General features: G+C 58.0%; 46 protein-coding genes (2 of these 46 only partly in view). 23 read left to right on the top strand and 23 right to left on the bottom strand.

What is annotated here, in order from left to right:
• From hpaH to ACR0JW_RS15120, 5 genes are all read left to right on the top strand, one after another.
• Positions 1-66, top strand: the final stretch of a protein-coding gene (hpaH, locus tag ACR0JW_RS15100; protein WP_170825017.1) for a 2-oxo-hept-4-ene-1,7-dioate hydratase. 735 nt of this gene lie to the left of the window's left edge; 66 of the gene's 801 nt are visible here — the last part of the coding sequence; the start codon falls outside the window, past its left edge; the stop codon is at positions 64-66.
• A gap of 12 nt (positions 67-78) precedes the next feature.
• Positions 79-1134, top strand: coding sequence for an aldolase/citrate lyase family protein (locus tag ACR0JW_RS15105; RefSeq protein ID WP_170681298.1), 1056 nt, complete (start codon positions 79-81; stop codon positions 1132-1134).
• Between the two features lie 81 nt (positions 1135-1215).
• Entirely contained in the window at positions 1216-1968 is a 753-nt protein-coding gene (locus ACR0JW_RS15110; protein WP_170681300.1) for an IclR family transcriptional regulator, read from the top strand.
• A gap of 172 nt (positions 1969-2140) precedes the next feature.
• Positions 2141-4603 (top strand): FAD-dependent oxidoreductase, encoded by a 2463-nt coding sequence (locus ACR0JW_RS15115; protein WP_480714133.1) that lies wholly within the window; start codon positions 2141-2143, stop codon positions 4601-4603.
• 78 nt (positions 4604-4681) lie between these two features.
• On the top strand, positions 4682-5929 hold the full coding sequence (locus tag ACR0JW_RS15120; RefSeq protein WP_170681304.1) for a Tm-1-like ATP-binding domain-containing protein: 1248 nt from the start codon (positions 4682-4684) through the stop codon (positions 5927-5929).
• A gap of 152 nt (positions 5930-6081) precedes the next feature.
• On the opposite strand, the gene ACR0JW_RS15125 is transcribed toward ACR0JW_RS15120, so the two are convergent.
• Positions 6082-6567, bottom strand: a complete 486-nt coding sequence (locus ACR0JW_RS15125; RefSeq protein ID WP_480714134.1) for a phage holin family protein — start codon at positions 6565-6567, stop codon at positions 6082-6084.
• A 9-nt stretch (positions 6568-6576) separates the two neighbouring features.
• Positions 6577-6855: a hypothetical protein gene (locus ACR0JW_RS15130; protein ID WP_170681307.1), complete on the bottom strand. Its 279-nt coding sequence runs from the start codon at positions 6853-6855 to the stop codon at positions 6577-6579.
• Positions 6856-7071: 216 nt separating this feature from the next.
• On the opposite strand from ACR0JW_RS15130, the gene ACR0JW_RS15135 reads away from it, so the two are divergent.
• Entirely contained in the window at positions 7072-8124 is a 1053-nt protein-coding gene (locus tag ACR0JW_RS15135) for a Hint domain-containing protein (protein WP_170681309.1), read from the top strand.
• Positions 8125-8348: 224 nt separating this feature from the next.
• Here ACR0JW_RS15135 and ACR0JW_RS15140 read toward each other — a convergent pair whose 3' ends face one another.
• The gene (locus ACR0JW_RS15140) at positions 8349-10403 is read right to left on the bottom strand and encodes an alkyl/aryl-sulfatase (protein WP_480714135.1); all 2055 of its coding nucleotides are present in this window, start codon (positions 10401-10403) and stop codon (positions 8349-8351) included.
• Positions 10404-10655: 252 nt separating this feature from the next.
• Here ACR0JW_RS15140 and ACR0JW_RS15145 point away from each other — a divergent pair, with 252 nt between their 5' ends.
• The gene (locus tag ACR0JW_RS15145; RefSeq protein WP_480714136.1) at positions 10656-12365 is read left to right on the top strand and encodes a tetratricopeptide repeat protein; all 1710 of its coding nucleotides are present in this window, start codon (positions 10656-10658) and stop codon (positions 12363-12365) included.
• A gap of 1 nt (position 12366) precedes the next feature.
• On the opposite strand, the gene ACR0JW_RS15150 is transcribed toward ACR0JW_RS15145, so the two are convergent.
• From ACR0JW_RS15150 to ACR0JW_RS15160, 3 genes are read right to left on the bottom strand one after another with little or no spacing between them, the layout of a single operon-like run.
• Entirely contained in the window at positions 12367-13032 is a 666-nt protein-coding gene (locus ACR0JW_RS15150) for a D-lyxose/D-mannose family sugar isomerase (protein WP_480714137.1), read from the bottom strand.
• 17 nt (positions 13033-13049) lie between these two features.
• Positions 13050-13976, bottom strand: a complete 927-nt coding sequence (locus ACR0JW_RS15155; RefSeq protein WP_170681317.1) for a carbohydrate kinase family protein — start codon at positions 13974-13976, stop codon at positions 13050-13052.
• A 25-nt stretch (positions 13977-14001) separates the two neighbouring features.
• Positions 14002-16200 carry a family 1 glycosylhydrolase gene (locus ACR0JW_RS15160; protein ID WP_480714138.1) on the bottom strand — a complete coding sequence of 733 codons (2199 nt, stop codon included), beginning with the start codon at positions 16198-16200 and terminating at the stop codon, positions 14002-14004.
• Between the two features lie 213 nt (positions 16201-16413).
• On the opposite strand from ACR0JW_RS15160, the gene ACR0JW_RS15165 reads away from it, so the two are divergent.
• The 9 genes from ACR0JW_RS15165 (at position 16414) to ACR0JW_RS15205 (ending at position 27378) form a co-directional block, all read left to right on the top strand.
• The gene (locus tag ACR0JW_RS15165) at positions 16414-17166 is read left to right on the top strand and encodes a sugar phosphate isomerase/epimerase family protein (protein WP_170681322.1); all 753 of its coding nucleotides are present in this window, start codon (positions 16414-16416) and stop codon (positions 17164-17166) included.
• Complete coding sequence (locus tag ACR0JW_RS15170) at positions 17166-18212, top strand: LacI family DNA-binding transcriptional regulator (protein ID WP_170681324.1); 1047 nt, start codon at positions 17166-17168, stop codon at positions 18210-18212. The genes ACR0JW_RS15165 and ACR0JW_RS15170 overlap by 1 nt, the downstream gene beginning before the upstream one ends.
• A gap of 22 nt (positions 18213-18234) precedes the next feature.
• Positions 18235-18984, top strand: a complete 750-nt coding sequence (locus ACR0JW_RS15175) for a basic amino acid ABC transporter substrate-binding protein (RefSeq protein WP_170611251.1) — start codon at positions 18235-18237, stop codon at positions 18982-18984.
• A 74-nt stretch (positions 18985-19058) separates the two neighbouring features.
• Positions 19059-20705 (top strand): amino acid ABC transporter permease, encoded by a 1647-nt coding sequence (locus tag ACR0JW_RS15180; RefSeq protein ID WP_170681326.1) that lies wholly within the window; start codon positions 19059-19061, stop codon positions 20703-20705.
• Positions 20702-22675, top strand: a complete 1974-nt coding sequence (locus ACR0JW_RS15185; protein WP_480714139.1) for a beta-galactosidase — start codon at positions 20702-20704, stop codon at positions 22673-22675. Before ACR0JW_RS15180 ends, ACR0JW_RS15185 begins: the two co-directional genes overlap by 4 nt.
• Positions 22676-22817: 142 nt before the next feature.
• Entirely contained in the window at positions 22818-23942 is a 1125-nt protein-coding gene (locus ACR0JW_RS15190) for an extracellular solute-binding protein (RefSeq protein ID WP_170611241.1), read from the top strand.
• Positions 23943-24058: 116 nt separating this feature from the next.
• Complete coding sequence (locus ACR0JW_RS15195) at positions 24059-25171, top strand: ABC transporter ATP-binding protein (protein WP_170681330.1); 1113 nt, start codon at positions 24059-24061, stop codon at positions 25169-25171.
• Between the two features lie 12 nt (positions 25172-25183).
• Positions 25184-26104, top strand: coding sequence for an ABC transporter permease (locus tag ACR0JW_RS15200; protein WP_170611235.1), 921 nt, complete (start codon positions 25184-25186; stop codon positions 26102-26104).
• Positions 26101-27378, top strand: a complete 1278-nt coding sequence (locus ACR0JW_RS15205; protein ID WP_170681332.1) for an ABC transporter permease subunit — start codon at positions 26101-26103, stop codon at positions 27376-27378. Before ACR0JW_RS15200 ends, ACR0JW_RS15205 begins: the two co-directional genes overlap by 4 nt.
• Before the next feature lie 38 nt (positions 27379-27416).
• Here the strand turns inward: ACR0JW_RS15205 and ACR0JW_RS15210 are convergent, their stop codons facing one another.
• From ACR0JW_RS15210 to ACR0JW_RS15255, 10 genes are all read right to left on the bottom strand, one after another.
• Positions 27417-29336 carry a beta-galactosidase gene (locus ACR0JW_RS15210; protein ID WP_480714140.1) on the bottom strand — a complete coding sequence of 640 codons (1920 nt, stop codon included), beginning with the start codon at positions 29334-29336 and terminating at the stop codon, positions 27417-27419.
• Positions 29333-30193 (bottom strand): SMP-30/gluconolactonase/LRE family protein, encoded by an 861-nt coding sequence (locus ACR0JW_RS15215; RefSeq protein WP_480714141.1) that lies wholly within the window; start codon positions 30191-30193, stop codon positions 29333-29335. The genes ACR0JW_RS15210 and ACR0JW_RS15215 overlap by 4 nt, the downstream gene beginning before the upstream one ends.
• Positions 30190-30795 carry a 2-dehydro-3-deoxy-6-phosphogalactonate aldolase gene (locus tag ACR0JW_RS15220; protein WP_480714142.1) on the bottom strand — a complete coding sequence of 202 codons (606 nt, stop codon included), beginning with the start codon at positions 30793-30795 and terminating at the stop codon, positions 30190-30192. Before ACR0JW_RS15220 ends, ACR0JW_RS15215 begins: the two co-directional genes overlap by 4 nt.
• Positions 30792-31685 carry a 2-dehydro-3-deoxygalactonokinase gene (locus ACR0JW_RS15225; RefSeq protein WP_480714143.1) on the bottom strand — a complete coding sequence of 298 codons (894 nt, stop codon included), beginning with the start codon at positions 31683-31685 and terminating at the stop codon, positions 30792-30794. The genes ACR0JW_RS15220 and ACR0JW_RS15225 overlap by 4 nt, the downstream gene beginning before the upstream one ends.
• A 4-nt stretch (positions 31686-31689) precedes the next feature.
• Positions 31690-32457, bottom strand: a complete 768-nt coding sequence (locus tag ACR0JW_RS15230) for an SDR family oxidoreductase (protein ID WP_170681343.1) — start codon at positions 32455-32457, stop codon at positions 31690-31692.
• A complete protein-coding gene (locus tag ACR0JW_RS15235; RefSeq protein ID WP_170681345.1) occupies positions 32457-34163 on the bottom strand; it encodes an IlvD/Edd family dehydratase in 1707 nt (568 codons plus the stop codon). The genes ACR0JW_RS15230 and ACR0JW_RS15235 overlap by 1 nt, the downstream gene beginning before the upstream one ends.
• Before the next feature lie 58 nt (positions 34164-34221).
• Positions 34222-35562 (bottom strand): alpha-glucosidase/alpha-galactosidase, encoded by a 1341-nt coding sequence (melA, locus tag ACR0JW_RS15240; protein WP_170825007.1) that lies wholly within the window; start codon positions 35560-35562, stop codon positions 34222-34224.
• Positions 35559-36407, bottom strand: a complete 849-nt coding sequence (locus ACR0JW_RS15245) for a carbohydrate ABC transporter permease (RefSeq protein ID WP_170619379.1) — start codon at positions 36405-36407, stop codon at positions 35559-35561. Before ACR0JW_RS15245 ends, melA begins: the two co-directional genes overlap by 4 nt.
• A 1-nt stretch (position 36408) precedes the next feature.
• Complete coding sequence (locus ACR0JW_RS15250; RefSeq protein WP_170611206.1) at positions 36409-37332, bottom strand: carbohydrate ABC transporter permease; 924 nt, start codon at positions 37330-37332, stop codon at positions 36409-36411.
• Between the two features lie 100 nt (positions 37333-37432).
• On the bottom strand, positions 37433-38692 hold the full coding sequence (locus tag ACR0JW_RS15255) for an ABC transporter substrate-binding protein (RefSeq protein ID WP_170611203.1): 1260 nt from the start codon (positions 38690-38692) through the stop codon (positions 37433-37435).
• A 140-nt stretch (positions 38693-38832) separates the two neighbouring features.
• On the opposite strand from ACR0JW_RS15255, the gene ACR0JW_RS15260 reads away from it, so the two are divergent.
• From ACR0JW_RS15260 to ACR0JW_RS15290, 7 genes are all read left to right on the top strand, one after another.
• Complete coding sequence (locus ACR0JW_RS15260) at positions 38833-39639, top strand: IclR family transcriptional regulator (protein ID WP_170611200.1); 807 nt, start codon at positions 38833-38835, stop codon at positions 39637-39639.
• The gene (locus ACR0JW_RS15265; protein ID WP_170681349.1) at positions 39636-40694 is read left to right on the top strand and encodes a sn-glycerol-3-phosphate ABC transporter ATP-binding protein UgpC; all 1059 of its coding nucleotides are present in this window, start codon (positions 39636-39638) and stop codon (positions 40692-40694) included. The genes ACR0JW_RS15260 and ACR0JW_RS15265 overlap by 4 nt, the downstream gene beginning before the upstream one ends.
• 173 nt (positions 40695-40867) lie before the next feature.
• A complete protein-coding gene (locus ACR0JW_RS15270) occupies positions 40868-41827 on the top strand; it encodes a dihydrodipicolinate synthase family protein (protein ID WP_170825005.1) in 960 nt (319 codons plus the stop codon).
• Positions 41818-42750 carry a 4-hydroxyproline epimerase gene (locus ACR0JW_RS15275; RefSeq protein ID WP_480714144.1) on the top strand — a complete coding sequence of 311 codons (933 nt, stop codon included), beginning with the start codon at positions 41818-41820 and terminating at the stop codon, positions 42748-42750. Before ACR0JW_RS15270 ends, ACR0JW_RS15275 begins: the two co-directional genes overlap by 10 nt.
• Entirely contained in the window at positions 42747-43988 is a 1242-nt protein-coding gene (locus ACR0JW_RS15280; RefSeq protein WP_170681355.1) for an NAD(P)/FAD-dependent oxidoreductase, read from the top strand. Before ACR0JW_RS15275 ends, ACR0JW_RS15280 begins: the two co-directional genes overlap by 4 nt.
• Positions 43989-43997: 9 nt before the next feature.
• A complete protein-coding gene (locus ACR0JW_RS15285) occupies positions 43998-45023 on the top strand; it encodes a trans-3-hydroxy-L-proline dehydratase (protein ID WP_480714145.1) in 1026 nt (341 codons plus the stop codon).
• A gap of 231 nt (positions 45024-45254) precedes the next feature.
• Positions 45255-47468, top strand: coding sequence for an NADP-dependent isocitrate dehydrogenase (locus ACR0JW_RS15290; protein ID WP_170681359.1), 2214 nt, complete (start codon positions 45255-45257; stop codon positions 47466-47468).
• 470 nt (positions 47469-47938) lie between these two features.
• On the opposite strand, the gene ACR0JW_RS15295 is transcribed toward ACR0JW_RS15290, so the two are convergent.
• The 7 genes from ACR0JW_RS15295 to ACR0JW_RS15325 form a co-directional block, all read right to left on the bottom strand.
• The gene (locus tag ACR0JW_RS15295; protein WP_170611179.1) at positions 47939-49048 is read right to left on the bottom strand and encodes a transporter substrate-binding domain-containing protein; all 1110 of its coding nucleotides are present in this window, start codon (positions 49046-49048) and stop codon (positions 47939-47941) included.
• Positions 49049-49093: 45 nt separating this feature from the next.
• Complete coding sequence (locus ACR0JW_RS15300) at positions 49094-50356, bottom strand: transporter substrate-binding domain-containing protein (protein WP_170681363.1); 1263 nt, start codon at positions 50354-50356, stop codon at positions 49094-49096.
• A 22-nt stretch (positions 50357-50378) separates the two neighbouring features.
• Positions 50379-51164: a PP2C family protein-serine/threonine phosphatase gene (locus ACR0JW_RS15305; RefSeq protein ID WP_170681365.1), complete on the bottom strand. Its 786-nt coding sequence runs from the start codon at positions 51162-51164 to the stop codon at positions 50379-50381.
• A 3-nt stretch (positions 51165-51167) separates the two neighbouring features.
• Entirely contained in the window at positions 51168-52217 is a 1050-nt protein-coding gene (locus ACR0JW_RS15310) for an FHA domain-containing protein (protein ID WP_170681367.1), read from the bottom strand.
• A 209-nt stretch (positions 52218-52426) separates the two neighbouring features.
• Positions 52427-54646 carry a serine/threonine protein kinase gene (locus ACR0JW_RS15315; RefSeq protein ID WP_170681369.1) on the bottom strand — a complete coding sequence of 740 codons (2220 nt, stop codon included), beginning with the start codon at positions 54644-54646 and terminating at the stop codon, positions 52427-52429.
• 338 nt (positions 54647-54984) lie between these two features.
• A complete protein-coding gene (locus ACR0JW_RS15320; protein WP_170681371.1) occupies positions 54985-56277 on the bottom strand; it encodes a dynamin family protein in 1293 nt (430 codons plus the stop codon).
• Positions 56274-57671, bottom strand: the 3' portion of a protein-coding gene (locus ACR0JW_RS15325; RefSeq protein WP_170681373.1) for a dynamin family protein. 645 nt of this gene lie beyond the right edge of the window; the window shows 1398 of its 2043 coding nt (coding positions 646-2043); the start codon falls outside the window, past its right edge; its stop codon occupies positions 56274-56276. The genes ACR0JW_RS15320 and ACR0JW_RS15325 overlap by 4 nt, the downstream gene beginning before the upstream one ends.

Raw genomic sequence — 57671 nt, forward strand, 5'->3', positions numbered from 1 at the left:
CCTTCGGGCACCGAAATCCACGCCGATTTCGGCTCGTTCGGCTCGGTCGACATACAATTCGCTTAAAGGAGGCTCAGAATGCCCGCGCCACAGAACCCGTTCAAAGCCGCACTGAAGGCCGGGCAACCTCAGATCGGTTGCTGGTTGGGCATGGCCGATGCCTATGCCGCTGAAATAGCGGCCACATCACGGTTCGACTGGCTATTGGTGGATGGTGAGCATGCGCCCAACGACCTGCGCGCGGTATTGGAGCAAGTGCGCGTTATCGACGGTTCGGGCAGCCATCCGGTGGCCCGGTTGCCGATTGGCGAGACCTGGATGATCAAGCAGTATCTGGATGCCGGGGTGCAGACCATTCTTGTGCCGATGGTCGAAAGCGGTGATCAGGCGAGGGAACTGGTTCGGGCTGTGCAATACCCGCCGCTAGGTGTCCGGGGGGTTGGTTCATCAATGGCGCGGGCTTCGCGATTTGGCGCAATTCCGGACTACCTGACAACAGCGGACGAACAGGTGTGCCTGCTGGTTCAGGTTGAGAACCGACTGGGGATGGCCGCTCTGGATGACATACTGACAACGGATGTGGACGGTGTTTTTATTGGCCCTGCCGATCTTGCCGCGGATATGGGCCACCTGGGTGACGCCAGTCATCCCGATGTGGTCGAGGCGATTTTTGATGCCCTGACGCGGATCACCGCCGCTGGCAAGGCCGCGGGTATCCTGACACTCGACCCGGGAATGCAACGCAAATGCCTGGATTTGGGCGTGACCTTTCTGGCGACAAGTATTGACGTAACCCTGTTTGCCTCGGCTATGCGCGGCGCTGCCGACGCGGCGCTGGCGTTGTTGCCGGACCAAAGTGTCACGGGCGTTGCACAGACAAGTGCTGGCAGCAAATGTCTACAGCAGTTGTGCAAGCATTGGTCCCACAAGGCCGAAGTTTTCTTTGACGACACCAATGGGAGTGTGGCCTTCGAGAACGGCAATGCTGTCACGCTGACGGCGGACGAAACCAGCCTGACCATCTCGGCCGCAACCGGACCCCGGGGCGACCTTGCCCGGTGGCAAGAGGTGATCGAAGCCCACCTGGCGCGGTTTGCTTTTCGTGAGGAGTTCAGCATCGACTGGGCGTCTTAGTCACATTCTGACATGCAGACGAGGGTGCGGTGGCATGATCGTCGTGTCATTTCTGGATTATGCCTTTGAGGGGAGATCGCAATGAAAACTGTCGACAAAGCCATGATGCTGCTGCGCCAGTTTTCTTTGGAAAGCCTCGAAATTGGTCTGAACGACCTGGCAAGGGCAACAGGGCAGGACAAGGCGGTCACGCGCAGGCTGCTGGTCTCACTCATCAGTCATGGGTTCATCGAACAGAACCCTGAGAACCGAAAATACCGGTTGGGCCACGGATTTCTCTCGCTGGCCAGGTTGAGAGAGGCCACCGTACCGATGGTGAAAGCAACGCAAATCGTATCGCAATGGTTGTCCGCCCAGGCAAATGAAACAGTGCATGTCGGTATTCCCGGCGACAAGGGGATGGCGACCGCGGCCTTCACCTTGCCGCCGCGTGGGAATGTGATCAACCTGCGGCCCGCGGATTCCTACCCATTTCATTCGTCGTCTTCCGGCCTTGCGTATTTGTCGTTCTGTTCGGATCAGACGCGCGAGCAATTGTTGGCACTCAAACGGGAAAAGCTGACGCCGTACACCGTGACGGATTTGGAGATGCTCAGGAAGCTGATCTCGGAGACCCGAGCCCGAGGGTTTGCCTGCAGTCGCAATGCAGTTGACATCGGCGTTGCCAGCGTAGCGATGCCGTTTTTCACCGTTGGCAAGGATCCTTCGGGAACCGTTGCCATTGCCGTTCCCGACGCGAGTTTGGATGAAGCCCGAACAGAGGAACTGGCCTTGCTTCTTCAAACCGCAGTGGAAAAGCTTGAAATCGCACTGACTGGCGCACCAAGGCCTTGATGAGGCATCGGTGCGTTATTCGCACCAATGGTGCGAATTATTGTGATTACTGACCTTTCTTTGGCACACATGACCCGACAGCGCAGGGTGGATCCGGCAAAGCCTGACCCCACGGCGTTTGTGATCCGAAACCCCGAAGATCGGCTGCTTTGCAGACTGAAGGATTGTTTTGATGCCCGACCCTTTTCCTGAACAAGCGCCTGTAGTGATCATCGGTGGTGGTATCATCGGCATCTCGACCCTGTATCATCTGGCAAAGCGCGGCGTTCCTGCAGTTCTGGTCGAGCGACGGAAGATCGCCAGCGGAACAACCTGGCATGCAGCCGGGATCGTCGGGCAGTTACGCGACAGCACGGCACAGACCGAGCTGGGCAAATATACAGCGCGCCTTTTCAGTGATCTGGAAATCGAAACTGGACAGGCAACCGGCTACAAGCCAAACGGCACGATCAATCTGGCAATCGGCGATGTGCGCCACGAACAACTGCTGCGCAGCCACGACCACGCCGCGCGCATGGGGATCGAGACCTTCATGCTGCCCCGCGATGAGTTGAAAGAGAAATGGCCATGGATCGAAACCGACGACGTGAAATCCGCATTCTTTGTTCCGTCGAATGGCCAGGTGAACCCGCTTGACGTTACGGTCGCGCTTAGCAAGGGCGCGCGGGCCATGGAGGCACAGGTGTTCCAAAACACCAGGGTTGATCGTCTTGTCATCCGGGATGGCAAGGTGGTTGGTGTCGACACAGAAAGGGGCGAGATTGCGACCAACAAGGTGTTGCTGGCGGGCGGCATGTGGAGCCACCTGTTTGCCAAGGCACACGGAGTAACCGTGCCGCTGCACGCGACTGAACATTTCTATATTGTCACCGAACCTGTGGAGGGCCTGCTCAGGACCCAGCCGATTTTGAACATCGCCGAAGAGCGGACCTATTGGAAAGAAGACACTGGCAAGCTGCTGATCGGGTCATTCGAAAAGCATGGCAAGCCCTATGGCAGGAACGGCATCCCCGAAGACTTCGAATTCGACGAGCTGCCGTTTGACATGGAACATGTCGAACCGAATCTTGAGAAGATGTTCGAACGCATGCCTGCACTGGGCGAGATGGGCATACAGACTTTTTTCAACGGGCCCGAGAGTTTTACACCCGATGGACGTCCCTATCTGGGTCCGACCAGCGAAATCAAAGGACTGTTTGTCGCCGCCGGCATGAACTCGAACGGAATCCTGAACTCGGGTGGTGTTGGCCTGACAATGGCGGAATGGATGACTGACGGCGCGCCGTCGCGGGGCATGGGCCCGATGCTGGCCCGCCGGGCGCACCCATTCCAGCGCAATACCAAATACAATCATGACCGCAGCGCCGAGTCAGTGGGCTTCCATTATGGCGTCAACTGGGTCGGACGGCAGGTCCATTCGGCACGCGGAGTGCGTCGGGTGCCGTTGCATGATCGGCTGAAAGAGGCAGGCGCGACATTTTCCGAGCGGATCGGCTGGGAGGTGCCGATGTACTTCGACCCCGAAAAAAAGGGTTGGAACGAAGAACCGAGCCTGCGGCGCAAAGACTGGGCACCGCACGTCAGCGCCGAATGTCTAGCCGCCCGGGATGCTGCTGTGCTGATCGATCAATCGATGTATTCGAAAATTCAGGTGCAGGGTCCGGACGCGGTCAAAGCGCTGAACAAGGTCTGCGGCGCGCAGATGGATGTCGCGGTCGGCACCTCGGTCTACACCCAGTTCCTGAACGCGCGCGGCGGGATCGAGGCCGATGTGACCGTGACCCGAACAGCGCAGGATTGTTTCATGGTGACTACAGGCCATCCCAGCCAGATACGCGATCAGGCATGGATCAAGGATCACGTCGAACCGGGCTGGCGGTTCGAGGTGTTCGACGCGACCTCGGGCTATGGCCTGATCTCGATTCACGGTCCAAGATCGCGCGACATACTGTCTGCCATCTCGGGCGATGACCTGTCGAACGAGGCCTTCCCCTTTGGCGCGGCGCGAGAAATCGACATGGCTTACGCCCGAGGGTGGGCCATCCGGCGCTCGTTCATTGGTGAACTCGGGTACGAGCTGATGATACCCACGGAGTTCGTCGCCGGTGTCTATGAAGCGCTGATTGGGGCGGGCAAACCGCACGGACTGCTCCATATGGGAATGTTCGCCATGAACGCTTGCAGGCTCGAGAAGGGCTTTCGACATTTCGGGCATGACATCGCCGAGGATGACACGCCTTACGAAACCGGGCTGGGTTTTGCAGTAGCGTTGGATAAGGCTGGCGACTTCCTCGGCAAGGACGTTCTGACTGAACAGAAGGCTGGCGGTGCCGCGACTGCGCACCGCACCGTATCCTGCAAAGTTGACGACCTGGATGCTGAAACCGGTCCGTATCTGATTCACAACGAGCCTGTGTGGAAGAACGGCAGGATTGTGGGGCATGTCACCTCGGGCGACTGGGGCTTCCGGTTGCAGGCGATGGTCGGTTTGGCCAGCCTGCACCATGAGGAAGGTGTCTCGAAGGCCTGGATCGACGAGGGCGGCTTTAACGTTCAAATCGCCGGGGAAATGTACCCGCTAAGGGTTCAGTTTGCGCCGTACTACGACCCCAAAGGAGAGTTGATGCGGGGCTGACACCAGACAAGGGAAGCTCAATTGACAATTGCGCAGCCCAGTTCTTAATATGTTAATTAAAATTCAGCGGAGGACCTCATGGTGGACAAGACGATCCTTGTCGTTGGGACATATGACACCAAAAACGACGAGTTGGAGTTCATGGCGGCAAAGATCCGTTCCTTGGGCGGTGGTGTGCTGACCCTGGACGTCAGTGTTCTGGGCGACCCCGCCAATCCCACCGACTATTCGAAACATGATGTGGCCAAGGCGGGTGGCAGCTCAATCCAGGCCGCCATAGACAGTGGCAGCGAACATGTGGCTATGCAGATCATGTCCGCCGGTGCCTGTGTCCTGACCCGCCGCTTGCACGATCAGGGCCTGATTGACGGTGTGATCTTACTGGGCGGCACCATGGGTACCGATCTTGCGCTGGATGTCTGTCAATCGTTGCCCATCGGGGTGCCCAAATACGTCGTCTCGACCGTGTCCTTCTCGGCCCTGATCCCGGCCGAGCGTCTTTCGCCGGACATCCAGATGATCCTCTGGGCCGGGGGGCTGTATGGGTTGAACGCGATCTGCAAATCGTCGCTGTCACAGGCGGCAGGCGCCGTTTTGGGGGCCGCACGCGCGGCAGAACCGGCCAAAAGCGGGCGTCCGATGGTTGGTGTCACCTCGTTGGGGACCTCATGCCTCAAATACATCAAGACACTCAAACCTGCGTTGGAAGAGCGCGGTTATGAAGTTGCCGTATTTCATGCCATGGGCATGGGCGGCATGGCCTTCGAACAGATCGCAGGCCAAAACGGTTTTGTCTGCGTTATGGACTTTGCCGGGTGCGAATTGGGCAATCTGCTGGCCGGTTCCGTCGTGAACGCAGGCAAGGACAGGCATCGCGGGGCAGGGCGGGCCGGCATTCCGCAGATCGTGGCCCCGGGATGTATGGACCTGATAGATTTTGCGGGCTGGCAAGACATCCCGGAACGGTTTTTGAACCGTCCGATCCACACCCACAACAAATTGGTCAAGAACACCTACTACACTGCTGACGAGCGGCGCGAGATTGCCCACGAACTGAACAAGCGCCTCGGCGAAAGTCCCGCGCCCACCCATCTGATCATACCGCGCGGCGGCATCGAGGAATGGGATCGCCCGGGTGGAGATTGTCACGACCCAGATGGCCTGAGCGCGTTTATTGAGGCTCTGACAACTACCGTCGCACCTTCGGTTCAGGCAACCGCACTGGACGCCCATATCAATGACCCGGAATTCTGCATCACCGCCCTGAAGATATTTGACCAATGGGTCGCGCAGGGCATTGTTCCCGCCAGTGTACCTGCAGCCTAAAGCGCGCTGCTTCCACCCGGAGTGCGCTTGGGAACCTTTGGCCATTCGACTGTGACCCTCGCATGCATGTAGGCGCGAGGGCATCGGCGAAGGACATTTCGACCTCTGTAGTGGCCGTTAGTTTAGTTAGATTAGGCGTCAGTCTTTGACTCTTAGGCTTTCTGGTCCGTTTTTGAGCGATCGGAAGCGCGTCGCGCCAGTATCTTCACAATTACGGCGGCCAGTTCGGGCGCGATTGTCCCAAAAGGATCCCGTGACATCTTTTTGACATGCGTAATCGCGTCCTGCGCCTGTGTCAGCCCGTCGCGGATTTCTTCTTCGATGTCTGCCAGCGCCATGTCGCGCAATTCAGTCACTGTTTCACTGTCGGACTGCGAGGACATTGATTTGGCAAAGAGGGCCAGCAAAACCGCCAGCACCAGGTTCGCTGCGGCAACCAGAAGCGCCGACAGCGGTTTCGATAGTGTTTCTGACAATGCAAAATAGCCTGCGACATTCAGCATGATCACAGCCAGCCCCACGGCCAGACCGGCCGCGGCATATAGCCCGGTGCGGCGCGCCGCAATTGTAAATTGCCGCTGGGCAATCAGCCGTTCTAAACGTAGGACGATCGACAAGTTTCTGGATATACGGCTCATGATACGCTCCTACCGGGACCGGCCAATCAAATACCCGAGGGCAAAGACACCAAGGGCAAACAGGATCGGCTTTTTGTGGGGCAAATCTTCCAGTTCGGTCAGCACATCTTCGATCTGCCCGGGAAGATGTCGCAGATTTTCGGCCCAAGCTTCTGAAATCATCTCGTGATCAGGTGTCTGTGGGTCATTGGTTTCGCGATGTTCAATCGGCTTCTCGTTGCGGGAATACTCCGCCAATTGGCGCTTTAACTCAGCAACCTGCTGTTCAAGCTCTGCTTTTGTGACCATCCCTTTGGACCCTTCTGCCCCGGTGTTCTGTTTGGCTACCTGAGCCTCGCGGTTGGTGTCCGGGGTCTCTGTTCATCAAGAATTAATCGATTGGCGTGCAAGGTAGCAACTTCGTGGACATGTGTGATCGGTTCCGCTGCACAAAAGTTCCTTATTTAAGCCCAACTTAACTCAGTATAACAAATGAAGCGTGTTTCGCGAGTGTGAGGTCACTTTATGGCGAATTATTCGTATATCGGGTATGATCCCAGCGTAATAACCGTCTCGTTTTTTGGCGGCGGTGTTACGCTGTCCAATACGTATGACCCGAATGCGGACCGGGTATTGTTTTCGGTGGTTGACGGCGCCGGAGGGACGCTGGTCAATGGCGCGCCGGACAATGGCACGGACTTCAACGGTGACAGGTTCAACAACGAAGTTGGCGATGACCTGACGCAGACAGGCGACGTGACCAGTCTGGACGGGTCTGTCACGTTCCTGAGTGGCAATATCTACCTCGAAGAATCCTATCAGCTTTTCAAACCGGGCGGCGGAACGATCGACGTGTTCCGGGTCGAGGTCGACGGCACCTTGGCCGGTTATATCACGTCCGAACCGCTTGTTCCGGGCACCAGCTACCCGTTCTCGATCTCGAATGTAACGCCGGGAAACGCGCCGGATACCACTGACCCCGACGCAATTGTCGATGTACCCTGTTTCGTGAAAGGTACCCTGATCGGCACACCAGACGGTTCAATGCCTGTCGAAAGCCTGATGGCCGGAGATCTGGTTGATACAGCAGACGGGCAGGCCAGGAAAATTCGATGGATCGGATCACGCACCCTGGATTTGTCCGCGCAGCGGCATCTGACACCGATCCGGATAGCGCAAGGGGCACTCGCGCCGAACTCTCCGTCGTCGGATCTGATGGTATCGCCAAACCACCGGATGCTGGTGACGAAGCCTGTCAATGAAATCCACTTTGGTGACAAGGCGGTGCTGGTCGCGGCCAAGCATTTGCTGGGCCTACCCGGCGTGTCAGTCGCGGCGGACGTGTCGCAGGTAACCTATTTCCATTTCATCTTCGACAGGCATGAAATCGTGTATTCCAATGGCGCGTTTTCTGAAAGCCTTTATCCCGGTGACATCGCCGCGCGAGGCTTCTCAGAGGAGTCCTGGAACGAGATCGTCGAGATTTTTCCCGAGATTGCCGATGGCGTTTGTAGGAACTACGGCCCGACGGCGGCGCGGGTTCTGAAAAAACACGAAGCCAGCATCATGGTGGGCTGACTTCCGGACTGGAATCAACCTGAAGATCGTTGATTGCGGGGGCCTGAAGGCTCACGAAGCGCCATTGTTTTGCGGATGAGGTCTGTTCCACGCACGTCCCTGTGGTGGCGTTCGGCGGCAAAAAAGACGGGCCGCTGGGGCAGCCCGTCTTCCGGCAGGACAAACCTGCCCTCCACAACGTTGCCGGTTCGGTGTGATAAGGAACCGGTTGGCTGACCAGGGAATCAGCCGCCGTTGGAGTTCGCAAGGCGTGGCTGAGCAAAATCGTTGGCAGGGGCCGTCAGGTCCTGCGCGCCGGTCCCGGGCATCAGCTCAAACCCCAGATCGAACTGGTCCAGAGTTGAGGCCAGTTGCGCCACCAGATCCGCATTGCCTTCGAACTTCGCCGTTCCGTCCGCCAGCATATCTGTCAGCTTCCGCTCTCCGGTCATGACCTGTTCCAGGTCGGTACGGTTCAGAGCAATCGAAAGGTCGGCGTCATCAGCTTTTTGGCCCACGATGTGGGTCAGCGTGGCGTTGCTCATCTCGACCACAATGTTTTCGTCCCGATCGGGGATCGTCAGATTAAGCGTGAACTCCAGCCCTGCCGCTTTGGCGCTGTTGACGCGGATGCCAAGAAAGTCCAGCCACATGCTTGTCGGCATGGCCTTGATCGTATCCGGGCCGGTGGTTTCGATGGTGGCGCCCTGTGGGATGCCATTGCGCAGTTCATAGGCCGCACCCAGGAACGAGTTGCGGACCGAGGGGCTTTCCTTCTGATATCCAATCTGTTCGAAGGCATCGGCCAGCAAGTCCTTGGCGGTCTGGTTCTGCGGCTCGGCGTAGACAAGTTTGTTGAGGATCTCGGTCGCTTCGAGATATCTCCCGGCAGCCACCAGTTCCTGACCTTTTGTCATGATCGGTCCGGCTCCGCCCATCATCTCGACAAACAGTGGTGCGCTGTCTTCGGGTGAAAGGGGCGTCAGCGTTGTCGGGTTGGCATCCCAATAACCCAGATAGCGGTTAATCACTGCGCGGCTGTTATGCTCGACCGAGCCATGATAGCTGCGTGCCGCCCATTGATCCTGAAGGCTCTGCGGCACCTCATAGACGTTGTGGACCTGATTGATGGTTACGCCCTTGTTGGCCAGGTTCAGAACCCCGTTGTTGAGGTTGGCATAGGTGTCGCGCTGTGCCCGCATCACCTCCTGAATACGATCATTGCCGAAACGCGGCCATGAGTGCGAGGCGAACATCAGTTCGGCATCCTGCCCGAATTCGTAAAGCGCATCGTTGATATGCTTGGACCAGCTCAGCGCATCACGGACCAGCGCACCGCGCAGGGTGTAGATGTTATGGATGGTGCCGGTGATGTTTTCAGCCGCCCAGAACGCTTTGAGGTCGGGGAAGTAGGTGTTCATCTCCGCCGGGGCCTCGGTACCCGGTGTGTTCTGGAAGATCATGCGCACGCCGTCGATAGTGGTCTCTTCATAGTCATCCGAGACATAGCGGGTCGGTTCAATCAGGCCGGTGGTTCCGGCCGAGATGTTCTTGCCGATCGACTGGTCCACATGGCCGTAGGGATTTCGCGGCAGCAGAACGCCGTATTGGAAGAACAGCCGGCGGTTCATCACATTGCCCGCATAAACGTTCTCGGAAACGGCATGTTCCATGAAACCGGCAGGCGCGATGACTTCAACGCCATTGGCGACATCTTCGTCGGCAATGACACCGCGCACACCGCCATAGTGGTCGGCGTGAGAGTGTGAATAAACCACCGCTTTGACCGGCAACTCACCCACCATGTCGTTCAGCAGCTTCAATGCGGCTGCGGCGGTTTCCTTCGACGCCAGCGGGTCAAAGATGATCCAGCCGCTTTCGCCGCGAACAAAGGAAATATTCGACAGGTCAAAGCCACGCACCTGATAAATCTGGCCTTCCAGAATTTCAAACAGGCCGTAGTTCATGTTCAAAACTGCCTGACGTTGCAGCGACGGGTGGATCGAATCGAACTCCTGTCCGTCTTCCAGCAGGAAGTCATAGCTGCCGATATCCCAGGCCACTGTGCCGTCCTCGGTCGTGATCTGGCGATAATCGGGGACGGCGATCAGGCCTTTACGGCTTTCTTCAAAATCCCGCTGATCCTCGAACGGCAGGGTGTTGCGCAATTTTTCCTGAAAATTGACCGTGAACTCCGAGGGCAGTTTGCCCTTGGGATCAAAATGCTCCTGCGCGGCTACGAGACTGGCGGAGACAGTCAGAAATGCGGTGGAAAGGGCCGGAATGTGTCGACGTGCCATAGGTTGGGCAGCTCCAATTGATAAATGCTCGATCATGGTTTTCAGGAGTGTGTTCAGATGTTTCGTTCCGCATTCTTGGAAGTTTGGAAAGACAAACCGATCACCTGCAGCAACTCCTGTTGAAGCAAAGGCTGTTATGCATTCGCGCGCGCTCGTGAAGTGCGAACATGTTGCTACCTGGGCGGTAGTGGATGTAAAAGCGGTGAAACATTTGCCATAAGAGCCGATAACAAAACCATTTTTCAGAACTGGATGCCGGATTTGGCCATATCAGAGCAGGATATCCGCACGCAGCTGCAGCGCCTTCTTGACCACCCGGAGTTTTCAGCGACGCCCCAGCGCAGAACCTTTTTGGCTTTTGTGGTCGACGAGTATCTGGCCGGGCGGGCTGGCCATATCAAGGGCGTGTCGATTGCCATGTCGGTCTTTGATCGCGATGCCAGTTTCGATCAGCAATCCGATCCGGTTGTCCGGCTTGAAGCGCGCCGTCTGCGTCAGGACATCGATGGGTACTATGCCGGTCCTGGTCGCGACGATCCGATACGTCTCAGCATTCCCAAGGGCGGTTATGCGCCGCGGTTCGAACGGATGGCGTCCGCCGAACCCAGTTCTGTTCAACCCGCATCAGAGCCTATGAAAAAGGAAGGCCGGTCGCGATCCACCAGAATAATTCTGGCGTCGTGCCTTGGGGTGGTATGTGCAGTGATCTGGGCGGGATGGTCTGTCTTGTATGACCCGCCCTCGGAACGAGATCCGGGGTTGCCCAAGGGGCCAATCATTGCGGTCTTGCCGTTTGATTCAATGGGCGAGGCGCCCTTGGTTCTGGCTGATGGCATTACGCAACAACTGACGACAGAACTGATCAGGTTCAACGATTTGTGGGTTCTGCCACTGGGGACGGTTGGGCGTTTTCGGGGCGGCGACACCGATCCGCAGACGCTCCGGACTGAATTCAAAGCGGACTACGCGCTTGAAGGCAGCGTTCTGGAAACCAGAGATTCCCTGCGCTTGTCGGCACGACTGATCAATCTGGCCGAGGCGTGGTATGTCTGGATGCGCAGTTATTCTGTCGGGCGGTCCCCGTCCGAGATCTATCGTGCTCAGGATCAGATAGTCCGAGACGTTACCGGGCAGTTGGCCGGCAAATACGGATTGCTGACACATGACGCGATGCGGTCCGCAGCCCGTACACCGCCCAGAAACCGGGACGCCTATGACTGCGTTCTCGAGTATTACGCCTATCAGATCCGCATAAACCTCAGTCGCCACGCCGAGGTCAAATCCTGCATTCTGAAAGCGGTTGACCAAAATCCTGACTACGCCGAGGCATGGGCGGTTCTGTCGAACCTTTATCTGCAGCAGGTCCGGTTCAATCTGGGTGGCGATCGCACTCAGGTACTGCAATCTGCAAACGTGGCTGCGCGCCGGGCGTTGCAGATCGATCCCAACCTGCCGACGGCTCATCTGATGCTGGCGAACCTGAGGTTTGTCATGGGTGACATGGATGGTTTCCGGAAGTCGGGTGCGGCAGCAATTGACCTTAATCCAAATGATGCGGCCATCTTGGCACATTATGGTATGCGCCTGGCCTTCGGCGGAGACTGGGATGAGGGGTTGGCACTGGTGGATCGCGCGATTGCGCTGAATCTGGTTTACCCCCATTGGTATCGGTTCCCGCGTGTCTTCTACCTGTTTGATCAGGGTGAATTCGAACAGGCCCTGACCGAGCTGAACCAGATCGAGATGCCGGATTTTTTCTGGACGCATCTGTGGCGCGCCGCCCTCAGTCACGAAGCCGGTCAGCCGGATCGCGCCAAGGCTGCAATCCGTGACCTGCTGAGACTTCAGCCGGAGTTTTCCGCCAACGCGCTGAAAACACTCTCCATCTGGCAACTGGATGAAGCATTCAAGCAGAAACTGCTGCGCAGTCTCAGCGACGCAGGACTGCCCGGCGACACCTGATTTAATAGTCCGCAACCAGCAAAAAGTCGGGGGCCACGTCTTCCTCGATTGAGGCGAAGCGGGGAATGGGATCTTCGAACACGTTGTCGGTACGGTCATCGTTAACCGTGGACACCTCACCAATCAGACAATCGCCCTGTTCCGCCCAGAAAGCATGCCAGATGCCGGGCATGAGTGTGACACTCTGGCCCAGTTTCAGCCGCAGATGCTCGCCTGGTTGGATTGTCACGGGGCAACAGTCGCTGGGTACGGTCACGGCATTGTCGCGGTCTATGCCGCCCCCGGCGTCAGATCCATAGATTTCCATAACCAGATCACCACCACCACGGTTGATGATGTCTTCAGCCTTGATGATATGCCGGTGCATGGGCGAAAGCTGTTTGTCCCGCGAAATCAGCAGTTTCTCGGCATACAGCATGCCACGCCCCTGATTTAGCTGGGTCACGTCGCCATTGCGCAGGGTGAACAGAAACAGGCCCAGTTCATCAAACCGACCTTGTCCGTAATCGGTGATATCCCAGCCCAGCCCTCGTTCGCGGATACCTGCAGCTTGCGGGCTGCGGACTTTATCGGGCGACCAGTCCGCAAAGGGTGGCAGAACCGCCCCGAAAGACTGGATGAAGGCCTGCGCTTCTGCCTTGATGCGATTGATTTCGGATCGTTTCACGAAAGACCTTCCTTTTCTTATAGCTCGTGCTGCCATGGCGGGTTTGCCCCGGCGCGGGATACGGTAACGGCAGCTACTTCGGCCCCCATTTCGAGGGCCGCGCGCAACTGGGTGCCGGACAGATTACGCAAGCGCGGTTTGGTCAGGTGACCCGACCCGTTCAACTGGGCCAACACGCCTGCATTGAATGTGTCGCCGGCGCCTACCGTGTCGACCACCTCTGCCGGTTTCACCGGCACCGAGACGTTCGATCCATCAGCAAGATACCCGGAAGCGCCGTCGCTGCCCCGAGTGACCAAAACCACGGCAGGACCGGCCTGCAGCAGCAAAGGAACCTTTTCTTCCAAAAGTTCCGGGCCCGGTATGATCCAGTTCAAATCTTCGTCCGAAACCTTGAGGATATCGGTTTGCGAAATCATGCGGTTCAGGCGGGTGCGGTATCTGGTCGGTTCCTTGATAAAGCTCGGGCGGATATTCGGATCCAGCATGACAGCGCGATCCGATCCGTGGCGGTCAAGCAACGCGGCATACGCATCAGCACAAGGCTCACACGCCAGACTTATCCCGCCGAAATACATTGCTGATACCGTTGTCAGCTGTTCTGGCATGTCTTCCGGGCGCAGCATGCGTCCTGCGGTGTTCTCGTCAACGAAACTGTATGTGGCTTGCCCGTTCTGCAATTGCACAAAGGCCAGCGTTGTTGGGCGGTCTGATGTTATCAGATGCGTGGTATCGACATGACTGTCGTTGAGCGCCTTTTCCAGTTGTCGGCCAAACATGTCCGTAGACAAACCTGTCAGCATCGCGGCCGGCGCCCCAAGACGACCCAGTGCAATGGCCGTATTGAAAACGGCACCGCCGGAATGGGGCACAAACCCCTGTTCCCCGGACAGCGTCGGAGAGGCAATCATATCAATCAAAGCTTCGCCACAACACAGGATCAAGATAGGGGTCCTTTCGGATTGGAGATCAGATGCCCTTGTCGCGCAGGGCGTTTTTGCAGAAGTTGTTTGCTCCGATTATGCCGAATTCAGCCTCCTCTGAAACATAGAGGTTCATCGACCGGCGCAACTCACTGAAGCGGCCACCTGCATTGAAGGCCGCACAGAATGCGTCACGAAACAGCCAGCGGTTCTTTTCTGCCACACCGCCAACCAGATAAACGCCACCTAATGGCATGAGGGTCACCGCCAGATCGCCCATCATGGCGCCAAGATGCGTGGTGAACATTTGCGCCGCCTTCACCGCGAACGGATCAGTTTGCGCACGTGCATCCTGCAGGATGTCCCGAGCGTTGCGTTTTGGCGTGTCGGCATGACCCGCGGCCAGGCCAACAGCCTGATACAGAACCGGCAGGCCGGTGCCGCTCAGAAACATCTCGGCTTCCAGCACCAGACTGTCGTCAAAGAAACAATCGGGCGCGATGCTTCGGGCAGCGCGGAAGACCTCGACCTCATCATCATGGCGCGGAGAGAGGCCGATATGGCCGCCTTCGCCCGACACGGTATGGTAGCGCCCTTCCGAGCGGAGCAAGGCGCCAACGCCAAGACCAGTGCCCGGTCCAACCACCAGCCGGGTTCCGGGCGGAGGTGTTTCGGATCCTTGCAGGACATCGACATCACTTGATGAGATTTCCGCTACCGACCAGGCGGCCGCGGTGAAGTCATTAATGACGAATGTATTCTGCGCGCCCGTTGCCCGCCCGATGTCTGTTTCGGACAGGTCCAGATGGGCGTTGGTCAACCTGATCGTTCCATTTTTGACTGGCCCGGCCCCGGCCGCGACCACCGCGCGCGGGTCGGTTCCGATGTCGTCCCTCATCTCGTGGAAGGCCGTGAGCAATTGGGAAAGGTTGCCCGTCGGGTGTTTTCGCAATTCGGTCAGTTGCCCGTTCGAAATCACTCCGAGCCGGGTGTTGGTCCCACCGATATCGGCAACCAGGTTCCAATGCTCGTGCATTCGACCGGCAGGCTGCGCCATGGGACGCGCCAGAACCTCTACTTTTGACAACGCGTTCTTTATTGCCTCGAACGATCCGTTTTCTGCAAACTTATCATCGCCAGGCAAGGATCGGGCAAAAAACCCTTCGACCGGCACGCCTTGATCCATTGCAGTTTGAACCGTTCCAAGAGCTTGGTTCAGGCGTTCGGTCCCTTGTTCAACTGTGCGCTGACCGAGGCTCCGCTGAAGGCCGTCGGTGACATAGATGGGCAGGTCGCCGGAGTATTCCTGTTGTATATGTAACAGAAGCTTCGGAAGTTCAGGACTGGTTTTCTGTTCCGGCCGGTCTGGCGGATCGGCGATTTCGCTCGAAATACAGTTGAGGGCACACCAGTCTATCGGCGCGCCAATCGTTTCGAAATCATCCTGCCAACCATGTGGCAGAAGTTGCTCCAACTTGTTCGGTTCGTCTACGGGATAGGTTTTGCGGAACAGGGCGTTGTTGATATAGCGCACGTGTGATCGGGAGCCGTTCCCGACTGTGCGCTCTCCTTGGTCATCAGTAGTCGCAATTTCAGCCTGGTCGACATCCAGCATGACGCCAAGATTTGTCATGCCCAGCCCGCGCATGGACAGGATCGACTGCCCATGCGCCAACAGCAGATGGTGCATAGTCCGGGCGGTAGTCCGTGTGATGTTCTGGCCTGGGTTGCGGTGATTTGGTTCAATAACGTCTAGTGTCGAACAAATTGGTGCGACACTGTACATCCTGTCGCCGACACGGCCCATTATGACTTCCGTGAAGTCAGCGAACCAGCCGGCAACATCGCGATTTCGCCAACCTCCCAGGTCCGCAAGCGCCGTGGGCAAGCCCTTGTGAAAAAGGGTGGCGCAGGGGCGTATGCCACGGTCCAGCAAAGCGTCTGCCAGCCGGTCATAATAATCAAGACCATCCGGACTGGCCGCGCCGCGGCCTTCGGGCATCACCCGTGTCCAGCTGAGCGTGAAAGCCAAGCCGTCAAACCCGGCCTCGCTTACCGGATCGAGCCACTGTTCCAGCTTGCTGAGGGGGTCATACGCCGAACCAGCCAAGTTTTCGGTCGAAGCCGGAAGTGTTTCCCGCCCGACCTGACGCGGATCATCCCTGTTGGCTTCCTCGCCCTGGCAGGCAGGTGACGCCACGCCAAAGAGGAAATCTTTGGGAAAGTCGCTGCGTTTGAAATTCATGCTCGGAACCTGCCGGGGTCGGGAATGATTGCGCTATCATTTATCAGGTCCTTTTGCGGCAATCCAGATGTATGCGCAGTCAAAAATGACTTCTTCTGCTCAAATACCCGTCTTGGAATCCGGACAGGACATCAGCTTTTTTCGGTGCTTGACAAAGAAGGGCGGGTTGTTTCACGATGTTTGAAACGTTTCAATGAGCGAAAACCGGTGTAAATGCGGATATCAGCCCAGCTATATACCGTGCGCCAGCTTGGCGATCTACGATCTCAGCTTGATCTGGTCGCGCACTGCGGATTTGCCGATATTGAGACGGTCGGGTTTCACGGTCTCTCTGTATCGGAAATGACAAAGCAGGTGGGGCAATCCGGATTGAAGGTTCGGTCGGCACATTTTGAATGGGAAGACTTCGAAAGCCGGTTCGAAGAAATCATCACCTTGCTGAAGGGTTTGGAATGCCGAGTGGCCGTCATGCCTTGGCTGGCGCCCGAGGCCAGGCCCGACACTGCCCAGGGATGGTGGGTAGTGTCGGGCCAGTTGGCAAACTGGGCCGCGCGTCTGGCTGAGCACGGCATATGTCTGGCGTATCACAACCATGACTTTGAAATGGTCGGCCCCAGGGGTGAAACGCCGCTGGATATCATATTGTCCAGAAAGGCGTTGTATTGGCAGCCGGATATCGGATGGCTGGCATCTGCCGTTTCTGAACCCCACCATCTACTGAACCGATATTCCAACCGGATAACGTCGGCGCATGCAAAGGACGTGAAGCCCCGAGCCGGGCCGGAGGGTGATCTCTGGTGTGCGCCGGGGCAGGGGTTGGTTGATTGGGCTCCAGTATTGCAGGCCTTGGCCGACAGTGCCTGCACTGACATTTTTGTCGAACATGACGACACGCAAAACCACTCAGAAATACTGAACTCTGGCCGTCGTTTCCTGCGCGACCGGTTTTTGGCCGGGGTCGGGTAATGGCGCGGGCGACGATCAAGTCGATAGCCAGACAAACCGGCTATTCGGTGGGAACCGTTTCCAATGCGCTGCGCGGGGCGGCTTCGGTCAAGGCGGAAACGCGCGAAGTGATCCAGGCCGCAGCAGCTAAAATGGGCTATCGGGTCAATCTGGACGGGCTGAAACTGCGCACCAACAAATCCTATCGCATTGCGGTTTTGGTCAGCGTATCCCCGGACACGGCCGATGAGTGGGAAGGGGTGGAGTTCACCCGTATCGTGGCTGGAATCTCCAGTGCGCTTCAGGGGTCGCGGTATGAGTTGAGTGTGTTCAGCGTCTCGGACGTCACAGATGCAATGGCAAAACTGGGCCGGATTGTTCAGGACGGGCTGGCCGATGGTGTGATCTTCTCCGGTACATTACACGACGATCCGCGCATCGCGTTCCTGCAGAAAAAAGACTTTCCCTTCGTCACCATGGGCATGAGCGAAAGTGAAGCCCCACATGCTTACGTCGATCTGGACAGTCAGGCCGCAGCGCATGATGCAACGGCGCGCCTGATCCGGCTTGGGCACCGACGTATCGCCTTGGCCAACCCGCCAAAGAATCTGATCTATGCGACGCAACGACAGCAAGGCTATGCCACCGCACTGTTGGCCGGTGGTTTGCCGGTAGAGCCGGAACTGATCTTCAACGGTCCGGTCACTGCAAAAACGGGGCAGCGGGTTTTCGATGATCTGATGCGCCTGCCGAACCGACCCAGCGCCTGCATATGCGCAAACGAAGCGATGACGCTTGGTGTATTGTCCGGCGCGCATCGCGCTGGCGTCAGGATTGGGCGGGATCTTGTGGTCATCTCGACCGATGACCTGCAACTCAGTCGGTACTTCGTGCCGCCACCCAGCACCTATTATGTTCCGATCGAAGAGACCAGCCAATTGCTGGGCGAGTACATGCTGAAAACGCTGGAGGGGGCCGACCCCACAAGGACACAAAAAAAGATCAGGGCCAGATTGATCGAGCGGCAACCTGACACTGCCGCGCCGCAAACGGCGCACACAAATTGAACCAACAGAGGAGTAGACGAAAATGTTCAAGAACTTGTTTGCCGCTGCGGCGCTGACCGCGCTGACCGCACCCGTGGCCATGGCCGCCGATCTGGAAGGGCGCGTGCTTAAAATCGGAACCGATGCCACCTATCCACCGATGGAAACCGTTGATGAATCCACGGGCCAGATCGTGGGTTTTGACGTGGATGTGATGAACGCGATCTGTGAAAAGGTGAATTGCGTTCCGAACTTCGTGAACACCGCCTGGGACGGCATCTTTGCCGCGCTTCAACAGGGCGAATTCGATCTGGTGATCTCGGGCGTGTCGATCACGCCGGAACGCGAAGAAACCATGGATTTCTCGGACCCCTATATCGTGGTCAGCCAGGCCATCCTGCTGCAGGTCGATAACTCTGACATGACACTGGATGACTTCAAGGCTGGCGGCCAGAAACTGGCGGCGCAAACCGGTACCACCAATGCACAGCTGGCCGAAGAACTGGTCGGGCGTGAGAATGTCAGCCTGTATGATAATTTCTCGGCCGCCATTTTGGCGCTGCAGAACGCCGATGTGCAGGGCGTCATCATCGACGGAACTTCGGCTGCGGCGTACGAGCAGGAGTTTGCAGGTGAACTGACCGTGGGTATCACCGGCCTGCAGTCCGATCCGCTGGGCATCGTGTTTCAGGAAGGTGACGCCACCGTTGACGCGATCAACGAAGGGCTGGCGGCGATCAAGGAAGATGGCACGCTGGATGCCCTGGTCGGCAAGTACTGGAGTACCGAGTGATCCTCTGAACGAACAGAAGGTCCGGCGGTTCTGACCGCCGGATCCAACCCCAGCAGAGAGGTCGAAGAAATCCCATGTCCCGCCTCAGCTCGATCCGGCCGAGCAATCTTGTATTGCTCGCTGCGGCCCCGTTTATCATCTATCTCTTTGCAACGTCTTCAAAATACCTGCGATCCCTTATCGCCATCCTGGGAATCGGCAACAATGCAGGCGCGATCTTTGTCGGGTTCCTGCTGATCCTGACAGTAGCCGCGCTGGGTTATCTTTGCGCCCGCAACGCCCGGTTTCAGACGGTCGCGCCCTTGTGGCTGCGCGGCGCGGCTTTGGCGGCATTGCCAGCGGCCGCAGCGCTGGCGGTTCTGGGCTTCGTGGCCCCACAAATTTTGATGCCATTTGCCGAATCCGTGTTCTTTCACGCGCTTAGCGAAAATACGTCGGCGCTGATAGACCGATCAGAACAGACTTGGGTTCTTTTTCCGGAAGTGGTTCAACAGGTTCAGAGCGGTTTGCAGATACTGCTTTGCGCCTATGCGGCTTTGGTAGCCGTGATCTTGATTTCGCCAAACCTGCCACCTGCCATGCGCGGTTATGTCCGGTTGGGGTTGGAGATTCTTACCGGTGCCGCATTGTTTTACCTGATGTTCATGGCGCACTGGCAGTTTGCGACCGGTGTCGCAATCACCTTCCGGGCGGCAATATTTGCCTATATCTTTGCCGCGATCCTGGGGCTGATCTGGGTCGGATTGCAATCTTTCAAGCCCAAGGCCAGAACAACGGTGGTCTATGGCTCGATCAGTCTGGCCCTGCTGGCAGTCTCGGCCTTTTTCTTCATGCAGCCGCAGGTCAGCTATGAACTGATCGGTACAACCGAGGCCCGCATTGCCATTGTGCGCGGTACGCCGCAGGCGCAGGCAGACATCATTCGGTTTGGCGAATTCGAGGGCGGAGAAGGTCAGCAATACCGCATTCGCAGCGCACCGGATGCCGCCAGCGCACTGGATCAGATCGAGTCCGTGGACAGCGTGTCGGGTGCCTTTGTTCCCGCCGGGACAAATACCAAAGGGTATCCGGTGATCTGGCAGACCACGTTCCTGCCCGACAAATACCGAAACCCGGCGCTGGCCTTTGCGGTTTTCGGCTTTCTGCTTCTGACCCTGACGATAGGTGGGGCGCAGCACAAGCTGCATCCTCTTGCGGTCGGGGCCGAGTTCTTTGTGGACACGATACGGGGCATACCGATGCTGGTGATCATCCTTTACATCGGTCTGCCGTTGGCGGGCGCGGTCAAGGATGCCACTGGCGGCGGCATCGACATGACCAACATGACCCGTGGTATCATCGCCATTTCAGTGGGCTATTCGGCTTATATGGCCGAAATCTTCCGGTCCGGCATCGAGGCCATCCCACGTGGACAGATCGAGGCGGGCGGATCACTGGGCCTGTCGCGCTGGCAGACCGCGCGGCTGATCATTCTACCGCAAGCGCTGAGGATCGTGACCCCGCCATTGGGCAATGAATTCATCGCCATGATCAAAGATACGTCATTGCTGTCAATTCTGTCGGTGCGCGACATGACTCAGCGCATGCGCGAGTTTCAGGCCGCCAGCTTTCTGCCTTTCGCTCCGTTCAACACTGCGGCCATTCTGTACGTGGTCATTACCCTTGGCTGCGCCAGCTTCCTGAAATGGATCGAGCGGCGGACCGCAAGAGAAAACAGATGAGTAAACTGGAACTTGGGGTCTGCTACTACCCGGAACAATGGGACGCGTCGCAGTGGCGTGACGATGCTGCGCGGATGGCGGACATGGGGCTGGACTGGGTGCGCATTGCCGAGTTCACCTGGGGTCTGATCGAGCCTGAGCGCGGGCGGTTCAAATGGGGCTGGCTGGACGAGGTGATTGGCATTTTGGGCGAGGCTGGCTTGCGTGTGATGATGTCCACGCCCACTGCCGCGCCGCCGAAATGGTTGATTGATCAGCATCCTGAGATCCTTCCTGTGGGTCCGGATGGCCGGGTGCGCGGGTTCGGATCGCGCAGGCATTACTGTTTCTCCAGCGACATCTACCTGGCGGAAGCGAGGCGGATCGCCACCGAATATGCCCGCCGTTACGGGCAGAACCCCCATGTTCACGCCTGGCAGATCGACAATGAATACAATGACCACGATACCGTTCTCAGCTATTCGGACGCGGCGCGCCGCGGTTTTCAGCGCTGGCTGGCCGAGCGGTACGCGACGATTGAAAACCTGAACCGGATTTGGGGAACGGTTTTCTGGAGCACGGTCTATTCGGACTTTGATCAGATCGGGCTGCCGAATGGTTTGGTTGCCATGCCCAACCCGACCCATTCGCTTGATTTCGCGCGGTATTCTTCGGACCGGGTGCGGCTGTTCAATCGGACCCAGGTGGATATCCTGCGGCAGTTTTCACCGGGCCGGGACATCACGCATAACTTCATGGCGGGCAGTTTCGAGTTTGATCATCACGCCGTTGGTGCTGATCTGGATATCGTGGGTTTCGACAGTTACCCGCTGGGAAACATGCTGGGTTCGACGCTGACGGACGAGGAAAAGCACCGGTACCTACGCACCGGGGCACCGGATTATCAGGGGTTTCATTGCGATCTGTGCCGAAGTCAGGGAAATGGCCGGATGTGGGTGCTGGAACAGCAGCCAGGTCCGGTAGATTGGGCAGAGAAAAACCCCTCGCCAGCGGATGGAATGGTGCGGCTATGGACGTGGGCGGCCTATGCGCATGGCGCTCAGGCAGTGATGTTTTTTCGGTGGCGCCAGGCCAAGTTCGCTCAGGAACAATTCCATACTGCGTTGCTGAGATCGGATGGCAGCCCGGATCAGGCATCGGTCGAGCTGGCGCAGGTTGCAGCGGAACGCGATAACCTGCCGGAACAAGTCTGTGACAGGGCGCAGGTCGCCATGCTGCTGGATTACGAGTCGATTTGGGCTGCGGACATCCTTCCGCATGACGATGCGTTTCCAAACGCGCAGATCGTGCGTGAATGGTATGCCGCATTCCGGCGGTATGGGGTGGATCTGGATTTCGTGGGGCCGGACAGCGATTTGTCAGGCTATGCGCTGGTTGCATTGCCGCAAAGCATGATCATCACACCCGATCTTGCCGAGAAGCTGAAGAACTGCACGGCAAAATTGCTGATCGGCGCACGGTCTGGCAGCAAAACGCCCGACATGCATACCCCCGAGGGGCTGGCACCCGGACTTTTGTCAGATTTGACCGGACTGCGTGTCCTGCGGGTGGAGTCGCTGCCGGATTTGGCGGCAGAACGCGTTCGCCTGACTAATGGAGAGACGCATGGGTTCACAGGCTGGCGCGAGATCGTGGAGACGGATCAGGACGTTATCGCGCGATTCGAAAGCCCCTACCGCGATGGAAGCCCGGCGGCCGTGCGTTCGGCGCGTGCCACTTACCTGGCGATGATTCCGCGAAAAGGGCTGCTGCACGCGATTGTCGCCGAAACTTTGGACTGGGCAGGAGTAATTGGCAGTGATCTTGGGCCTGACGTGCGCATCACCCGCCGTGGCGACCTGACATTCGCATTCAATTTTGGTGACGTCGCAGTAACATTGCCAGAAGACAAAAGCCGCCGATTTTTGGTCGGACGAGCCAGTATTGGCCCGTGTGACCTGGCCATCTGGCGTGATGGCTCAGTGGCTTAACCAGGTTTTCCAATCGGTTGGCCGACGATCTGGACCTATTATTTTTGTCAACTGTCACTTTTGGCCTGACAGGCTTGCCGCAAAGTTCTAGCCTGCGACTACAAAACAAAAACAAGACGTTCCAACAATGGGAGTACACTCAATGGAAAACCGTAAAACTGTAACACGTCGTACAGTCCTTAAAGGGGCCGGTGCAGCGGCGCTGGCAGCGCCACTATACAGCAAGTCCGCTTTGGCATCTTCGGGTGAGATCAACATCCTGATGTGGTCGGATTACCTGCCGCCGTCCTTCATCGAAGAGTTCGAGACCCTGACTGGTATCAAGGTCAACTACACCGGTATCGGGTCGAACGAAGAAATCATCAACAAGATGAAGGCCACCAAAGGCCAGGGCTTTGACATCATCTCGCCCACCAACAACCGCTCGCTCCAGTGGGAGCCGCTGGAACTGCTGCAGCCGTTTGACATGAACAAGGTTCCGATTGATCTGGTGAACCCGGCGATGGCGAAGATCGGCACGGATGCCTGGAACTTCGGCGATAGTGGCGCGCACTGGCTGCCGCATATCTGGGGCACCGAAGGCATCGCATATCGCACTGATCTGTGGCTGCCTGAAGGCGACGCACCGTCTTATGGCGACGTCTGGTCCGAGGAAAACGCCGGCAAGACCATGGGCCGTGCGCACTCGATGATGCTGGGTGCCGGTCTTTATATGGAGCGTTCCGGTGAGATGGAGCCGGGTTCGGTCTGGGCCGCATATGGCGACGAAGAGACCATGCGCAAGGTCTGGGGTCAGATCGCCGACTGGTGCATCGCGCGCAAGGACCGGATCAAGCTGATCTGGAACGACGCGGACACACAGAAGAACGGTCTTTTGAATGAAGGCGTCGTTGTCGGCCAAACATGGGACGGCCCGCCGCTGGCCCTGAAATCTGCCGGTGAGCCTGTGCACTATCAGGCGCCTGTTGAAGGTGCGATGGCCTGGGTTGACGGTATTTCGATGCCGTCAGGTGCGGCGAATATCGACCAGGTCTATGCATTCATCGACTTTGCCTATCAGGCCAAGCCTGCTGGTGTTGCAATTGACAGCCACGGCTACAACTCGCCGGTGCTGGGTGCCGACCAATATTCGGGGGACACCTACAAGAAGAACTTCGCCGAGGCCTATCCAGGTGACTCGCTGGCCAACCTCAATCCGTGGCCGGCCGAAGCACCTTGGTACGCGGAAACCCGGACCGAGTTCGTCAACAAGTTCAAGAGCGCCTGATCGCCTTGAAATCTGGCCCCTCGCGCTGGCGCGGGGGGCTGTTTCCGTACGCCGCCCCGGTGCGACGGATAGAAATGTGACACGGTCGCGGGCCGTGCTCCAGGGAGATACCAAAAATGAGTGCAGGGGTCGGAGTCGATCTGGAAAACCTGTGGATCCGCTTCGGTGATTTTGTCGCCGTGCGAGATGCGAACGTAAACATCAACGGGGGCGACTTCTTTTCGTTCCTCGGCCCCTCGGGCTGCGGCAAGACAACCATTCTGCGCGCTGTGTCGGGTTTTCTTGAGCCGAGTGAAGGGAACGTCCTGATCGGCGGCAACAATATGCGGGGAATCGGGCCCAACAAGCGTCCTACTGCGCTGATCTTTCAGAACCTCGCGTTGTTTCCGCTGATGAAGGTCTGGGAAAACATCACCTTCTCGATGGAAATCAAGGGCGCCAGCGCTGCCGAACGTCGCAAACGTGCGGACGAACTGCTGGACATGATCGCGCTGCCGGGGCAGGGCGATAAACTGCCCAGCGAATTGTCGGGCGGTCAGCGTCAGCGTGTGGCAATCGCACGTGCCCTGTGTGCCGAACCTGATGTTTTGTTGCTGGACGAACCACTGTCCGCCCTGGACCTCAAGCTACGCCAGCACATGCGGACCGAACTGAGAGAAATTCAACAGCGTGTGGGCATCACGTTCATCTACATCACCCACGATCAGGGTGAGGCGCTGACCATGTCGGACAACATCGCCGTGATGCGAGCAGGTGTCATCGACCAGATCGCTGACGGCAAAACCATTTACAACGATCCCAATACGGCGTTTGCAGCCTCTTTCGTGGGCGAAAACAATGTCTTTCGTGGCAAAATCAAGCAGGTGATGGGTAATGAGGCCCTGATTTCGACCAACCGCTCGGGTGAGCTGGTTGCACGGATTTCGACCGCCAATCAGGGCAAGATGAAGGAAGGGGACGACGCGATGATGTTCATCCGTCCCGAAGCCTTCGCCATAGCGCCGGACAGTGCAACGGGCAATCATTTCGTCACTGCCCGCGTCAACCACGAAGAATTCGAGGGCAACGTCTTTAACATTTTCACCGAAGGTGAAGGCGGCAAAGAGATCAAAGTGTCGATCCCGAACCACGGACAGTCTTTCGAGGATCACACCGGTCGGAACATCACGCTGGAATACGAGACCCGCAACGCGGTTCTGGTTCCTGCTGGTGAGCTGGCAGCGGAATAAGGGGAAGAATTTATGCCCCGGTTTCTGAAAGAATTTTTCAATCGCAACGGCACCGGCATGGGACTGGCAATTTTGGGTTTGGTGGTCTTCTGGACCATTGGCCTGATCATTTTGCCTCAGCTGTCGATGCTGGACTTCTCTTTCCGTCCAAACCTTCCGCCGCCTGAAATCGGCGGGCCCAAGGACGTTTATACGCTGGAGAACTACAAATACCTGATCTATGGCCCCGAGGGTGGCAGTCAGGATTATAACGTGGTCGATCTGCGGGTGTTCTTTCGAACGCTTGTCGCGGCGGTCTGCGTGACGATCTTCAACCTGATCATCTGTTATCCGATTGCCTATTATCTGGGCCAGACTGAGGGCAATCAAATCCGTATTTTCGCGATCATGTTGATCATTCCATACTGGATCAATGAAATACTGCGCGCCTTTGCCCTGCGGATTATCTTTGGCGAGACCGGTGTTCTGAATACGCTGTTCGTGGGACTGGGGATCTGGGATACGCCGTTCGACTTCATTCGCAACGATATCGCGCTTTATGCGGGTTTGGGCTATGCCTACATCCTGCTGATGATCTTCCCGATGTATAACGTCATTGAAAGTCTGGACAAAAACCAGATCGAAGCGGCGAGGGATCTGGGTGCGCCCTGGTGGCGGATTCACTGGCGCGTGGTCATTCCATATGCCAAGCCGGGTATCAGTTCTGGCTGTACCATGGTGTTCATGCTGTCCGCCGGTGCGCTGGCCGCGCCACAGATTCTGGGCGGTCCATCGTCGCTGTGGTTCACGCAGCTGATCTATCAGCAGTTCAACGACAACAATGACTGGCCGCAGGGGGCCGCCTACGCCATCGTGCTGCTGGTGACCTGTATCCTGTTCGTTCTGGCGATGATGCGTGTGTTCAAAGTGAACATGGGGGACATCGGGAAATGAATAATTCCTTCCTCCGCATAAGCATCTGGGTCTATCTGGTCATCTTTTTCCTGTACCTGCTGGGCCCGCTGGTGATCATGTCGATCACCGCTTTCAACTCGTCCGGGTTCCCGAGGATGAGTCCGTGGGAATGCCTGACCTTTCAGTGGTTCGGCGAGCTGTTTCAGGATCAGCGTATTCTGAATGGTATCAAGAACTCGCTGATCATCGGTGCCGGAACGGTTGTACTGTCGGTGGCTATGGGTCTGGCAGGCGCGCTGATGCTGACCCAGATCTGGCCCAAGCTTCGGGCGACCTACTACACCGTCATCATCGCGCCGATCCTGATCCCGGGTGTTGTTCTGGGTATCTCGACCCTGGTCTTTTGGGACAGGATCAACCGGTTTCTGGGCCTGGGCGCCGACAGCTTCCTGTCCAACGGTATCTTCCTGACGGTGATCGGCCAGTCCACCTTTATTGCCAGCTATTGCATGCTGGTGCTGGTGGCGCGTCTGCAGCGCTATGATGTGGCATTGACCGAAGCGGCGCTGGATCTCGGGGCAAGCCATGCCCAGGCGTTTAGCAAGATTCTGTTGCCCTTCATGCGCCCTGCGATTGCGTCGGCGGCAGTGTTGGCGTTCCTCGCTTCGTTCGAGAACTACAACACGACCACCTTCACCTTCGGTGAATACCCGACCCTGACAATCGAACTGGCGCAGAAGGTCCGCTATGGTATCACGCCTGCGATCTCGGCCCTGGCCTTCATCATCGTGGCGCTGACCGTGTTTTTTGCCTTGCTGAACGAGGCAAAGCTGAAACGTCAGGAACTGGTCGCGGCGGCCCGCAAACAGGCCACGGTTGAGGAATTGGCTGGCAAGATCAAACTGCCCAGCTTCTTTTCAGGCAACACCGCCGCCGTATTGCTGGTTATCTTCTCGGTCGCAACGATCACCGTTGTGGGTACTGCTACGGCCTATAACCCCGCGCAGTGCATTGCCAATGTGAAAGAAGAGAAGCGCCTAGAGGCAGAACAGCGGATTCAGGAGCTGCGCAAGCAGCGCGAAGAACAGCGCAAAAAGCGCGAGGCGGAACAGGCCGAACAGGGCGACGCCCAGCAATCGGCTCCGAAACCGTCGAACAACAGCGGCTTTGGAAACGTGTTCGCGCCAAATACACTGGGCGGAGAGGAGAGCGACGGTGCTTCGGAACCCGAAGAACAGCCCTCGGATTCGAACGGTGGAAGCGGGGGTTTCGGCGGGGCATTTGACCCCAACAGCCTGAACAGCGGCGACTAGACGTAACTCGCCCAACACCAGACCACCGCCCGGACAAGTCAGTCTTGTTCGGGCGGTTTGCGATTTAGGATGATCACATCGCATCCATCAATTACATGGCCGTTCCATTCCACGGGATCAGCGTTGTAGTTAATCAGGATCTCGTGATCCGCAGTTTCGCGGCGGCGCAGGCCACGTGGCATTGGTTGCAAGGACAGGCCAATCTCTTGAGCGGCCAAAGCAATCACGCGGTCCCAAAGGGCCTCGTCCGGAAACCCCGCCAGATACCAAAGCCCATCAGCGCCTTTCAGCGCCGGGGACTTGTCCTGAAACAGAAGCAGATCGGGGGCGTCCCCTGACAGGCGGTCGACCCAGTGACTTGCAACTCCGCCGCCAATGACCGCGCGGTCAACGTTGGGGGCCAGCGTTTCCACAAGGTCAACATTGCAACTAAGTGCTTTCAGGCCGGGACGGCCCGTCCGGGGTATTTGAAATTCAGAAGTGATTGCCCCTGTTCGGGGCCCGAGGATGGCAAGATCGCAGCTTTCCGACAGCCTGCTTTCAAACCCGTCATCCAGCGTTGCCAGACCGGGGGCAAGGATCAGCCTGTACTTTTCCGCGGACTTGTCCGCTGAAGATACGAAATCAACAGACAACCCAGCACGGCGAAGGGCGCAATAGGCCGAAAAAACCAGCCGAAAGTAATCGAAGCCGGCACCTTGCGGCTGTGTTTTCCAAGCCCAGTCCGAGGCGTAGTCGAACACGAGTGCAACTGGGGCACGCGATGGCCTCACTTCCCCCAATCCGGTCAGAACGTCTGCGGTCTGCCTGACCTCATCCAATGCAGGAGCGGGGCGATTGTCCGGTGTCAACAGACCGGCATGCATCTGTTCCTGCCCGAACGGGGCCTGCCGCCAACGAAAGTAGCTTATCACCTCGGCACCATGGGCGACGGCCTCAAGGGACCAAAGCCGAACCATTCCGGGCAGGGGGGCTGGGTTATAGGGGGCCCAGTTCACCGGTCCGGGTTGTTGTTCCATCACCCACCAGCGCCCGCGCCCAACGGCACGATAAAGATCATGGTGAAAGGCCTGCATGTCCGGATCACCCTGCTGCAGAAACGCAGATTTATGATCCTCATCCGCTTCAAGCCTGTCAGACAGAAAACCGATGGGATAGCTGTCCCACGTGGCGATATCGAGGTCTTTGCCCACCGCGAAATGGTCGAACTCCAACACGCGGCCCATGTAGTTGTGCAGCAATGGTGCATCCGTCAGCGGACGCAGTTCATCTACCTGAACCTTATTGAAAGCCGCGACCTGATCAGAACTGAAGCGACGAAAGGCCAGGACATGCGCCGGGTTCGGCTCGGTCACAGTCAGGTTTGGTAGGTCGATCTGGTCGAAATCACTGTATTCCATTGACCAAAACACGTTACCCCAGGCTTCATTCAGCGCGTCTATGCTCGTGTATTCGGCGGCGAGCCAAAGGCGGAAAGCCTGCAACGCCACCGGACTGTAGCTGATTGTGGTGTCGTGACAGCCATATTCGTTGTCGATTTGCCAGGCCGCCACATGAGGATTGCTCCCATACCGCTCACCCATGATCCGGGCGATGCGGCCGCATTCGTTCGCGTAACCCTTGTGACTGAAGCAATAGTGACGCCTTGATCCAAACTTTCGAGGGTTCCCTACAGCGTCCACTGCCAGAATGTCCGGATGGCGGTCCAGCATCCAGCGTGGTGGTGTTGCCGTTGGCGTACCCAGAACAATCTTCAGACCGGCCGAGCCAAGCGTTTCAATCGCCCGGTCCAGCCAGCCGAACTGCAATTCTCCCGGTTGCGGTTCCATCCGGCTCCAGGCAAATTCCCCGATCCGAACCCAATGCAGGCCGGCCTCGATCATGCTTCTGGCGTCATTTTCCCACATTTCCTCGGGCCAATGTTCGGGATAATAGCAAACGCCCAATTCCGGCTTCATAGGATGACCCGATACTCTGCCCGACCCTGACCAGCGCCGTGGGCGGCGAAGGTCATGCCATTGGTGGGTTGTGCTTCGATTACGTCCGTATCCAGACCCTGGCGGGCCGTTGTGCAAAACAAAGTGGTCAGGTCTTCACCACCGAATGCGGGGCACGAGGTGTGGGCGGCCGGAACGGAAACCGCGCGGAGAAAACTGCCCTCGGGACTGTAAACAGCGACACGGCCAGCCCCCCATTGCGCGATCCAGATGTTGCCTGCGACATCCGTTACGGCTCCGTCAGGGTTCAGCCCGGCATCGCGAAAGTCCAGAAACACCGAGCTGTCGCCAATGGGCCAACCGGTTTTGTCCTCCAGTTTCCAATGACGAACCTGCCCGGAAGCGGTGTCCGCGAAATACGCGCAGGACCTGTCAGGTGCGAAGCAAATCGCGTTCGAGATTGTCACGTCCAGGACCAGTTTTCGCAACTCTCCCCGCCAATATCTGTAGATCGCCCCGGCGCCGTGTTCAGCTTTTTTGCCCATGGTCCCGATCCAGAACCCGCCCCATGGGTCAGCCCGCCCGTCATTCGAACGTGTCACCGGGTTATCGGTTTCAAGCGGTGTGACCAGTTCCTTTCTGCCATTGCTTAGGCCAAAGCGCCACAATCCCGTTTCCGACGCAATCAGTAACGTGTCGAGATCCACCCAGCCAGCTGCAGAAACATGTTCGGCAAGATCCCAGCTTTTTTGCCCGGATTGATCCCTTGTCATCAGGCACCGGTTAAGGATGTCAAACCAGAACAACTGCTGCCGTTCCGGATGCCAGAGCGGCCCTTCGCCCAACGCGCAGGGACGCTCGTCATAGATTTCGGTCATTCCACGGCCTCATCATACGCCGCCACGATCTTTCCGGCGCGGTCGGCAATGTCCGTGACACTCATTCCGGGTTTGAACAGGGCTGATCCGATTCCGAAGCCGTCCGCGCCAGCCCTGATCCAGTCCCGGAAATTGTCCGGGCCCGCTCCGCCGACGGCAAACACCAGTGTTCCGTCGGGAAGGACAGGGCGCAACGCTGCCAATCCGGTGGGACCGGCAAGAATGCCGGGAAAAAGTTTCAACCCGGTGGCGCCGGCGCGAAGTGCAGCGAATGCCTCGGTTGGTGTGTAGACGCCCGGCCAGCTTTGCATGTTCAGCGCGACCGATTTGCTGATGACATCCACATCGCAATTCGGGGACACGATCAGTCTCCCGCCTGCGGTCGCAACTGCCTCGGCCTGTTCAGGTGTCAGCACGGTTCCTGCACCGATAAGCGCGCGATCGCCGAAGGTGGCGGACAAAATGCGGATGCTCTCCAGCGGGTCGGGAGAGTTCAGGGGGACTTCGATCCGGTCGATACCGGCCTCAAGCAGCGCTTGACCAACTGGGGCTGCCTCATCCGTGCGCAATCCGCGCAAAATGGCTATGATCGGACGGCTCATGCGGTTTGCCTCGTGAGTTGTCGCGCTTGAGCCAGACCTGCCAGTGTTACCAAAGTGGCATCCGCCGATTCAACAAATGCACCTTGTAGCTGTAGCGCCTTGGCGTACACCTCTGATGGTCCTTCCGCGCCGATGATGGCCAGTTGCTGACCCAGCCAGTAGGCGCGCGTGGCTGCAAGTTCCGCACCGATCAGCAGACCGGACAAGCGCGCACGCGCCACGTCCTTGCCCTGGCCATGCAGCAGGTCAGCCGCGCGCAGGCCGAACAGACGGGCCGCCATCTGCTCCGGCTTTGAAAGGGTGTCTGTTACGGCTTCCGCAAAAGCGGCATCATCCCAGCCGGTGCCAACCGAGTGTTGAAGGACCGATTGTCCCTGAAGCAGATCAAACATTTCGCCGGTCATGAATGTGCGGAAACTGACGACCTCGCCAGCGCTGACCTGAACCCATTTCGTGTGCGTACCGGGCAGGCAAATCACGCCGTCCCAGTTCGGTCGGGTTCCCAGAAATCCTGCGATCTGGGTTTCTTCGCCGCGCATGACATCGGCGGGGTCGTTCTGTTTTAGTCCCGGCACCACAAACGCGCGAATACTCGGATCAGTGCCCGGCACACGGATTGGCATTTCCGGAAGCGGCGGGGACGGAACCGCAGAGTAGGGGGCCTCGACCCAACCCTGCCGGGCGCCAACCATGCCGCAGGCAACCACATCGGTCGGACCAGCGCCAAGCCAGCCTCCAATCAGGTCCAGCAGGGCCTGCTGAAAACCGCGCCCCGCAACACGTGACATGCCCCGGTCGGATTGGGCGTGATCCAGCACGGAATCGCCTTGCATTGCCCAGGCGCGCAGATGGGAGGTTCCCCAATCAACCGCGATCCATTCTGTGTTCATGTTCTCACCCCGTAACAACGACGCCGCCATCGACCACCATGCACTGCCCCGTCATCGCGCGGCTGGCGTCCGAAGCCAGAAACAGTGTCGGCGCAATCATGTCGTCCGGTGTCAGATGCTCTTTCAGACACTGTCGTTCCATATGTGCCGCCAAATCCTCGGGCGTGGCCCACATGTCCAGCTGTTTCTGCGTCAGAACCCATCCAGGCGCCAGGGCATTGACCCGGATTTTCTGCGGACCCAACTCGCGCGCAAGCGACCTTGTCATCCCGGTGATCCCTGCGTTCGATGTGGTGTAGATCGGATATCCCGCGTTGCCCATCATGTAGCTGATTGAAGAGAAGTTGATGATCGACCCGCCAGCCTCCTGCATTTGCCGCGCGGCCTCCTGGCAGGCGAAGTAGTAAGCCTTGAGGTTTACCTCGATCATCCAGTCCCAGAACTCCGTGGTGGTTTCGGACAGTCCGTGCCGTTTGTCGTTCGCGGCGTTGTTGACCAACACTTTGATCGGCCCATAAGCCTCGGCGGCTTTTGCCATGGTCGCGTGCAGCAATTCGGTATCGGTGATGTCACCTTGCAAGAACAGCGGAGCGCGCCCGTGTTTCTCGTGCATCTCGTCGACAAAAGCGCTGGCATCCGAGCGGCCGATGAAGGCAACATTTGCGCCCTGTGCGAGGAACCCGTCGGTCAGGGACGCTCCGACGCCCGATCCGCCGCCGGTGATGAAAACGGACGCGCCGTTGAGGTCGTGGAATGTGGCGGCTTGGGTCATCAGTGGCTCTCTCGGGTCACAAGGCGGGTGTCTTTGCCGACAAGGAAATCAAGGTCTGCTCCCTGATCAGCCTGTAGCACGTGGTCGATATAAAGTTTCGCGTAGCCGCGGGAATAATGGGGGTCGTCCGGTTGCCACGCGGCGCGGCGGGCGTCCAGTTCCTTTTCATCGACCAACAGTTCCAGTTCGCCCTTGCTGGCGGAAACCCGGATGCGATCACCGGTTTTGACCAAGCCCAGCGTGCCTCCGGCCTGCGCCTCGGGGCTGACATGCAGGATGACAGTGCCATATGCGGTGCCGGACATGCGGGCGTCCGAGATACGGATCATGTCGCGCACGCCCTCTTTCACCAGCCTGGAGGGGATCGGCATGTTGCCGACCTCGGGCATCCCCGGATAACCTTTGGGGCCGCATCCTTTGAGGACCAGAATAGTTCCGGGCGTCACCGGCAGATCGTCGCGGTCGATATTGGCCTTTAGGTCTTCGATACTTTCGAAAACATATGCCTCGCCTTCTGTTTCAAGCAGAGCGTCCGTGGCCGCCGAAGGTTTCACGATGGCACCGTTGGGTGCAAGATTGCCGCGAAGAACCCGCAGGCCCGCTGCGGGTTTCACCGGATCGCCAAAAGGGCGGATGACGTCTGTGTTGAAGCATTCGGCACCCTCGTAATGGGCGGAAATATCCTTGTTCAAAACCGTTCTGGCCGGGCGCAGGAAGGGTTTGAGCTCGTTCAGAACAACCGGAACGCCGCCTGCGTAACAGAAATCCTCCATCAAGTACTTTCCCGAAGGCATGCAGTTCACCAGCAGGGGAATTTCGGACCCGATCTCGAAATCCTTAAGTTTCAGATCCACGCCAACACGACCGGCCAGAGCCAGCAGGTGGACAACCGCATTGGTCGAACCACCGACGGCGGCATTGGCGAGGATGGCGTTCTCGAAAGCTTCCTTGGTCAGGATGTCCGAGGGTTTGAGGTCTTCGTCGACCATTTCGACAATCCGCTTGCCGGTCATATGCGCCAGCGCCATGCGGCGCGCATCTACGGCGGGCAGGGCAGCGTTGGTCGGCAGGCTCATACCCATCGCCTCGACCAGCGAGGCCATCGTCGAGGCCGTGCCCATCGTCATGCAAACACCTGCGCTGCGGGACATACCTGATTCTGCGTTCATGAAATCCTGCAGGGTCATATCCCCGGCGCGAACGGACTCGGAGAATTTCCACACGTCGGTGCCCGAGCCGATATCCTGCCCGCGATACTTGCCGTTCAGCATCGGACCCGAACTGACGACGATCGATGGCAGATCAACCGAGGCCGCACCCATCAACTGGCCCGGCGTGGTCTTGTCACAGCCGCCCAGCAACACGACGCCGTCGATGCCATAGGCGCGGATGGATTCCTCGACATCCATCGCCAGCAGATTGCGGAACAGCATGGCGGTGGGCTTCATCTGGGTTTCGCCCAGCGACATCACCGGGAATTCGACGGGAAAGCCACCTGCCTCCCACACGCCGCGTTTCACGCCCTCGGCCAGATCGCGCAGGCCTGAATTGCAGGGTGTCAATTCAGACCAGGTGTTGCAAATGCCGATGATCGGGCGCCCGTCAAAGGAATGATCAGGAAATCCCTGGTTTTTCATCCAGGAGCGATGGATGAACCCATCTTTGTCGAGTTTTCCGTACCAGTGTTGTGAGCGGCGCTTTTTCATTTCTTGTTTTGCTTTTCGTGGTTCGGGTTGGGATTGAGTATTTTTGAAAAGATAAAGGTCAGGCCGCGCGGGCCGGGCGGCACCAATCGGGAAGCCAGTCGGAATGGGCAGTCAGCAGATCGGCGACCAGGCTGCGGATCTGCCGCAGGTCCAGTTCCGCTGCGGTGTGTGGGTCCATCATGGCCGCGTGATAGATATGCTCCGGGTTCTGCTCGGTCAGGGCGCGGACGGTCAATTCCTGCACGTTGATCTGAGTGCGCATCAGGGCGATCAGTTGTGGCGGAATATCAGTCACAATCGAAGGCTGAACACCGTTGCTGTCCACCAGACATGGCGTTTCCACCGCCGCGCCCAATGGAAGCTGCGGAATCTGGCCGGTGTTTGGCAGGTTGCCGTAGGCCGTATAAGGTTCGTCTGTGATGATAGCGTTCATGAGGTCAGCGGCGAATTCGTGGCTGCGGATCACGTCTATGTTGCCCCCGTCCGTCAGAGTCTTGGCCTTCTGCTGCCAGCCGGCGATCTGTTCCTCGCACCGGGTCGGGTATTCGTCCAGCGGAATCGAGAACTGCTCGATCAGATCGTCGCGCCCGTCCTTGATGAACCACGGAACGTACTCGGCCAGATGCTCGGAGCTTTCCGTGCAGAAATAGCCCAAATGGTCCATCACCTCGTAGCGTACCTTGTTGGGGCAACGCGGCATCAAAAGAGGGGCTTTGGGAAGCTTCCCGGTGGCGTAGCCTTGCCGCAGGGCTGAGTAGAGATCGCGCCCCTCGTACTCGAGCCGCAGGAAGAAGGCGACGTGATTGACGCCGGCCACCCGGTAGCGGATATCGCTTTTGGGCAAGTCCAGATCGTGGGCCAGTTCCTCGACCGTGTTCTGGACCGAATGGCAGAGGCCCACGTGTTTCAGCGTCGGGAATCTTTCCGCCAGGGCCCATGTATTGATCGCCATCGGGTTGACGTATTGCAGCAGCGTCGCGTCGGGACAAAGCTGCATCATGTCCTGCGCCACGTCCCAGAGAACCGGAACGGTCCGTAACCCGCGCATGATGCCGCCAACCCCCAGCGTGTCGGCGATGGTCTGACGCAAGCCGTATTGCTTGGGAATCTCGAAATCGGTGACAGTGCAGGGCTGGTATCCCCCGACCTGGAACGCGGTAATTACGAAATCCGCCCCATCCAGGGCCGACCGACGGTCGGTGTGGGTGGAAACGGTCGCGCCGGTTCCAACCGAACGGATCATCGACCTTGCTACGGCCTCGCTTTCCGCCAGGCGCACCGGGTTTATGTCCATCAGTGCAAAATGACTGTCGGAAAGCGCGGGGGTCAGCAGCGCGTCACCCACGATGTTTTGCATGAAGATCGTGGAACCCGCGCCGATAAAGGTAATTTTGGTCATTTGACAGCTCCAAGGGTCAGACCCGCGATGAAGTGTTTCTGCATGAGGAAGAACATGGCCACAGGCGGCAAAGCGGCGACGATCGAGCCTGCGCTCATCAACTGGTAGGCGGCCCGGAACTGAGCGTTGAAACTTGTGATACCGGCTGTCACGGGCTGGCTTTCTGCGCCTTGGGTCAGTACCACGGCCCAGAAGTAGTCGTTCCAGATGAACGTGAAGATAAGGACGCTGAGGGCAGCGATAGCGGGTTTCATCAGCGGTAGGACGACGTACCAGAAGATGCGCCATTCGCTGATACCTTCGACACGGGCGGCCTCGATCAGTTCAAAGGGCAGGGCGCGGATGAAGTTGCGCATGAACAGTGTGCAGAACCCGGTCTGGAAGGCGATGTGGAACAGCACAAGCCCGGTTTTGGTGTTGTAGAGACCCAGTTGCAGCGTCAGGTCGCGCACGGGAACCATCAGGATCTGGAACGGCACGAAGTTGCCCGCCACGAACATGAAGAAGATCCAGATGTTTGACTTGAATTTGTAGATCCCCAGCGCAAACCCCGTCATGCAGCTGAGCGCGACCGCTCCGATCACCGTTGGGATGGTGATCATGAACGAGTTCAGCAGATAGCGCGGCATGTCCGAGTTGAAGAATACCTGACCGTAGTTGAACGCGCCTTCAAAGCTGGAGGGCATGCCCCAGTAGTTTGCGTTGGTGAAATCCGCTGCCGGTTTGACAGAGAACAGCGCGACCGCCAGCAATGGCCCCAGCCACAGAAGCAGCGCCAGTGGCAGCATGGCCTGATAGGTAATTTGCGCCGAGCGGGGCTGTTTTTCGATGGGTTTGGGAAACATCTCAGTGCCCCTTCTCTTCGCGGTACATTGACCAGAGGAAATAAGCGATGAAGCACAGCATGATCAGGAACAGGATGACCGCGATGGCCGCGCCGTACCCCATGCGGAAGCCATATTCGGACAGGGCGACCTCGAACATGTAGTAAGCCAAGACGCGGGAGGAGCCGAAGGGGCCGCCCTGAGTCATGATTGAGATAAGGTCAAAGCTGCGCAGAGCACCGATGATGGTGACAACGAAGGCGATGAAAGTAGCGGGCCGCAGTTGCGGCAGGATGATGTGCCAGAGCATCCGCATGCCTTTGGCCCCATCAAGACGCCCGGCTTCGATCTGTTCGGGGTCAACGGCATTCAGGCCGGTGAGGTACAAGATCATGCAATACGCGGTTTGAGGCCAGAGGCCCGCCAAGATGATGCCATAGGTGACAAAACGTTCGTCTCCCAGGACATTCAGGGGTCCGGCGCCGAAAAAGCCCAGGAACTCGTTGAGAAGTCCGAAAGTCGGATCGTAGAACCATGTAAAGACGAGGCCCACAACTACCTGAGAGATGACGAACGGGAAGAAGAAAAGCGACTTGTAGAGGCGAATGCCCCAGACCGTCTGGTTCAGGAACAGCGCAATGAACAAGCCGGCGGGAATTGCAGCCAGATACAGGATCAGCCAGATCAGGTTGTTTTTGAGAGAGATGTAAAATGCATCCCGGTCAACCCATTCCCAGTACAAATCCTCGTAGTTGCGGAACCCGACATATTCAGCCGCACCAAGACCGTCCCATTCATAAAGCGACAGGTTAAAGGACTGAAACACCGGAATGATCACATAGACCATAAAGAACAGCAGGCCGGGGGCCAGAAACAGCCAGGGCGCGATGCGCTGCTGATTTCTGTGAAACCAGCTTTCCTGTTCGGGGACGTCGACGGCAGACATGCGGATACTCATGGTTTAGGTGGAAGGAGCAAGGCGAGTTGGCACCCGCCTTACACAGGTTCAGGTGCAGGCCGGGCGTGTGCCCGGCCCGACGACCGGATTAGTTTTCGTAAATGCGCTCACGTGCGCGTTCCAGCTTGGCCAGGATACGGTCCAGATTGTCCGGTTTGACCATGAATTCCTGGAAGCCTTCCATAGACACTTTTGCCATTTCCGCCGGTGCATCCCGGTCCCAGAATTGCGCCACGCCGCCCGGGCTGTTCGACGACAACATCTGGAAGCCCTGCTGGAGGAACTTGTCATCATCCACCGAGGATTGTGCGTTCACCGGCAATTGCCCAAGGTTCGAGCCATTGTTGATTTCGGTCTGCTCTTCCGCAGAGACCACAAAGCGCAGGAACTCACGCGCTGCTTCCTTGTTCGATGCGTTCGCAGGAATGTGGAATGTATCTGTCGGGGCATCTTCAGCCATTTCGACATCAGGGTTGATGGACACGAACTGGTAGAAGTCCAGCTGATCGTCGGTCAAGCCGCCATCCCTTAGCGGCGCGACAGCGAAATTCCCCATCAGATATGCAGCCGCTTCGCCGTTTACCATGAAGGGCAGGGCCTCTTGCCAGCTGTAGGTCTGGTGATTGTCGATGAACGCGCCCATGTCGATCAACTGTTTCCAGTTGGCGAAGGTTTGCTTGACCCGGTCGTCTTCCCAGCTGATTTCGCCATTGGCAAGCTGGTTGTGGAAGTCGAAGCCGTTGGTGCGCATATTCAGGTAGTCGAACCAGCCGCCTGCGGTCCACAGGAATTTGGTGCCGATGGTATAGCAGGCGCGGCCTGAGTCGACGATTTTCTGGCAGTTGGCCAGTTCCTCTTCCCAGGTGGTGGGTTCGCTAAGGCCCAACTCATCAAAGATGTCTTTGCGGTAATAAACGCCCCACTGGTAGTAGGTGTAGGGTACACCCCATTGCTTGTCATCGATGGTCATCGCGCCCTTGGTCGAGGCGAGGTTTTCAGCAATCTCAGGCTCGGCCCATAGGTCCGAAACATCCTCGAACAGGCCTGCTTCGACATAAGGCTTCATACGGTTGGCGGCATACCACGTGGCAACGTCCGGCGTGTCGGCGGTCAGGAAGTTGCGGATTTGCGTCTTATACGCCTCGCGGTCGATCACTGTGGTTTCGATTTCCAGCCCCGGGTGCTTTTCAGCGAAGCGGCCGATCATCGCTTCCATAGTCGCGCGCGGCGCCGGGTTGGATGTGTCCAGGAAAATCCGCAGCTCACCAGTGAGTTCGGCATAGGCCGGAACGGCAAGTGCAACGCTCATGGCCAGCGCGGCCGTTGTGCGCTTGTAGATGGAATGCATGGTTTCCTCCCTTAGCTTCCACATTTAGGTTCCACATAGTGAAACTTAGTTTTATATATTGAAAACTACACATCGACTCGGTTAGTCTTGTCAAGACCCACGTGCTGTCGGCCGTGGGCAAACGGAGGAGAAAAGCGCCCGTGGCAGGTGAAGGAACAATTGGGAAAGCATGCGATGTGCTGGATCAGGTGGCTGCATTCGGACGCCCGGTCCGTTTCGCGGAGCTGCTGGACAACAGCAGTTTCCCCAAGGCGACGTTGTACCGGTTTCTGCAATCGCTGACCCACCAAAGGATGTTGTCCTACGATCCCGACCGTCAGACCTATGCACCTGGCCTGAGGTTGGTGCGGTTGGCGCATGATGCCTGGACCCAAAGCTCACTGGCCCCGATTGCCCGCCCGTTTCTCGACGCGCTAAGTCAGGAAACAGGGGAAACAGTTCACCTTGCACAGCTTGATTCCAGTCAGGTTTTGTATGTCGACAAACGTAACGCAGCGCAGCCGGTCGAGATGTTCTCGCAAGCTGGCAAAGTCGGCCCCGCATACTGCACAGGCGTCGGCAAGGCGATGTTGGCGCATCTGGATGACGAGGCGTTGACCAAGGCGGTGTCGCAACAAAGCTATCACCGGTTTACCGACAAGACACTGACCTCGGAACAGGCGCTACGCGCGGATCTGGAACTGATCCGGCAGCGCGGATATGCGATCGACGATGAAGAGCACGAGCCCGGCATCATCTGCATAGCATGCCCGATCCTGACTTCGGGCGGGCGCATGTTGGGCGCAATTTCCGTAACCGGTTTCACGGAACGGATGGATTTCACCCAGCTTGAAGCCTGGATTCCCCGTGTCCGCCATGTGGCCGATCAGATCGGCGCGGAAGCTCAGGCATGGCAATTCCCAGAATCCCGTAGGACCACCCGCAAAGACAGGATGCATGCGACATGACCGGAGTTACACTAAACGGCGCGATCAAGCGGTACGGCCAGACACAGGTTATTCACGGCATAGATCTTGAGATCGAAGATGGTGAATTCTGCGTATTTGTGGGTCCGTCAGGTTGCGGCAAGTCCACCCTTCTTCGAATGATCGCCGGGCTTGAGGAAACGACCGAAGGGCAAATCAACATCGGTTCGCGGGATGTAACCCATATGGACCCGGCCAAACGTGGCGTGGCAATGGTGTTTCAGACCTATGCTCTCTACCCGCACATGTCGGTGGCGGAAAACATGGGCTTCGGTTTGCGCATGAATGGCGTCTCGAAAACCGAAATCGACAAGAAGGTGCACGAAGCATCGGAAATTCTGAAGCTGGACCAGTACCTGAAACGCAAGCCGAAGGCTTTGTCGGGTGGCCAGCGGCAAAGGGTGGCCATCGGGCGCGCCATTGTTCGCGGGCCCGAAGTGTTCCTGTTTGATGAGCCGCTTTCGAACCTCGATGCCGAGTTGCGGGTCGAGATGCGGGTCGAGATTGCGCGACTGCACAACGAAATCGGCGCGACGATGATTTATGTCACGCACGATCAGGTCGAAGCGATGACCATGGCCGACAAGATCGTTGTGCTGCGGGACGGGCGGATCGAACAGGTCGGCGCTCCGATGGATTTGTACCGTGATCCGGACAATCGGTTTGTGGCCGGTTTCATTGGCTCGCCCGCGATGAATTTTCTGGAATGCGATGTCGTTGATGGTCAGGTCAGTCATCCTGCACTCAATCAGTCGATTCCGGTTACGGCGTCCGTGCCTTCGGGGGCCAACAAGGTCACACTGGGCATTCGGCCAGAGCATATCCAGATTGATCGCGGCAGCGAGACCTGCACCGTTGACCTGACCGAAGCGCTTGGCGGGGTGTCGTATTCTTACCTGGTAACGCCGAATGGCGACCGGTTGATTGTCGAAGAACGCGACGATCAACGCAGCACGCAGGGCGAGCGAATTGGCATTTCGGTCCGACCTGACCGCGCATTACTGTTCGACCCCGAAACCGGGCAGCGCCTGCGCTGAATCTGACACCTGAACCCTGATCAAACAGCGCGTCGAGCCACCGGTTCGGCGCGTTTTGCTTTGGCGTAGAATTTTTATGGATTTTGTATCCAATATCCGTTATTTCGATTCGAAACGGCTCTGACCTGATTTCCTCCTGCCGTACGAAACGCTGCTTCCAAAGGATTTGCCCCATGCCAAAAAATGTCTTCACCGGCACCATGCCCGCCCTCATGACGCCCTGCACACGGGACCGCAAACCGGATTATGACGCACTGGTCCGCAAGGGTCAGGAGATGATAGATGCAGGGATGTCTGCAGTTGTCTATTGCGGTTCGATGGGGGATTGGCCCCTGCTGACCGACGAACAGCGGATGGAGGGGGTCGAGCGTCTGGTGGCCGCCGGACTTCCGGTTGTCGTGGGCACCGGGGCCATAAACACAAAATCCGCCGTGGCCCATGCCGCCCACGCGCAAAAAGTGGGCGCCGCCGGCCTGATGGTGATCCCGCGCGTTCTGTCACGTGGCAGTTCGCCGGCGGCGCAGAAGAACCATTTTAGAGATATTCTGACTGCGGCGCCCGACATTCCTGCCGTGATCTACAACAGCCCCTATTACGGATTCGCCACCCGCGCCGAGTTGTTCTTTGCGCTGCGGGCCGAACACTCCAATCTGATCGGGTTCAAGGAATTCGGTGGCAAGGACGATCTGCGCTACGCAGCTGAGAACATCACCAGTCAGGATGACAATGTGACCCTGATGGTAGGCGTCGATACCGAAGTCTTTCATGGCTTTGTAAACTGTGGCGCGACCGGTTCGATTACCGGAATCGGCAATGCGCTGCCGCGCGAGGCGCTGTTGCTGGCGGCGTTGTCGCAAAAAGCCGCCACCGGAAGCGCCGAGGCCCGTTTGCGCGCTCAGGAATTGACCGAGGCGTTCCATGTTCTTTCCAGCTTTGACGAAGGCCCCGATCTGGTGCTCTATTACAAGCATCTGTTAGTGCTGAACGGTGAACCGGAATACCGCCTGCACTTTAACGAAAGCGATGAGTTGAATGATGCACAGCGCAACTATTGTGAACAGCAGTATGAACTGTTCAAAAGCTGGTTCGCCGACTGGTCAGCGCAGGGCGGGGTGATCGCTGAATGCATGTGATCGACAGCCATACCGGGGGCGAGCCCACGCGGGTGATCCTGGATGGCGCACCTGATCTGGGCAATGGACCTCTGGCCGAACGAGCCCGGCGACTGGCAACCGAGCATGAGGAGTTTTACCGCTCCATCATGCTCGAGCCGCGCGGGCAACCGGCCATGGTCGGCGCATTGCTGGTCGAACCGGTTGATCCGACTTGTGTGACCGGCGTGATCTATTTTGACGTAGACGCGGTGCTTGGCATGTGTGGTCATGGCACCATTGGTCTGACCGTGACATTGGCCCACTTGGGTCGGATCGGGCAGGGCACCCATCGCATCGAAACTCCTGCGGGGGTGGTGACGGTCGAATTGCATGACGCAAACACGGTGACCGTCACAAACATCGAAAGCCGGCGGGTACAGCGCTCAGCCACCCTGGACGTGCCGGACAACGGGCCGGTGACGGGCGATCTGGCTTATGGTGGCAACTGGTTCTTTATTGTCGATCCCAGTCCAATTCCGGTTTGTGTCGGGAATATCGCAAAGCTGACGAACATGGCCGTCGCCATCCGCGAGGCTTCGATTGCGCAGTGTATTGGCGGCGAACAGGGTGAACCGGTTGATCATGTAATCTTTCAGGGAACGTCCTCGACGGATGGTGTGCACAGCCGCAACTTTGTTCTTTGTCCGGATGACAATTACGACCGCTCGCCCTGCGGCACCGGTAGTTCGGCACGGCTGGCCTGTTTGGCGGCGGATGGAAAACTGGCCCCGGGCGAGGAGATCGTGCAGGAATCTGTTATCGGAAGCACCTATCGCCTGTCTTATCAGCCGGGCCCGAATGGAGGTGTCATACCCTCGATTACCGGGCAGGCCCATGTCATGGCCGAGGCGAAGCTGATCTTTGCCGAAAATGATCCGTTCAAAGACGGGATTGCGACGTGACGCATTCGGACGTGGTGATAATCGGTGCCGGTGTCATCGGCATAACAACTGCGCTTGAGCTGCAGCGTCGGGGTCATAATGTCCGCGTGCTGGACCGCGAAGGCGTCGCGGCGCAGGCTTCTGCCGGCAATGCCGGAGCGTTTGCCCTGACCGAGGTCGAGCCGCTGGCGACGCCGGGCATCATGCGCAAGGCACCCAAATGGTTGCTGGATCCGCTGGGGCCTTTATCAATTCCCCCTGCATATGCCCTGAAGATCATTCCTTGGATGATGCGGTTCTGGCAGGCCAGCCGTCCGCGCCGGTATCACGAACTACTGGCCGCCCAGGCGGGTCTTATGCGCCTGTCGGGCGCTGCGCTGGAGCGTCTGATTTCGGACGTCGATGGCGAGGCGCTGATTCAGCGGGATGGTCAGATGCAGCTTTACGAAGGCGAGGCAGAGTTTCGTGCCAGCCTGCCCGGATGGGAAACACGCCGCCGTCACGGGATCGCGTTTGAACTGCTGGAAAACCGTGAAGCCATTGCCGAGTTGCAGCCTGGTCTCAGCCCCCGCTTTACTCATGCCGGTTTCACACCGGGTTGGATGAACACGGTCGATCCAAAAACTTGGGTAGGCCATCTGGCGCAAGCGTTTCTGGATCGCGGCGGCCGGATCGAGCAAATGGAGATTCGCGCCGTTACTCCCCGGGACACATCGGTGCAACTGAGCCATGCCGGTGGAACGGTTGAGGCCGACAAGGTTGTCGTCGCTTCCGGTGCGTGGTCGCATGAACTGGCGCGCACTCTGGGCGATCACATCCCTCTGGAGACCGAGCGCGGGTATAACACGACCCTGTCCGAGGGCGCCTTCGATCTGCGGATGCATCTGACCTTTTCCCGCCACGGATTCGTGGCCAGTCGTATTAATGGCGGCGTGCGCATCGGGGGTGCTGTCGAGCTTGGTGGGCTGAAACTGCCACCGAATTACCGGAGGGCGGAAACCCTTTTGCAAAAGGCGACGCAGTTCCTGCCGGGGCTCAGGACCGAAGGTGGCACGCAATGGATGGGATTCCGCCCGTCGCTGCCCGACAGTATTCCGGTGATCGGCCCTGCACGCCGTTCCCGCAATGTGATTTATGCGTTTGGCCATGGTCATCTGGGTTTGACACAGTCAGCAGGGACCGCTGAAATGGTCGCCGACCTCCTTGTCGATAATACTCCTGAGATTTCCCCTGATCCTTTTTCTGCCACCCGGTTTTAAGGAGCCCTCATGCGCAGCGTGAAGACAATTCATGTGATTTCAGCCCATGCCGAAGGCGAGGTCGGGGATGTGATCGTTGGCGGTGTCGCGCCGCCCCCGGGCGACACGCTGTGGGACCAGCGTTCGTTCATCGCGAAAGACCAGACCTTACGAAATTTCGTTCTGAACGAACCGCGGGGCGGAGTGTTTCGACATGTAAACCTGCTGGTGCCGCCCAAACATCCTGACGCTGATGCGGGATTCATCATCATGGAACCTGAAGATACGCCGCCGATGTCCGGATCGAATTCGATCTGCGTATCGACCGTGTTGCTGGATGGCGGCATCGTCCCGATGCAGGAGCCCGAAACCCATCTGACGCTGGAGGCGCCCGGCGGCCTGGTCCGTGTCCGGGCCGAGTGCGAGGGCGGCAAGGCCAGACGTATCTTTGTGCAGAACCTGCGCAGCTTTGCCGACAAGCTCGGCGTTCCACTCGAAGTTTCGGGCGTGGGAACGTTGCAGGTCGATACGGCCTTTGGAGGCGACAGTTTCGTTGTCGTCGATGCCGCCGCTCTGGGCTTTGAGATCACCGAAGACGAGGCGCGTGACATCGCGCGTATGGGGGTTGCAATCACAAATGCGGCGAATGAACAGATTGGTTTTTCCCATCCCGAAAACCCGGATTGGGATCACATCTCCTTCTGTGCCTTCTGCGGTCCTTTGGAGGAATCTCCCGAAGGGGTGCGCGGCAAGTCCGCTGTGGCCATTCAACCGGGTAAAGTCGATCGCTCACCCACCGGCACGGCGGTCTCGGCACGCATGGCGTTGATGGCCGCCAAAGGACAGATGCAGGTCGGGCAGACGTTCGAAGCCATTTCCATCATCGGTTCGCGCTTTACCGGCCGAATCGTCGAGGCAACACGGCTGGGCGATCGCGCGGCTATTGTCCCAGAGATCAGCGGCCAGGGCTGGATTACCGGCATTCACCAACACATGCTGGATCCCGATGACCCTTGGCCGGGCGGCTATCGTCTGAGCGATACCTGGGGCGTCTGAGGCAGCAAGGCCTAACCTGTTTCTGCGCCGTTTCATCTGGTTCACCTAACCCCGTGTCAATTTGCGCGCGTTCCGGTGATTGATCCCGGGGCCATCCTGTTTTATGGGAGGCCCTGTCAAATCAGAGTAACCAAGGGGCAGCATCCTGATCGTGCCCCTGCCGCGCCACGTTGATGTGGCATCAACTCTTGGATCGCACGCCCCTGAAAGGCTTAAAAAAGGTAAGGGAATATGGCAGAAAAATCGAACTTCGATATATTGTATACCATTGTAGACGAAGCGCCGGAACTGGCGAGCGCATCGTTCCTGCCCATCATTCGCAAGTTCGCTTCGGCCGCTGGCGTAAGTGTCGGCACCAAGGATATTTCGCTGGCGGGCCGCATTCTGGCAACCTTCCCCGAGAACCTGACCGAAGATCAGCGCATCACAGACGATCTGGCCGCACTGGGTGAACTGGTCAAGACACCCGACGCCAACGTAATCAAGCTGCCGAATATCTCGGCGTCGGTCCCGCAGCTGGTTGCAGCCATCGAAGAGCTGCAATCGCAGGGCTACAATATTCCGGACTACCCGGAAGAGCCTTCGACTGACGAGGAAAAGGCGATCCGCGCACGTTATGACGCCATCAAAGGTTCGGCTGTTAACCCGGTACTGCGTGAGGGCAACTCGGATCGTCGCGCGGCCCGTGCGGTCAAGAACTACGCTCAGAAGAACCCGCATTCGATGGGTGAGTGGGTGTCGGACAGCAAAACCAAAGTGTCTTCCATGTCTGGCAACGATTTCTATGCCAATGAGAAATCAGCCACCATCACGGCTGCTCAGGCGGGTGATGCCAAGATCGAATTTGTTGGCAAGGACGGCAGCGTGACCGTTCTGAAAGATGCCTGGCCTCTGGCTGAAGGTACTGTTGCCGACGCGACCTGCATGTCGGTCAAGGCGCTGTCTTCGTTCCTGGCGGACGCCATCGAGGACACTAAAAAAGATGGGACCATGTTCTCGCTGCACATGAAGGCGACGATGATGAAGGTCTCGGACCCGATCATCTTCGGCTATGCGGTCAAGGCATGGCTGGCGCCAGTGTTCGAGAAGTTTGGCGCGGAACTGGACGCTATGGGCGTGAACCCGAACTCTGGTCTGGGTGATCTTTTGGATCGCGTGAAGGGCAACGCCGACATCGTGGCCGCGATCGACGCGATCAAGGCGGACCGTCCGTCGATGTACATGGTCGATAGCGACAAGGGCATCACCAACCTGCACGTCCCGTCGGACGTGATTATCGACGCGTCGATGCCCGCGGTGATCCGTGCAGGCGGCAAGGGTTGGGACGAGACCGGTGGGAAGGGTGATACCAATTGTGTGATACCCGACCGCTGCTATGCGCCCGTCTATGATGAGGCCATCAACTTCTTCAAAGCCAACGGCGCGCTGAACCCGGCAACTGCCGGTGCCGTGGCCAATGTTGGCTTGATGGCGCAGAAGGCGGAAGAATACGGCTCGCACCCGACCACCTTCCAAGCACCCGCCGATGGCACGATCCGTATCGTATTGGCCAATGGTGAGACGCTGCATTCGCATGAGGTCGAAAAGGGCGACATCTGGCGGTCCTGCACCGTCAAAATGGCTCCGATCGAGAACTGGATTGAGCTGGCGATGGACCGTCAGCGCCTGACCGGTTCCGAGGCGATCTTCTGGTTGGACGCAAACCGCGCCCATGACGCTGAACTGATCAATTACGTCAAACCGGCCCTTGAGGCGGCTGGCGTTGCTGACAAATTTCTGATCATGGCCCCGCGTGAAGCAACCCGTCAGTCACTGGAGACCATCACGGCAGGTAAGGACAGCATCGCCATTACCGGTAACGTGCTGCGTGATTACCTGACCGATCTGTTCCCGATCCTTGAACTCGGCACCTCGGCCAAAATGCTGTCCATCGTCAAGCTGATGAACGGTGGTGGGTTGTTCGAAACCGGTGCGGGTGGTTCGGCGCCCAAGCACGTGCAGCAGTTGGTGGAAGAGAACCACCTGCGTTGGGACTCGATGGGCGAGTTCTGTGCGCTGGGTGAATCGCTGAACTTCCTGGCTGACAGCAAGGGCAATGCTAAGGCCGGGGTTCTGGGATCAGCGGCCGAAGCGGCCACGCAAGGCATTCTGGACAACAACAAATCGCCAAGCCGCAAGGTTGGCCAGCCTGACAACCGCGACAGCCACTACTGGTTTGCACGATATTGGGCCGAGGCGCTGGCTGCGCAATCCGATGACGCCGATCTGGCCGCCGATTTTGCCCCGGTTGCCAAAGAGTTGGCCGACAAGGAAGAGCAAATCCTGTCGGAACTGGCTGCGGCGCAAGGCGCGCCTGCCGATCTGGGTGGATACTATCACGCAGATCCGACGAAGGCAGCTGCAGTTATGCGCCCCAGCGCGACGCTGAACGCCATTATCGGGTAAAATTATCCGGGGCCGCGCGTACCTGTGCGGCCCTTTACGGATAGTAAATATCCAATGAGCCAAGTAAAAAGGGACTGACCCCCAAAGTCAGTCCCTTTTCAAGTGAGTGGAGAGGCTCAGGCCTCACCGGTGCTGTTGGGCTCAGAATATCAAACCCGGCAGCTTCCGATATTGGGGGTTTCCCGTAGTTGGGGTGTTTTTTGCCCGTCCGAAAGCAGACCGAGTGCCGTTATTTGGATATTGGCGCTGGCAGGCTGAGATAATGCAGCCGCTTCATTTCCCGCAGTCCGACGGTCACCGTGTCCAGAATAGTCCCGGATACAAAGGACAAAAAGGCGATCAGCTTAGGCTTCTTTCAGTTCCGTGATGCGGCGCCCAACCGCCATATCCAGGCCAGGGCATTGGGTTATCACGAACAAAAAAGGGGCCGGGTGTGGAACCGGCCCCAGTGTATCAGCTGAACCGAGGGATCAGTTCGACGCTGCCATAAGTTTCTCGTTGTGCTCGCGCAGCGTGTCAGAAACGATGGCGTACCATTCGCCGGATTCACGCATTTCGTTCAGGCCCTTGTTCAGCATCGCCAGATACTGCTTGCCGAACGGGTTGCTCCGGTGGCTGATGAAGCGCAGCGACGACAGCGAGGTTACGAAGGGGTTTTCTACCATGTCGTTCTGGTTCAGGCCCATTTCGACCATGGTGTCTGAGAACAACTGAACTTCGAACGTCGCGACGTCGGCGGTACCTGTCAGAACAGCGTCGAGGCATTCGCGCGCAGTGATCGGCTGCATCAGGGTCATGGATTCGCCGTTGTGCAGGCCTTCCTGTTCCAGATCGTGGATGAACCAGCCGTCCATGCGGCAGATGGTGGACCCTTTCAGCTCTTCAAAAGTTGTCGCGCTTGCATAGCTGCTTTCCGGCAGGGTGTAGAACCCGACCACGATGTCATAAACCGGAACGGACGAGTCGAACTGGGTGCAGCGCACTTCAGTTTCCCACGACCATTCGTAGGTGCGGTTGGTGCAGTCGGGCATGTTCCACGCCATGGATACGTCAAACGCCCCCAAAGGCAGCAGCGTTTCCAGGTGCGAGTTCCAGTCGTCCACGAAGCTGACCGAATAGTCGCGGGCGTTGCCGCCACGCTGCAGGGCAGTGGTGCCCAGGCGGGTGATTGCACCACCGCCGTTCAGCGATTCATCGGCAAACGGCGCCCAGCCATTGCCGGTGACCAGTTTGATCGGCGGTTGGTAGACGCTCGACCGCTTGACGCTGGCCGCGCGCTGTTCTTCCGCGGCGATGATTTCCTGTGCGGTCTGCCCGTTGGGCAGGCTACCGTCTTCACAGGGCAGAGCCAGAACCAGGCCCGGCTCCAGTGCGTTCGGGTTCGTAATGACGTTGCGGTTCGCGTTGAAGATCGGCTGATAGTTCGACGTTCCATAAGCCGCGATGGCGATGGTAGCCATCGTATCGCCATCCTCGACGGTGTAGTTGGTACAGGCTTCCTGTGCCGCCGCCGCGGTTGCGCTCAGTGCTGTGACGGCGGTGGCCGACATTACCACTTTCTTCAGATCAATATTAAACATGTCCACTTCCTCCAGACTTTCTTTTGTGTCAGGCCGATTGCGGCCTTAGCCATTTTCCATTTGGTGACGCAGGGCGGTCGACACGATGTCGCGCCATTCGCCCGATTGCTGCATGATTGCCAGACCCTGGTTCAGCGTCTCAAGGATTGCCTCCCCGTCAGGATTGTCCTTGTGGGTCATGATGTTAAGTGACTTGATAGCCGCCAGATTGGGGTTTTCGACGATGCGGTGTTCGTAACCCAGCCGACCGATTGCTTCGACCGCCAGGTGGGCCTCGATGGCGACGATGTCGGCGGTGCCATCCATGACGGCGTGAAAGCAGTCATCCGGTGAAACCGGGCGCATCAACTTGATCGCCGGCTCGTAAAGGCCGACCGTATCCATGTGCGACAGAGACCAGCCTTCGGGTCGGCAGATCGTGGTGCCCGCGAAATCCGCGTAGGTCAGTGTCTGTTCATAGCCCGAACCTTCGCGGGCGAAGAAGGTGTCAACAACTTCGTAGAACGGGTTGGAAAAATTGTAGGTCTCACACCGCGAACGGTCCTTGTCGGAAAGGGCTTCGGCCTCTTCGCAATTGGGGCGCGACCAGGGGAATGTCGCGTCGAACGCCAGCGTCGGCATCAGCAGATCCAGATGCGACGACCAGTCGTTGACGAACTGGATCTTGTAGGATTGCTCGGGCGCGGCCCGCAGCATCGCGGTTTCGACCAGATAGGTATATAGCCCGCGGTTCGGCAGCGCCTCATCCGTGAAGGGTGCATAATTTCCGCCGGTGATCAGCAAAATCTGGCGATCACGAACCTCGGGCCGCTCATTCTCGCCTGCGTTGCGGATCAGCGCTGCTGCTTCGGCGCGCGCGGCTTCAATTTCTTCTTTGGCCGCCGCTTTGGCCTCGATCACAGCGTCTTCGCTGGCCTTCTTGGCCTCGGCTTCGGCTGCTGCAACGCGGGCTTCGGCGTCGGCAATGGCTTTTTCGGCCCGCTCTTCTGCGGCTTTCACCAACTCGGCAGCCATTTCCGCGGCGATGCGTCCGGCTTCGGTATCCGGCACTGCTGCCTCGCGTCCGACCTCTTCAAGGCAGGGGAAAGTCAGAATATCGCCGACCCGAATGATGTTCGGGTTCGAGCCGATGACATCCCGGTTCGCGTCGTAGATAAACCGATAGTCTTCAGTCGAATAGACCTGTATCGCCAGTTCCCGGAGGCTGTCGCCTCGCTGAATCTCATAGGTACTGCACGCCTCTTGCGCCGAGGCCGCGCCCGTCGCGGCTGCAAGAGCCAGACTTGATATGATCAGATGGTTTCTCATGGGTCCTGTTGCTTTGCCTGTGTTAGGGTATTGCCGGTTTCACCACGGCGATTGATACGTTGTCCTGATCGGGGTCGTTTTTGGCTTGCAGGGCGCGAAGCAACGCATCCGCCAGATCCTGTGCCAAGGCCTGCGCATTGTCGGTCACGATGGACTGAATTTCCGCGTCGTTGAGGTATTGCAGCCCATCGCTGCCCAAAATCAGGATATCGGCAGCTTCCAACTTCAAAGGCTGTTCAGGGCAATCGACTTTGGGAATAGCGGCCCCCATGACTACTGAAGTCAGTTGATTGCGGTCAGGGTGAGCCTGCGCTTCGGCCAGGGTCAGAGCACCTTCGGCAGCTTGTGCGTCAATCACGGGCGCCATCGAGTGATCTTCATTTATCTGGGTCAGTTGGCCATTCCGGAACAAATAAAGCGGACTGTCACCGATCGAAATCCAGAACGCGCGTTGGCCCAGCAGCAGAAGACCCAGCAGGGTCGAGCCCATGTTGAATCCGTCGCCCTGTTCTTCGCTGTGGTTGGCGATAGCGGCATTGGCCTGCATGGCGGCCAGAGGCAGGGCGTCGATCAGGTCAGCTTCGCATGGAGTGTCCGCCTCAAGTTCGGCGTCCAGTGCCCCGCGCCAGGCGGCGATCACCAACTCCGAAGCTATTTCACCTGCAGCGTGACCGCCCATTCCGTCGGCCACAATCACGTAACCTGCGTTGCACGCGTCAAACATGCGCGATGCAATCGCATCTTCCTGCGTGTCGCGCTGACCCTGATCCAGGATCAGTGCAATATCATATGCCGGGGTCGCCAGCATCTATCAGGAATCCCGCCAGTCAAAGCCGTCATCACAGAAAGCAGCGAAACGGATCGAAGTTTCGCTGATCCGGATCAGGTCGCCGCTGGACAGAGCCACAGTGCTGAGCACCGGCTTGCCGTTCAGGCGCACCAGATTGGCCTTGCCGCCGTGCCCCAGGTAGCATTTGCGATCTTCAGGGTCATAGGCGATCACGGCGTGGTTGCTGCGCGAAATGCCAGTGTCGCCGAAGTCCAGTTGAATGGCCTGATCGTCATTGCGGCCGATCTGCATCAGGCCTTCAGTCAGCGTGATGCACGCACCACGACCTGGGCCGGATGTGACAACCAGCCAGCCAACAGGAAAGGTCTCCTGTGCAGCTTCGGACTTGGCGACCGGTTCGGCCGTTTCCATCAGATTCTGCACATGTGTGTCGGCACGCTCAAACCCCAAGAAGGTTGTCTTCACGCGGCTGCGGCGATCATCGGCGGCAACGGGCGCTGCCGGGGTTTCCTCGACCTCCGGGGCCGGTGCAACTTCCGTTTCAGGCACCTGGACGATTTCCGGTGCGGCGACCTGTATCATTTCAGGTTCGTGTGACTGCACGACTTCCGGTTCCGGCTGAATTTCCGGCTCTACAGGGTCTTCGACTACTTCGACTGGGGCCTCGTCGGCTTCAGGGGTTTCTTCAACCGCCTCAACTTCGGTAACTTCAGTCGTCAAGTGCAGAGTTACAATATGATCATCCTGTGCCTCTTCGGGCTGTGCGACTTCCGGTTCTGCGACCGCGTCCTCCACTTCGACCTGCGCTTCGCCATCCGAGGAGTCCATTTCAGTTTCGCCTTCTGCGAAATCTGGCATCTTTTCTTCTGGGATCAGTTCGTCGGCTTCTTCGTAGCTTTCGGCCGAGAGGTTTCCACCGCCCAACGCTGCGCGCAGCGCGTTGAAGTCCGCGATCGGCTGCTTGTTTTCCGGGCTTTCTTCCGCCGGGGCGGCAACGTCTTCGGTTTCGGTTTCTCTTGCTTTGCCGGCACCTTCGAGAAGCCGGCTGAGAGGGCTTTTATATTTGAACATGGTGTCGACACCTTTGACTTTGGGCACAGGACGACCGTCCCGCGCGGCTGCTACTCACCTCCGCGCAACATGCGCAGCGGCACCTACGATTTGAGAAACCAGAGAACTAACTTAACTTTCCGCGACGGGCCGGTTCCCGTCAGGGTTGCGGGTTTGGCCCGCGACCCTCAGCAAACACACACTGGCAGATCACATTTCAAACTGTCCGATCACTCCCTCGCCAAAGGCATGGTGGCAGACGTGTCCGCACCGTTGCGTAACACAGTCAGCCGTGCCTGGGGCTGATCTTCCGAGACCAGATCGGCCAGTACAGCATCCAGGCTTTCCGGGCCGTCAATGGCCAGACCGGTATGCGTTTCATTCCGCAGAATATCCCCTTGCCGAAGGCCGCCTGCTTCACCTGCAGGGGCACTGGTAACAACCGTCTGCCAGCCGTCACCGTTGTGACGGATATCAAAGGCAAACCCATTCTCCAGCCCGAGCTTGCGATGAGCAGGCAACGCCAGCAATCCGTTCTGAGCGCGGGTCTTGCCCAATGGGCGATAGCGTGCAGATACGCGGATATAGCCGTCCGGATCGACCTTTAGGTCATCCAGAACTTGGGCGGCAAACGTCACATCCGAGCGCACTGGGTTGCCATTCAGTGTGAAAATCGCGGCACCGCGTTGGACCCATTCACCGATGACGCCCATGTCAAGCGACGGATCAACCTCGGTAACGGCGATCACGTTACCGGTCGAGGCGCGGCGTTTGGCGGTCGCAAAAGGAATTTCTACGTCCCAATGAGCGAATGCAACTTGCGTTTCAGAGAGGTTAACCGGTGCCGCCGGGGCCGCGGGTGTTTCTGTTTCCGCTGTTCCCTCGGCGGTCTTTGCTTCGGCCTCGTTCAGGGCCGCCGGTTTGGCCTGTGTCTGCTCGACAGGCTGCTCCTGGGGGTCTTCTTCCTGTATGGTGACGGGTTCGGCAGGTGTGACAACTGCTGTTTCCGTTTCGGTCTGAGCGGTCTCGACTGCGGTGGTGTCTGCACTGACCGGCGCCGCAACCTCTGGGGGTTCTTCGACTGGGGCGGCTGAAACTTCGGTCTTTTCTTCGACGGGTTCCGCGGCAATTACCGCAGGTTCCACCGTTTCGGCCGCAGGTGTGGCTGTTTCCGTGGTGCTGGAGATATCGGTGCCCTTGTTGCTCTCCATATAGATGTAACCACCCGCCGCAAGTGCTGCGACTACGGCAAGGCCGGCAATCATTTTGCCGCTGCCGCCTGACCGGTTTTGTACAACGGTGTCTACCGCAACCGGCTCGTCGGCCTTGGGCGCGAATTTGGCCAGATCTTTGTCATCGTCATTGCCGATGACGATGTCCTGGTTGCCCGCCAGCAGGGCGGTAACCACCGCCTCGGCATTTTCGCTTTCGGCCTTGATGCGGGCTTTTTCTTCCTCGTCATCTTTGCGGTCCATGCCGACGATGACCGACACAGGGCGATAGGCAAAGCTGTCGAACATCACGCTCGGACCACGGAACATCCGCAACCACTCCAGCGCGTTTTGCAACCGGTCCGTGGCGTGAACTTCCATTGCCTTGTCAATCGCTTCCAGAAATCCCTCGGGATAACCTTCAAATTGACCGGCCAACGGAGTGTAGGGGTCATCCTGGCTGCTGTTGAAAGCGTTCAGGCGGGTCTGGCCATCTATGGGGCGTTCGCCGCTGATAGCGTGGTACAGGGTCGCCGCAAGAACATACAGGTCGCTGCTTGGACCTTGCTCGGCCCCGCGCACATAGAATTCATGAGGGGAATAGCCGTCCTTGATCACGCGAAGCGTAAGAAGAGCCGCGCTCTGATGTGCTGCCTGTTCCCGGGCTGCTCCAAAATCGATCAGAACAGGATCGCCATTTTCGTCGATCAGAATGTTGTCGGGCGAGATGTCACGATGCAACATGCCGCTTTGGTGAATGAAGGAAACGGCCGACAGCATTTTTTCGGTGACCTGAACGATAAAGTCGGGCCCGCCATCGTTTTCAGGGTTCTCGACGTAATCCAGCAGGTCGCAGCCCCGGATCAGGTCCATGGCGATATACGCGGTGTCATTGTCTTCGAAAACCTGATGCACATCGACGATATTGGGGTGGACAAGCCGCGCGTGGTTGCGGGCTTCCTGAATGAACAGGTCGATGATCGCGCGCAGGTCTTCTTGATACGAGGGGTCGTTGGGTTCCACCAAATCGCCATTCCGGCGGCAAAGGGCACCGGGATAGCATTCCTTGATCACCACATCGCGCTCCAGGCTGTCGCGCGCCAGATAGGTGATCCCAAATCCGCCGTTGCTGAGATAGCGAAGGATTTCATACTGACCGCGCAACAGCTTTGCGCCCGGTTCCAATCCTTCAATTTTCGGTTCGTCGTGCGATGCACCGACTGCCTGGTTGCGGCTCATTCTTTCCACCCGTTCTAAACTTTGCGGCGTAATGACAACCGGGCAAATGGCCCTCGAACTCACAACCAGAAACAACCGCAGAACACTTGAGAACGGTTAGACGTTTCAAATTTGACTTTATTGGGGCCACCTGATGGCTTCACTAAGGATCGTTTTCGATCAAAAACCACATATAGTAACAGGGTCGCGTGACGTATCTATATGTTGTGTTTAAGTTCGCCGAGCTTGTGAACTGATCGTCCGCTAAACGCTCTTGGTCCACGAATTAGAAACAATAAAAGCCCGATTCTGCCGGGCTCGATTCGCGATATCCAAGATCAATTTTAAAGAGAAAATTGTCAGGTGCCGGTTTTCGGTTGTGGTGAGGAAACCTTGCTTCCGGCCCAGGCCAGGTTGTCGCCCAGTTGCGCCAAGATGCTGATCGCGTCCTTGAGCGGCGCATCGCCACTTTCGAACTGAAGCAACAGCAGCAGGTCGGTGGCCTTTTCGAACTCACCCGGTATCCAGTCTGCCTCGGGGTCGATTTCATCCCCCTGTTCCAGACGTTCGGCGAAGTCTTCGACAATATCCTGACAGCTTTGAAGGAAGGCTGCGGGTTCGATACTGGACGATTCCCGCAGGTCCTCGTAGATGCTGGTGATTGCGGCCAGCCAGTCTTCCAGGATGGGGTTGTCCAATGGGGGCAGTGCAGTCCCCAACGCCGTGTGCATTGCCGACGCATCGGTGCTTTCTGGCTCCGGCGCCGGTTCCTCACCGGGCAGGCTTTCCAGATAGGGCAGAAATTGTTGCCGCAGGTCGGTGCGAGCAGCCTCCAGATCCTTCAGGCGTCGGTCGGATGCGACCTGCAATACCTGTTCCGCCAAATTTTGCCCGCCGCATGTTTCCCATAGGTCGAAATCGGGCTCGGGCTCTTGCGCCATTGCCTTGACCGCTATCGGTGTGCCGATAGGGACAACCGCACGGAACAGGTTGCCCTTTTCCTTGTTCAACCGAGCCAGAACACGATCCAGCGCATCGCGGACCGGCGGCAGATCGGTATGAGTAACGGCCAGCAGGCTGTTTGCCCGCAGTTCTTCCGGAACCCGGGCCCACAGATGGCGTTCGGTTTCGCGCCAAGCATTGGTTCCGTTTGTGCACCAGATCGCGCAGTCGACAAACTTCAGAAGGTCCAGCGTTTGCTTGTACGTATCGTCAAGCGCACCTGACCCCGGCAGATCGAACAGCGAGATTTCCTTGAGTGCAGGTGTATTCAGCCCGACTGAGATGAAATCTGGATTGTCCGCAGCCGCCTTCTCAAGCGCTATGCCAGAGTACACCCTTGGCTCTTTATCCCACCATCCGACGGTTGTTTCCGGTGTATCGGCATAGGCAACAATCACCAAAGGCAGTTTCAGATGTTGCGGCCCGGTCGGCAGTATGTCGGCCCCGGCCAGCATGTTGGCCAGACTGGATTTGCCAGCCCCGAACTCGCCCGCGAAACCGATATTGACAGCATTGGACAACCGTTCGGCGTGGGCCAGCGCACGCTCGCGCATTTTGTCCAGCGCCGTATCGGAAGGCAATGCCTCCGTCGCGGTCAGAAAGCGCTCAAGCTGGCGCACTTCCTTTTCGGTTCCGGGAAATTCAATCATTCAGCAGCCTCTGCTTGTGTGTTTTCCGCCAAATTCGGTCCGAAAACGGAACCCAGTTCATCGGCAATCCGCCGGGCGCGATCATATGCGGTCTGCGCCTGTGTTCTCGCATTTGCCTCACCGCTACCGGCGCGATGTTCAAGATGTCCGGCCAACAGAGCCATGTAGTGATCCAGAACAGTATTCAGACGTTCCAGTAAATCCCCGCGCGCGGTGTCGACCAGATCATCTCCGATCATCTCGAATTCCTGAACGATCATTCGTTCGGCCCTGGATACCACACTATTACGCGATATCAGGCGAGAGAGCCAGTTCACACGCAACTCTACCGTGATTCCGCGTGTCAGGGCGGTTGTGTCCGGCCGGTACCACCGCACGGCACTGGTGTTCATGCGGTTGTCAGCCGGATCATGCCAGCCTGCCAGTGTCCGCAGTGCCGCGTTGCATTGCATGTCGATGGCGTAAAGTTCGCTCAGCATCCGTTGACGGACGACCTGCGTCGCCCCCTGAACCAGTTCCCGCATCCGGTCGCGCAGCGGGGTAAAGTTCAATTCGGTATCGCCGCCCCTGATCAGCAGCGGCGATTGCCCGTTCGGTCCGCGCACCACGCCCGATACGGATTCAGCCACCGTGTCATCCATGACACCTCGCAGATTGGCCAGAACGTCGTCCATATCATTTGTGATTTCGCTGGTTTTTTCGACCACCAAGGCGCGAAGATCGCCCAGCGTCTTGTCGTTTTCATCCGCACTTGAAGTGTCTTTGCCGGAATCGACTTCTAAAGCGCGAAGATGCGCGCCAGAGCGTTCAACCTCGCCCTTGGCGAAACTGTTCAGGTGCTGCCACGCCATGCGCATCTGTTCGTTCCGGGGGCCCTCGGTGAGGGCGCGGGTCACATGCCGGCGCAGATCCGGAAGGCCCGAGGCGATCATGGCCGCAAAGCGCAGGACACCTTCGCGACTGATGGGACCGGGCCCCTGTTTGATCTCCTCAACACCTTTCAGATATTGCTTCATCTGTTCGGGATGGGCTCGCAACCAGGCAAGAACGTGATCGTGATTGATCCCGGTGTCATCTCCAGTGAGGGCATAATGTGCCCATTGGGCACTGCCCATCAAAACGTCGATATCCGAGTTTCCAAGGGCTTTCTCAAGTCCGTCGCGAACATCCGCACGCACTTTCGTGGCATCTTCGGCACCACCGCCCAGTTCGTCCACGCGGTTGATGAACACGACGATCTGGCCCAACTCCAACGCCTGCATCAAACGGAAGAGTTTCAGGTCAGCCCGGGACAGGGCCTGATGCGCCGACAGAACCACAACAAAAAAGTCGGATTCCTTCAGATACTGGCGCGAGATTTCCTCGCGGATCAGCAGCGGGTCGTTGACACCGGG

Source organism: Ruegeria sp. BG6 (genome assembly GCF_056538465.1).

Excerpts from the sequence above, each read along its gene's own strand:
- ACR0JW_RS15295 (WP_170611179.1), bottom strand. The coding sequence starts at position 49,048 with ATGTTTAATATTGATCTGAAGAAAGTGGTAATGTCGGCCACCGCCGTC.
- ACR0JW_RS15195 (WP_170681330.1), top strand. The coding sequence starts at position 24,059 with ATGAGTGCAGGGGTCGGAGTCGATCTGGAAAACCTGTGGATCCGCTTC.
- ACR0JW_RS15220 (WP_480714142.1), bottom strand. The coding sequence starts at position 30,795 with ATGAGCCGTCCGATCATAGCCATTTTGCGCGGATTGCGCACGGATGAG.
- ACR0JW_RS15190 (WP_170611241.1), top strand. The coding sequence starts at position 22,818 with ATGGAAAACCGTAAAACTGTAACACGTCGTACAGTCCTTAAAGGGGCC.
- ACR0JW_RS15270 (WP_170825005.1), top strand. The coding sequence starts at position 40,868 with ATGCCAAAAAATGTCTTCACCGGCACCATGCCCGCCCTCATGACGCCC.
- ACR0JW_RS15205 (WP_170681332.1), top strand. The coding sequence starts at position 26,101 with ATGAATAATTCCTTCCTCCGCATAAGCATCTGGGTCTATCTGGTCATC.
- ACR0JW_RS15300 (WP_170681363.1), bottom strand. The coding sequence starts at position 50,356 with ATGAGAAACCATCTGATCATATCAAGTCTGGCTCTTGCAGCCGCGACG.
- ACR0JW_RS15215 (WP_480714141.1), bottom strand. The coding sequence starts at position 30,193 with ATGACCGAAATCTATGACGAGCGTCCCTGCGCGTTGGGCGAAGGGCCG.
- ACR0JW_RS15130 (WP_170681307.1), bottom strand. The coding sequence starts at position 6,855 with ATGGTCACAAAAGCAGAGCTTGAACAGCAGGTTGCTGAGTTAAAGCGC.
- ACR0JW_RS15230 (WP_170681343.1), bottom strand. The coding sequence starts at position 32,457 with ATGACCCAAGCCGCCACATTCCACGACCTCAACGGCGCGTCCGTTTTC.
- ACR0JW_RS15185 (WP_480714139.1), top strand. The coding sequence starts at position 20,702 with ATGAGTAAACTGGAACTTGGGGTCTGCTACTACCCGGAACAATGGGAC.
- ACR0JW_RS15110 (WP_170681300.1), top strand. The coding sequence starts at position 1,216 with ATGAAAACTGTCGACAAAGCCATGATGCTGCTGCGCCAGTTTTCTTTG.
- ACR0JW_RS15235 (WP_170681345.1), bottom strand. The coding sequence starts at position 34,163 with ATGAAAAAGCGCCGCTCACAACACTGGTACGGAAAACTCGACAAAGAT.
- ACR0JW_RS15160 (WP_480714138.1), bottom strand. The coding sequence starts at position 16,200 with ATGAATTTCAAACGCAGCGACTTTCCCAAAGATTTCCTCTTTGGCGTG.
- ACR0JW_RS15225 (WP_480714143.1), bottom strand. The coding sequence starts at position 31,685 with ATGAACACAGAATGGATCGCGGTTGATTGGGGAACCTCCCATCTGCGC.
- ACR0JW_RS15245 (WP_170619379.1), bottom strand. The coding sequence starts at position 36,407 with ATGTTTCCCAAACCCATCGAAAAACAGCCCCGCTCGGCGCAAATTACC.
- ACR0JW_RS15170 (WP_170681324.1), top strand. The coding sequence starts at position 17,166 with ATGGCGCGGGCGACGATCAAGTCGATAGCCAGACAAACCGGCTATTCG.
- ACR0JW_RS15285 (WP_480714145.1), top strand. The coding sequence starts at position 43,998 with ATGCGCAGCGTGAAGACAATTCATGTGATTTCAGCCCATGCCGAAGGC.
- ACR0JW_RS15180 (WP_170681326.1), top strand. The coding sequence starts at position 19,059 with ATGTCCCGCCTCAGCTCGATCCGGCCGAGCAATCTTGTATTGCTCGCT.
- ACR0JW_RS15200 (WP_170611235.1), top strand. The coding sequence starts at position 25,184 with ATGCCCCGGTTTCTGAAAGAATTTTTCAATCGCAACGGCACCGGCATG.
- ACR0JW_RS15255 (WP_170611203.1), bottom strand. The coding sequence starts at position 38,692 with ATGCATTCCATCTACAAGCGCACAACGGCCGCGCTGGCCATGAGCGTT.
- ACR0JW_RS15290 (WP_170681359.1), top strand. The coding sequence starts at position 45,255 with ATGGCAGAAAAATCGAACTTCGATATATTGTATACCATTGTAGACGAA.
- ACR0JW_RS15115 (WP_480714133.1), top strand. The coding sequence starts at position 2,141 with ATGCCCGACCCTTTTCCTGAACAAGCGCCTGTAGTGATCATCGGTGGT.
- ACR0JW_RS15305 (WP_170681365.1), bottom strand. The coding sequence starts at position 51,164 with ATGCTGGCGACCCCGGCATATGATATTGCACTGATCCTGGATCAGGGT.
- ACR0JW_RS15210 (WP_480714140.1), bottom strand. The coding sequence starts at position 29,336 with ATGAAGCCGGAATTGGGCGTTTGCTATTATCCCGAACATTGGCCCGAG.
- ACR0JW_RS15145 (WP_480714136.1), top strand. The coding sequence starts at position 10,656 with ATGCCGGATTTGGCCATATCAGAGCAGGATATCCGCACGCAGCTGCAG.
- ACR0JW_RS15165 (WP_170681322.1), top strand. The coding sequence starts at position 16,414 with ATGCGGATATCAGCCCAGCTATATACCGTGCGCCAGCTTGGCGATCTA.
- ACR0JW_RS15175 (WP_170611251.1), top strand. The coding sequence starts at position 18,235 with ATGTTCAAGAACTTGTTTGCCGCTGCGGCGCTGACCGCGCTGACCGCA.
- ACR0JW_RS15105 (WP_170681298.1), top strand. The coding sequence starts at position 79 with ATGCCCGCGCCACAGAACCCGTTCAAAGCCGCACTGAAGGCCGGGCAA.
- ACR0JW_RS15320 (WP_170681371.1), bottom strand. The coding sequence starts at position 56,277 with ATGATTGAATTTCCCGGAACCGAAAAGGAAGTGCGCCAGCTTGAGCGC.
- ACR0JW_RS15250 (WP_170611206.1), bottom strand. The coding sequence starts at position 37,332 with ATGTCTGCCGTCGACGTCCCCGAACAGGAAAGCTGGTTTCACAGAAAT.
- melA (WP_170825007.1), bottom strand. The coding sequence starts at position 35,562 with ATGACCAAAATTACCTTTATCGGCGCGGGTTCCACGATCTTCATGCAA.
- ACR0JW_RS15140 (WP_480714135.1), bottom strand. The coding sequence starts at position 10,403 with ATGGCACGTCGACACATTCCGGCCCTTTCCACCGCATTTCTGACTGTC.
- ACR0JW_RS15125 (WP_480714134.1), bottom strand. The coding sequence starts at position 6,567 with ATGAGCCGTATATCCAGAAACTTGTCGATCGTCCTACGTTTAGAACGG.
- ACR0JW_RS15310 (WP_170681367.1), bottom strand. The coding sequence starts at position 52,217 with ATGTTCAAATATAAAAGCCCTCTCAGCCGGCTTCTCGAAGGTGCCGGC.
- ACR0JW_RS15135 (WP_170681309.1), top strand. The coding sequence starts at position 7,072 with ATGGCGAATTATTCGTATATCGGGTATGATCCCAGCGTAATAACCGTC.
- ACR0JW_RS15275 (WP_480714144.1), top strand. The coding sequence starts at position 41,818 with ATGCATGTGATCGACAGCCATACCGGGGGCGAGCCCACGCGGGTGATC.
- ACR0JW_RS15315 (WP_170681369.1), bottom strand. The coding sequence starts at position 54,646 with ATGAGCCGCAACCAGGCAGTCGGTGCATCGCACGACGAACCGAAAATT.
- ACR0JW_RS15265 (WP_170681349.1), top strand. The coding sequence starts at position 39,636 with ATGACCGGAGTTACACTAAACGGCGCGATCAAGCGGTACGGCCAGACA.
- ACR0JW_RS15120 (WP_170681304.1), top strand. The coding sequence starts at position 4,682 with ATGGTGGACAAGACGATCCTTGTCGTTGGGACATATGACACCAAAAAC.